The organism is Bradyrhizobium sp. 186 (assembly GCF_023101685.1).
Taxonomy (GTDB): Bacteria; Pseudomonadota; Alphaproteobacteria; order Rhizobiales; family Xanthobacteraceae; genus Bradyrhizobium.
In genome coordinates this window covers 2,285,031-2,342,253 of record NZ_CP082164.1, presented here as the reverse complement: position 1 = coordinate 2,342,253, position 57,223 = coordinate 2,285,031, and the positions used below count along the sequence as shown (strand labels likewise).

At 64.4% G+C, this 57,223-nt stretch carries 52 protein-coding genes and 1 tRNA gene (1 of these 53 running past the window's edge); 27 read left to right on the top strand and 26 right to left on the bottom strand.

Annotated elements, in window-relative coordinates; translation table 11 throughout:
• The 14 genes from IVB18_RS10925 to IVB18_RS10860 form a co-directional block, all read left to right on the top strand.
• A protein-coding gene (locus IVB18_RS10925; RefSeq protein WP_247989173.1) for a branched-chain amino acid ABC transporter permease crosses the window boundary here: on the top strand, positions 1-534 show its 3' portion. Its footprint begins 540 nt before the window's first position; only the last 534 of its 1,074 coding nucleotides appear in the window; the start codon falls outside the window, past its left edge; it ends in the stop codon at positions 532-534.
• Positions 535-562: 28 nt separating this feature from the next.
• Positions 563-1,750 (top strand): ABC transporter substrate-binding protein, encoded by a 1,188-nt coding sequence (locus IVB18_RS10920; RefSeq protein WP_247989172.1) that lies wholly within the window; start codon positions 563-565, stop codon positions 1,748-1,750.
• A 91-nt stretch (positions 1,751-1,841) separates the two neighbouring features.
• A complete protein-coding gene (locus IVB18_RS10915; RefSeq protein WP_247989171.1) occupies positions 1,842-2,570 on the top strand; it encodes a LamB/YcsF family protein in 729 nt (242 codons plus the stop codon).
• A 39-nt stretch (positions 2,571-2,609) separates the two neighbouring features.
• Positions 2,610-2,852, top strand: coding sequence for an acetyl-CoA carboxylase (locus IVB18_RS10910; RefSeq protein ID WP_247989170.1), 243 nt, complete (start codon positions 2,610-2,612; stop codon positions 2,850-2,852).
• 16 nt (positions 2,853-2,868) lie between these two features.
• A complete protein-coding gene (locus IVB18_RS10905; RefSeq protein WP_247989169.1) occupies positions 2,869-4,269 on the top strand; it encodes an acetyl-CoA carboxylase biotin carboxylase subunit in 1,401 nt (466 codons plus the stop codon).
• Between the two features lie 43 nt (positions 4,270-4,312).
• Positions 4,313-5,188 carry an allophanate hydrolase subunit 1 gene (locus IVB18_RS10900; protein WP_247989168.1) on the top strand — a complete coding sequence of 292 codons (876 nt, stop codon included), beginning with the start codon at positions 4,313-4,315 and terminating at the stop codon, positions 5,186-5,188.
• Positions 5,178-6,155, top strand: a complete 978-nt coding sequence (locus IVB18_RS10895; RefSeq protein ID WP_247989167.1) for a biotin-dependent carboxyltransferase family protein — start codon at positions 5,178-5,180, stop codon at positions 6,153-6,155. Before IVB18_RS10900 ends, IVB18_RS10895 begins: the two co-directional genes overlap by 11 nt.
• A gap of 233 nt (positions 6,156-6,388) precedes the next feature.
• Positions 6,389-7,354, top strand: a complete 966-nt coding sequence (locus IVB18_RS10890) for a LysR family transcriptional regulator (protein WP_247989166.1) — start codon at positions 6,389-6,391, stop codon at positions 7,352-7,354.
• A gap of 129 nt (positions 7,355-7,483) precedes the next feature.
• Positions 7,484-8,443, top strand: coding sequence for a helix-turn-helix domain-containing protein (locus tag IVB18_RS10885; protein ID WP_247989165.1), 960 nt, complete (start codon positions 7,484-7,486; stop codon positions 8,441-8,443).
• A 157-nt stretch (positions 8,444-8,600) separates the two neighbouring features.
• On the top strand, positions 8,601-10,625 hold the full coding sequence (locus IVB18_RS10880; protein WP_346732662.1) for a hydantoinase/oxoprolinase family protein: 2,025 nt from the start codon (positions 8,601-8,603) through the stop codon (positions 10,623-10,625).
• 3 nt (positions 10,626-10,628) lie between these two features.
• On the top strand, positions 10,629-12,590 hold the full coding sequence (locus tag IVB18_RS10875; RefSeq protein WP_247989163.1) for a hydantoinase B/oxoprolinase family protein: 1,962 nt from the start codon (positions 10,629-10,631) through the stop codon (positions 12,588-12,590).
• Between the two features lie 26 nt (positions 12,591-12,616).
• Positions 12,617-13,471, top strand: a complete 855-nt coding sequence (locus tag IVB18_RS10870; protein ID WP_247989162.1) for an FAD binding domain-containing protein — start codon at positions 12,617-12,619, stop codon at positions 13,469-13,471.
• Between the two features lie 16 nt (positions 13,472-13,487).
• On the top strand, positions 13,488-13,946 hold the full coding sequence (locus IVB18_RS10865; protein ID WP_247989161.1) for a (2Fe-2S)-binding protein: 459 nt from the start codon (positions 13,488-13,490) through the stop codon (positions 13,944-13,946).
• Positions 13,947-13,960: 14 nt separating this feature from the next.
• Complete coding sequence (locus IVB18_RS10860; protein WP_247989160.1) at positions 13,961-16,330, top strand: xanthine dehydrogenase family protein molybdopterin-binding subunit; 2,370 nt, start codon at positions 13,961-13,963, stop codon at positions 16,328-16,330.
• A 382-nt stretch (positions 16,331-16,712) separates the two neighbouring features.
• On the opposite strand, the gene IVB18_RS10855 is transcribed toward IVB18_RS10860, so the two are convergent.
• The 5 genes from IVB18_RS10855 to IVB18_RS10835 form a co-directional block, all read right to left on the bottom strand.
• A tRNA-Lys gene (locus IVB18_RS10855) sits at positions 16,713-16,788 on the bottom strand.
• 168 nt (positions 16,789-16,956) lie between these two features.
• The gene (locus IVB18_RS10850; protein WP_247989159.1) at positions 16,957-17,544 is read right to left on the bottom strand and encodes a Spy/CpxP family protein refolding chaperone; all 588 of its coding nucleotides are present in this window, start codon (positions 17,542-17,544) and stop codon (positions 16,957-16,959) included.
• A gap of 199 nt (positions 17,545-17,743) precedes the next feature.
• Complete coding sequence (locus IVB18_RS10845; RefSeq protein WP_247989158.1) at positions 17,744-18,757, bottom strand: TRAP transporter substrate-binding protein; 1,014 nt, start codon at positions 18,755-18,757, stop codon at positions 17,744-17,746.
• 346 nt (positions 18,758-19,103) lie between these two features.
• A complete protein-coding gene (locus IVB18_RS10840) occupies positions 19,104-20,666 on the bottom strand; it encodes a 2-isopropylmalate synthase (protein WP_247989157.1) in 1,563 nt (520 codons plus the stop codon).
• A gap of 375 nt (positions 20,667-21,041) precedes the next feature.
• Positions 21,042-21,287, bottom strand: a complete 246-nt coding sequence (locus tag IVB18_RS10835) for a hypothetical protein (protein ID WP_247991600.1) — start codon at positions 21,285-21,287, stop codon at positions 21,042-21,044.
• Positions 21,288-21,569: 282 nt separating this feature from the next.
• On the opposite strand from IVB18_RS10835, the gene IVB18_RS10830 reads away from it, so the two are divergent.
• From IVB18_RS10830 to IVB18_RS10810, 5 genes are all read left to right on the top strand, one after another.
• The gene (locus tag IVB18_RS10830; RefSeq protein ID WP_247989156.1) at positions 21,570-22,793 is read left to right on the top strand and encodes an SMP-30/gluconolactonase/LRE family protein; all 1,224 of its coding nucleotides are present in this window, start codon (positions 21,570-21,572) and stop codon (positions 22,791-22,793) included.
• A gap of 250 nt (positions 22,794-23,043) precedes the next feature.
• Positions 23,044-24,228, top strand: coding sequence for a hypothetical protein (locus IVB18_RS10825; protein WP_247989155.1), 1,185 nt, complete (start codon positions 23,044-23,046; stop codon positions 24,226-24,228).
• A 43-nt stretch (positions 24,229-24,271) separates the two neighbouring features.
• The gene (locus IVB18_RS10820; protein ID WP_247989154.1) at positions 24,272-25,372 is read left to right on the top strand and encodes an FAD-dependent oxidoreductase; all 1,101 of its coding nucleotides are present in this window, start codon (positions 24,272-24,274) and stop codon (positions 25,370-25,372) included.
• A 13-nt stretch (positions 25,373-25,385) separates the two neighbouring features.
• Complete coding sequence (locus IVB18_RS10815) at positions 25,386-25,604, top strand: hypothetical protein (protein ID WP_247989153.1); 219 nt, start codon at positions 25,386-25,388, stop codon at positions 25,602-25,604.
• Positions 25,605-25,657: 53 nt separating this feature from the next.
• Positions 25,658-26,968, top strand: coding sequence for an ABC transporter substrate-binding protein (locus IVB18_RS10810; protein WP_247989152.1), 1,311 nt, complete (start codon positions 25,658-25,660; stop codon positions 26,966-26,968).
• A gap of 189 nt (positions 26,969-27,157) precedes the next feature.
• Here IVB18_RS10810 and IVB18_RS10805 read toward each other — a convergent pair whose 3' ends face one another.
• From IVB18_RS10805 to IVB18_RS10765, 9 genes are all read right to left on the bottom strand, one after another.
• Positions 27,158-28,327 carry a Gfo/Idh/MocA family oxidoreductase gene (locus tag IVB18_RS10805; protein ID WP_247989151.1) on the bottom strand — a complete coding sequence of 390 codons (1,170 nt, stop codon included), beginning with the start codon at positions 28,325-28,327 and terminating at the stop codon, positions 27,158-27,160.
• A gap of 49 nt (positions 28,328-28,376) precedes the next feature.
• Positions 28,377-28,688 (bottom strand): septal ring lytic transglycosylase RlpA family protein, encoded by a 312-nt coding sequence (locus IVB18_RS10800; RefSeq protein ID WP_247989150.1) that lies wholly within the window; start codon positions 28,686-28,688, stop codon positions 28,377-28,379.
• 100 nt (positions 28,689-28,788) lie between these two features.
• Positions 28,789-29,634, bottom strand: a complete 846-nt coding sequence (locus IVB18_RS10795) for a CmcJ/NvfI family oxidoreductase (protein ID WP_247989149.1) — start codon at positions 29,632-29,634, stop codon at positions 28,789-28,791.
• Between the two features lie 220 nt (positions 29,635-29,854).
• Positions 29,855-30,793 (bottom strand): ABC transporter substrate-binding protein, encoded by a 939-nt coding sequence (locus IVB18_RS10790; RefSeq protein WP_247989148.1) that lies wholly within the window; start codon positions 30,791-30,793, stop codon positions 29,855-29,857.
• Positions 30,790-31,890, bottom strand: a complete 1,101-nt coding sequence (locus IVB18_RS10785; RefSeq protein ID WP_247989147.1) for an LLM class flavin-dependent oxidoreductase — start codon at positions 31,888-31,890, stop codon at positions 30,790-30,792. Before IVB18_RS10785 ends, IVB18_RS10790 begins: the two co-directional genes overlap by 4 nt.
• 30 nt (positions 31,891-31,920) lie before the next feature.
• Entirely contained in the window at positions 31,921-33,093 is a 1,173-nt protein-coding gene (locus IVB18_RS10780; protein WP_247989146.1) for an acyl-CoA dehydrogenase family protein, read from the bottom strand.
• Entirely contained in the window at positions 33,087-33,884 is a 798-nt protein-coding gene (locus IVB18_RS10775; RefSeq protein ID WP_247989145.1) for an ABC transporter ATP-binding protein, read from the bottom strand. Before IVB18_RS10775 ends, IVB18_RS10780 begins: the two co-directional genes overlap by 7 nt.
• A complete protein-coding gene (locus IVB18_RS10770) occupies positions 33,878-34,900 on the bottom strand; it encodes an ABC transporter permease subunit (RefSeq protein WP_247989144.1) in 1,023 nt (340 codons plus the stop codon). The genes IVB18_RS10775 and IVB18_RS10770 overlap by 7 nt, the downstream gene beginning before the upstream one ends.
• Entirely contained in the window at positions 34,878-35,978 is a 1,101-nt protein-coding gene (locus IVB18_RS10765) for an ABC transporter substrate-binding protein (protein ID WP_247989143.1), read from the bottom strand. The genes IVB18_RS10770 and IVB18_RS10765 overlap by 23 nt, the downstream gene beginning before the upstream one ends.
• A 474-nt stretch (positions 35,979-36,452) precedes the next feature.
• Between IVB18_RS10765 and IVB18_RS10760 the strand changes: the two genes are divergently transcribed.
• The gene (locus tag IVB18_RS10760) at positions 36,453-37,433 is read left to right on the top strand and encodes an ABC transporter substrate-binding protein (RefSeq protein ID WP_247989142.1); all 981 of its coding nucleotides are present in this window, start codon (positions 36,453-36,455) and stop codon (positions 37,431-37,433) included.
• Between the two features lie 188 nt (positions 37,434-37,621).
• On the opposite strand, the gene IVB18_RS10755 is transcribed toward IVB18_RS10760, so the two are convergent.
• Positions 37,622-38,071 carry a hypothetical protein gene (locus tag IVB18_RS10755; RefSeq protein WP_247989141.1) on the bottom strand — a complete coding sequence of 150 codons (450 nt, stop codon included), beginning with the start codon at positions 38,069-38,071 and terminating at the stop codon, positions 37,622-37,624.
• Positions 38,072-38,423: 352 nt separating this feature from the next.
• Here IVB18_RS10755 and glgC point away from each other — a divergent pair, with 352 nt between their 5' ends.
• From glgC to IVB18_RS10740, 3 genes are read left to right on the top strand one after another with little or no spacing between them, the layout of a single operon-like run.
• Positions 38,424-39,686: a glucose-1-phosphate adenylyltransferase gene (gene glgC, locus IVB18_RS10750; protein WP_247989140.1), complete on the top strand. Its 1,263-nt coding sequence runs from the start codon at positions 38,424-38,426 to the stop codon at positions 39,684-39,686.
• Positions 39,683-41,140 carry a glycogen synthase GlgA gene (gene glgA / locus IVB18_RS10745; protein ID WP_247989139.1) on the top strand — a complete coding sequence of 486 codons (1,458 nt, stop codon included), beginning with the start codon at positions 39,683-39,685 and terminating at the stop codon, positions 41,138-41,140. The genes glgC and glgA overlap by 4 nt, the downstream gene beginning before the upstream one ends.
• A 50-nt stretch (positions 41,141-41,190) precedes the next feature.
• On the top strand, positions 41,191-41,451 hold the full coding sequence (locus tag IVB18_RS10740) for a SemiSWEET transporter (protein ID WP_247989138.1): 261 nt from the start codon (positions 41,191-41,193) through the stop codon (positions 41,449-41,451).
• A gap of 241 nt (positions 41,452-41,692) precedes the next feature.
• On the opposite strand, the gene IVB18_RS10735 is transcribed toward IVB18_RS10740, so the two are convergent.
• Positions 41,693-42,490, bottom strand: coding sequence for a class III extradiol ring-cleavage dioxygenase (locus IVB18_RS10735; RefSeq protein ID WP_247989137.1), 798 nt, complete (start codon positions 42,488-42,490; stop codon positions 41,693-41,695).
• A 154-nt stretch (positions 42,491-42,644) separates the two neighbouring features.
• On the opposite strand from IVB18_RS10735, the gene IVB18_RS10730 reads away from it, so the two are divergent.
• Positions 42,645-42,824 carry a hypothetical protein gene (locus IVB18_RS10730; protein ID WP_247989136.1) on the top strand — a complete coding sequence of 60 codons (180 nt, stop codon included), beginning with the start codon at positions 42,645-42,647 and terminating at the stop codon, positions 42,822-42,824.
• Positions 42,825-42,845: 21 nt separating this feature from the next.
• Here IVB18_RS10730 and IVB18_RS10725 read toward each other — a convergent pair whose 3' ends face one another.
• Complete coding sequence (locus IVB18_RS10725; RefSeq protein WP_247989135.1) at positions 42,846-44,306, bottom strand: carboxylesterase family protein; 1,461 nt, start codon at positions 44,304-44,306, stop codon at positions 42,846-42,848.
• Positions 44,307-44,387: 81 nt separating this feature from the next.
• Positions 44,388-44,597, bottom strand: a complete 210-nt coding sequence (locus tag IVB18_RS10720; protein WP_247989134.1) for a hypothetical protein — start codon at positions 44,595-44,597, stop codon at positions 44,388-44,390.
• Positions 44,598-44,824: 227 nt separating this feature from the next.
• Between IVB18_RS10720 and IVB18_RS10715 the strand changes: the two genes are divergently transcribed.
• From IVB18_RS10715 to IVB18_RS10705, 3 genes are all read left to right on the top strand, one after another.
• The gene (locus tag IVB18_RS10715) at positions 44,825-47,515 is read left to right on the top strand and encodes an alpha/beta hydrolase fold domain-containing protein (protein WP_247989133.1); all 2,691 of its coding nucleotides are present in this window, start codon (positions 44,825-44,827) and stop codon (positions 47,513-47,515) included.
• 131 nt (positions 47,516-47,646) lie between these two features.
• Positions 47,647-47,922, top strand: a complete 276-nt coding sequence (locus tag IVB18_RS10710; RefSeq protein WP_247989132.1) for a hypothetical protein — start codon at positions 47,647-47,649, stop codon at positions 47,920-47,922.
• A gap of 128 nt (positions 47,923-48,050) precedes the next feature.
• The gene (locus tag IVB18_RS10705; RefSeq protein WP_247989131.1) at positions 48,051-48,350 is read left to right on the top strand and encodes a hypothetical protein; all 300 of its coding nucleotides are present in this window, start codon (positions 48,051-48,053) and stop codon (positions 48,348-48,350) included.
• Positions 48,351-48,353: 3 nt separating this feature from the next.
• Here the strand turns inward: IVB18_RS10705 and IVB18_RS10700 are convergent, their stop codons facing one another.
• The 8 genes from IVB18_RS10700 to IVB18_RS10665 form a co-directional block, all read right to left on the bottom strand.
• The gene (locus IVB18_RS10700; protein ID WP_247989130.1) at positions 48,354-48,509 is read right to left on the bottom strand and encodes a hypothetical protein; all 156 of its coding nucleotides are present in this window, start codon (positions 48,507-48,509) and stop codon (positions 48,354-48,356) included.
• 101 nt (positions 48,510-48,610) lie between these two features.
• Positions 48,611-49,138, bottom strand: coding sequence for a septal ring lytic transglycosylase RlpA family protein (locus tag IVB18_RS10695; RefSeq protein ID WP_247989129.1), 528 nt, complete (start codon positions 49,136-49,138; stop codon positions 48,611-48,613).
• Positions 49,139-49,288: 150 nt separating this feature from the next.
• Entirely contained in the window at positions 49,289-49,456 is a 168-nt protein-coding gene (locus tag IVB18_RS10690) for a hypothetical protein (RefSeq protein ID WP_247989128.1), read from the bottom strand.
• A gap of 31 nt (positions 49,457-49,487) precedes the next feature.
• Positions 49,488-50,738, bottom strand: a complete 1,251-nt coding sequence (locus IVB18_RS10685; RefSeq protein ID WP_247989127.1) for a DUF1501 domain-containing protein — start codon at positions 50,736-50,738, stop codon at positions 49,488-49,490.
• Positions 50,739-50,740: 2 nt separating this feature from the next.
• Entirely contained in the window at positions 50,741-52,210 is a 1,470-nt protein-coding gene (locus tag IVB18_RS10680; RefSeq protein WP_247989126.1) for a DUF1800 domain-containing protein, read from the bottom strand.
• A 153-nt stretch (positions 52,211-52,363) separates the two neighbouring features.
• Positions 52,364-54,883 carry a M56 family metallopeptidase gene (locus tag IVB18_RS10675; RefSeq protein ID WP_247989125.1) on the bottom strand — a complete coding sequence of 840 codons (2,520 nt, stop codon included), beginning with the start codon at positions 54,881-54,883 and terminating at the stop codon, positions 52,364-52,366.
• Positions 54,880-55,272, bottom strand: coding sequence for a BlaI/MecI/CopY family transcriptional regulator (locus tag IVB18_RS10670; protein ID WP_247989124.1), 393 nt, complete (start codon positions 55,270-55,272; stop codon positions 54,880-54,882). Before IVB18_RS10670 ends, IVB18_RS10675 begins: the two co-directional genes overlap by 4 nt.
• Positions 55,273-55,537: 265 nt before the next feature.
• A complete protein-coding gene (locus IVB18_RS10665; RefSeq protein WP_256476719.1) occupies positions 55,538-57,190 on the bottom strand; it encodes an NAD-dependent malic enzyme in 1,653 nt (550 codons plus the stop codon).
• Between the last annotated feature and the right edge of the window lie 33 nt (positions 57,191-57,223).

Sequence of the window (57,223 nt, the reverse complement as noted above, 5' to 3'; positions counted from 1 at the left end):
GCGGCGGTTGCAATCGTGATCGCCTATCTGTACGCGATTTCCCGATCCGGGCTCGCGCTTCGCGCCACACGCGACGAGTCCGTCGCCGCCAGCGCCTCGGGAATCGACATTGTCCGCGAACGGCTGATTGCGTTCGTGGTCAGCGCCTTCATCATCGGCATCGCCGGCGCGCTCTACGCGCACTTCCTCAGCATCGTCAACCCCGGCGCCTTTTATCTGCGGACGACCTTCATCACCCTGTCGATGCTGGTCGTCGGCGGCATGTACAGCCTCAGCGGGGCGGTCACCGGCGTCGTCGCGATCTCGGTACTGATTGAATTGTTCCGCAACCTTGAAAAGGGCATCAGCCTTGGCGCACTGAAGATCGCACTGCCGAACGGGATCCAGGAGATCGCGATCGGCATCATCACCATCGTTATCCTGATGTACCTGCCGACCGGCCTCACCCGCAACCAGGAGTTCTCCTGGCGCGGATGGCCGATGCTGCGACGATTGTCACGCCCCGTGCGGACGGCGATGAAGGAACTGAACTGAAATTCACTGCACAACTGGAGGGATGGTTATGCGTTTGACCAAAGTACTGGGAATCCTGGCTGGAGTGTCCGCACTCGGGTTCACACCGGCCAAAGCGGTCGACGAGATCGTCATCGGATTTGCGACCGCAGCTTCAGGCTTCATGCAGGCCTATGACAAGCCGGCACAAGATGCGGCGATGATCCGCATCGACGAGATCAACAAGGCGGGTGGCCTGCTCGGCAAGAAGATCAAAGCCGTCTTTGCCGACACCAAGACCGATCAGGCCGAAGGTGCCAAGGCCGGCCTCGCGGTGCTCGACCAGGGCGCCGACCTCGTGATCGTCTCCTGCGACTACGACTTCGGCGCGCCGGCGGCACTCCAGGCGCAAGCGGCCGGGAAGGTCTCGTTCTTCCTCTGCGCCGAGTCGATCAAGGCCGGCATCCCCGGCGTCGGTCCCTACTCGTTCTCCGGCTCCGTTCTGGCGGCCGTGCAGGGCGCGACCATGGCGGAATGGGCCTACAACAAGAAGAATGCCCGCAGCTTCTACCGGCTGCTCGACAGCTGGACCGTCTACAACAAGGGTATCTGCGACGGCTTCGACTGGATGATGCCGAAGCTGAAGGACGCGAAGCTGGCCGGCAGCGACACGTTCAAGAATGATGACGCTTCGATCGCGTCCCAGATCACGCGCATCAAGAGCCTTCCGAAGGAGCCCGACGCCATCATGGTCTGCACGATGATGCCGGGCGCGGTTTCAGCCATCAAGCAGATCCGGGCCGCCGGCATCAAATCGATGATCCTCAACGGTTCGAGCATGGACGGTAGCTATTGGCTGAACGCCATTCCGGATCTGTCGAACTTCTACGTTCCGGTGCAGGGCTCGATCTACGGCGACGATCCAAATCCGAAAGTCAACGAGTTCAACAAGAAGTTCAAGGACGTGACGGGCGGCGATCCGTCCAGCCAGTACGTCTATCCCGGCTATGTCCTGATTGACGTTTGGGCCAAGGCGGTCGAACGCGCCAAGACCACCGACGCGCCGGCCGTCGTCGCCGAGCTGGAAAAGATGAACAACGAGGCCACGCTGTTCGGGCCGCGTACCTTCAACAAGGACATCCACCATCAGAACCAGGGCCGTTACCTGATCATCGATACCGAAGGCGGCAAGCCGAAGATGGTCGATCAGTGGACGATCTCGGAGAAGATCCCGGTCGACTACCTGGTGTCGAAGTAAGCCGGCAATGCGCCGCCCGCGGTGCCTGTCGCACCTGCGGGCGGCCGTACCCCTTGGAACGAACGCGAACCGTTGAGAGGAAACAGGAGAAATGGTCGTGATTAATTGCGACATGGGCGAGGCCTATGGCCTCTACAAGATGGGCGACGACAAGGGGCTGATGCCGCACATCGATGTCGCCAACGTGGCTTGCGGCTTCCATGCATCCGACTTCAATCACATGCGCAAGACGGTGCAGCTCGCCAAGCAATTCGGCGTCAAGGTCGGCGCCCATCCTTCACTGCCGGACTTGCAGGGCTTCGGACGGCGGGAGATGAAGATCGACCGCGAGGAGTTGACAAACTGTCTGCTTTATCAGATCGGCGCGCTCAAGGCATTCCTGGATGCCGAAGGCCTGCCGCTCAATCACATCAAGCCGCACGGCGCCCTCTATGGTATGGCCGCTCGCAGCGAGAACATCGCGGAGGCCGTCGCGGATGCCGCGGATGTCTACAAGGTGCCGCTGCTCGGCATGAAAGGTACGCTGCATCAGATGGTCTATGAACGGCGCGGCCACACCTTCGTCGCCGAATACTACGCCGACCTCGATTACAATGCCGACGGCAGCCTCATCATCACGCGCGAGCACGAGGCCAAGGATCCGGCCGATGCGGCGACACGGTGCACGCGAGCCGTGAATGAAGGCAAGACCCGGTCGGTGGCCGGAAACGACGTCTTGGTCGGAGCCGATTCAATCTGCATTCACTCCGACACACCCAATGCGGTTGCGATCGCGCACGCCGTTCGCGAGGCCGTCCGCCCCTATCTCACCGCGCGGTGAGGCGGAAGGCCGGAAAAGACGATCCACCAGGAGGACCCCATGGCAACACAGCAGATATTCTCGCCGCTACCGGGCATATTCTACCGCAAGCCCGCACCCGACAAGCCGGACTACAAGTCCGACGGAGACGCTATTACGGAGAACGACACGATCGGGCTCATCGAGGTGATGAAATCGTTCAACGAGGTGAAAGCCGGCGCGGCAGGTAAGATCCTGCGTTTCCTGGCCGAGAATGAGGAAGCCGTGATGGCCGGCCAGCCGATCGCCGAGATCGACATTTGAGGCCGATCGAACGTCCATGACGATACGCAAGCTCCTCATAGCCAATCGCGGCGAGATCGCCGTCCGCATCATCCGTGCGGCGCGCGAACTCGGCATTTCGACCGTCCAGGTCTACAGCAAGGCCGACAAGGACTCGCTCGCCGTGCGGCTCGCCGACGAGTCGATCGAGATCGGTCCGCCGCAGGCTTCAAAGTCATATCTCAACCAGGCGACGATCCTCGCCGCCGCCAAAACGACCGGTGCCGACGCCATCCATCCCGGCTATGGATTCCTGGCCGAGAACGCCGAGTTCGCGGCCGCCGTCGAGGCGGCGGGACTGATCTTTGTCGGCCCGACGGCGCAATCGATCCGGCTGATGGGCGATAAGGTTGCGGCCCGGAATGCTGCAGCCGCCGCCGGTGTTCCGACTGTCCCGGGCAGCGATGGACGTCTGGAGTCTGCCGACGCTGCCTTCGCCCTGGTCGAGAAGACCGGTTTTCCCGTGATGATCAAGGCCGCGGCCGGCGGTGGCGGACGCGGCATCCGCATCGCGCGCTCGGCGGAGGAGTTTCATCATTTGATGCCTCAGGCACAGGCGGAAGCGCTCGCCGCCTTCGGCGATGGCGGGCTCTATGTCGAGAAGCTGATCGAAGGCGCGCGGCACATCGAGGTGCAGATCCTCGGCGATGGACGCGACGTCATCCATTGTTTCGAACGCGAGTGCTCTCTGCAACGACGCCGCCAGAAGGTTTGGGAAGAAGCTCCCTCGCCTTCGCTGACACCGGCCGTTCGTGACAAGCTGTGTTCGTCTGCCGTTGCGCTTGCCAAGGCGGTCGACTATCGCGGTGCTGGAACGCTCGAATATCTCTATGACGACCGCAGTCACGAATTCTACTTCCTGGAGATGAACACGCGCATCCAGGTCGAGCATCCCGTGACGGAGATGGTCACCGGCATCGACCTCGTGTGCGAGATGATCCGAATTGCCGGCGGTGAGCCGCTTCGAATCCGCCAGGATCAGGTTCGCGTCCGCGGTCATTCGATCGAAGTCCGGATCAACGCCGAGGATCCGGCGAAGGGCTTTCTCCCAAGCCCCGGCACAATCAGCGCGCTCAGCGTGCCTACCGGTGAAGGCGTGCGCTTCGACAACATGCTCTATCAGGGCTACACGGTGCCGCCGTTCTACGACAGCCTGCTCGGTAAGCTGATCGTGCACGACGAGGACAGACCGAGTGCGATCCGGCGGCTCGAGCGCGCCCTTGCGGAGCTCGGCGTCGAGGGCTTGGCGACGACAAAACCCCTGCATCAGGCGCTCGCACGTGATCCGGACGTCCTGGCCGCACGCTTTCATACTGCCTGGCTCGAGCCATGGCTGGAAACCCATGCCGCGTCGCTCGGCACCGCAGCGCCGTCACCGACCGCCAAGGTCGCACAATGACCGCGAGAGAACCCGCCCCGTCAGCAGCAGGAGGCCGCTAGTCATGCAAACCCGATTTTCCTACGGCGGCGATGAGCACATCTTCGCCGAGGTCGCTGAGTCCATGTCACTGCAGGCTTTCTTCAAGGGCCTCTTCGTCACCAATGCGGTGCGCGACGCCAGGATCAAGGGGGTGACCGAGATCTGCCCGGCCAACGCGTCCTATCAGGTCAAGTTCGATCCGGATCAGATCAAGCCCGATGACCTGCTTGCCGAGCTGAAACAGCTGGATTCTGCATCCGAGACATCCGCCCCCGTCATCAAGACGCGGATCATCGAAATCCCCGTGCTCTACAATGATCCCTGGACGCACGAGACCTTGATGCGCTTCCGTGAGCGCCATCAGGACCCGAACGGCACCGATCTCGAATATGCCGCGCGCATCAACGGACTCAATGGAGTCGACGCTTTCATCAAAGCGCATTCCAGCGCGCCATGGTTCGTCTCGATGGTCGGCTTCGTCGCAGGTCTGCCATTCCTTTACCAGATGGTGGAGCGCCAGCGGCAGATCCAGGCTCCGAAATATCTGCGCCCACGCACGGACACGCCGAAGCTCACCGTCGGGCACGGCGGATGCTTCAGCTGCATCTACTCGGTACGCGGCGCCGGTGGCTACCAGATGTTCGGCATCACGCCGATGCCGATCTACGATCCCAACCAGAAGATCAGCTATCTGCGCGATTTCATGTGCCTGTTCAAGCCGGGCGACATCGTGAAATGGAAACCGATCGACCGACCGGCCTATGATGCTGCTGTCGCCGATGTCGACGCGGGCCGTTTTTCGCCGATCATCCGCGATGTCTCGTTCTCGCTGACCGAGTTCAACAACGACATCGACGCCTATAATCGCAAGCTCGAGGGGGTTCTCCATGGCAATTAAAGTCTTGAAGCCCGGCCTTGCCACCACCGTGCAGGACTTGGGGCGTCCCGGCTACTATCACATCGGCATCCCGCTCTCCGGCGGCATGGATCGTCACGCGCTTACCGCTGCAAACCTGCTCGTGGGCAACGAGGAAGGCGCTGCGGTCCTCGAGGCCGTCTTCATGGGCCCGGAACTCGAGTTCACCGACGACGCCCTGGTCGCGATCACCGGCGCCGAACTGCCGCCGAAACTCGATGGCGAGCCGCGCGAGACCTGGACGAGCTTCAAGGTCAAACGTGGTCAAAAGCTCTCCTTCGATTTCCTCAAGCAGGGCGCGCGCGGCTACATCGCGATCGCCGGCGGCATCGATGTGCCGCTTGTCCTGGGCTCGCGTTCCACCTACGCACTCGGCGCACTCGGCGGCTTCAAGGGCCGGAAGCTCGAGGCCGGTGACGAACTTCCGATCGGCAGGGCTGGCGCCGCCGTCAAGGACGGCCGCACCGTCGCGAAGGACCTGCGAGGCCTGCCGGCGGCGATGCCGACGGAATTGCGCGTGATGCCCGGGCTTTACTGGCACCGCATCTCCGAGACGGCCGGCGTCGGGTTTTTCGGCGACACCTGGAAGGTCGCGCCGGAAGCTGACCGGATCGGCTACCGCTTCAGGGGTGGCAAGCCGCTCGAGTTCGTCCCGCGCGAGCCGCCCTTCGGAGCAGGTTCAGATCCGTCCAACATCACCGATGCCTGCTACCCCTACGGTTCGATCCAGGTTCCCGGCGGCACTGAGCCGATCGTGCTGCATCGTGACGCGGTCTCAGGCGGCGGCTATTTCATGGTCGGCACGGTCATCGCAGCGGACATGGATTTGATCGGCCAGCTCCAACCGAACACTTCGGTGAAGTTCGTCAAGGTCGGGATGGATGAGGCTCTTGCGGCGCGCAAGAGCCGGGCCGAGTTGCTGGGCAAGCTTCGCAGCGCTTTGGCGTAGCCGCCTTGGAGCTTTGGCACTGAAGGGCCGTGCGGTATCTGGCCGCACCTCCGCTGCCAAGCGCCGATGCTACGGCACCTGGTCGCTCTGGTTGCCCGCTGTTCCACTAATTTTGTTCCTCCAGTTGCCCGCACGCCCGTTGGGCACGAGAGTTGCAATGAAAACCCTTGCTCCGAGAAGCAGCGCTCAACCGCTCGTGAGTTAGGCAAATTCAAAATATCGGATCGACCGCGATGTCCGTTTCTCTGAAACAAATCCGCTATTTCGTCGCCGCCGCCGAGACTGGACGTATCAGCCAGGCGGCCATCGACCTGAATGTCTCTCAATCCGCGGTCACCGCCGCGATCCAGCAACTCGAGGCGACAGTCTGCGCCCGCCTGCTGGAACGTACCCCGACCGGCGTGACCGTCACCATGGAGGGCAGCCGGTTCCTGTCGCAGGGGCGCCAGATCCTTGCTTCGGTCGCCGAAGCCGTTCGCGGGACGCATATGTCCGCCGGTCCGCTGTTCGGAACGGTGCGCATCGGCGTCACCTATACCGTTTCCGGCTATTTTCTGCCGCGCCATCAGATGCGTTTCCAGGCAAGCTTTCCCGGGATCACGGTCGAGCTGTTCGAGGCGCCGCGTGACGTGCTTGAACGCGCCGTCGTTGACGGTGCGCTCGATCTCGCGGTCATGCTGGTCTCGAACCTGCACAATAACGCCATGCTTGCGAGCGAGACTTTGTTGCGCTCGCCGCGCCGGTTGTGGCTTGCTCCCGATCATCCACTGACGCGCGCCGAGCGGGTCCATCTCGCTGAGATCGCGACCTACCCTTACGTCATGCTCACTGTCGACGAGGCCAAGCACACGTCGATGCGCTACTGGAACGCGTTGTCGCTCGAACCGCGAACGATCTTCCGCACCTCCTCCGTCGAAGCCGTCCGATCCATGGTTGCGGGCGGAATGGGCATTACGATCCTGTCCGATCTCGTCTACCGGCCCTGGTCGCTCGAGGGACAGCGGATCGAGACCCGCGTCATCGAGAATGAAGTGCCCAGCATGGACGTCGGACTGGCCTGGCGCCGTGACACCCAATTTTCCGAGGCCGCGAAGGCGTATCGCGACTTCATGCGCTTTGCCGTGGCGGGCGTTGGTCCGGCACGTCCTCCTGTCGGCGTCGACCACCGACAACGATCGGACGAGGCTATCGAAATCTGAGATATCGGCACCCGCTTATTTCGATTTGACGCCGTCAGGTCGTCCTCGCAAAGCTTGGGTCGATCACGACGGTCGGCGCGATGAAAGAGCGTAAGGCCCGAACGGGCGACGGCAGGGACGGAGTGCGGCATGCAGGCCACTTATGCGACCAGCGATGTTCCCTCGCAAAATCGGCGGCATTTCTGGCAGGACGTTGTCTCCAAGACCTACTTCCCGCTCGATCTTGTCTTTCCGGGCGGCCGCGACTTCCACGCGAGTCTGGGCGCCTGGTCCATGGGTCCGCTCTCGGTATCGCGCAACGTCTCGAATGGACTACTCTACAGGCGCCACGAACGGCACCTCGTGAACGAGCGGGAAGAATGCTTCCTCATCACGGTCCCTGAGCTCGCCGAAATCCGTTTCGAGCAGGACGGCAGGGACGTCCGGTGCCGGCCGGGCGCTTTCGTGATCGAGCGAAGCCATCTGCCCTATGAATTCAGTCATCATGATCCGGCGGCGCTCTGGGTGCTCAAAGTCCCAAGCGCCGTCCTGCGCGCCCGGATATCCTGCCCGGAACGCCTTGCGACGCTGCAATTCGACGCCACCCGCAGCGTGGGCGCGCTTTTCGTCGACACGCTGCGGCTTGCCGGCGAACGCATCGCGGAGATGGACGACGCGGCCCGCGCCGTGATGGGCAAGCATCTCATCGATCTCCTGGCGATGGTGATCGAGTCCGACGACCGCGTGCTGGTGGGCCATTCCTCGTCCGTTCGCAACGGCCACCTCCATCGCTGCGAACAGTTCATTCGCACACGCCTCGACGACATGCGGCTCACGCCGCAAATGATCGCCGACGGCTGTGGCATCTCGCTCAGATATCTGCACCAGGTCTTTGAGGGAGAAGGCGTCACTGTTTGCGCTCATATTAGGAACCAACGACTGTCGATGTCTGACGCCATGCTGCGCGATCCCGGCTGCCGCAAGAGCATCTCGGAAATCGCTTACCAATGGGGGTTCGGCGACCAGGCGCAGTTCAGCCGGAATTACCGCAGCCGGTTCGGCTGCACCCCGAGCGAGGCTCGCACTGCGGCGCGCACCGCCCTTCCCTGAAGGCGCCTTCGCGCACCTGACCGATCCTTAGGCAGCCGGCGCCGGTGCGGTGGTCGTCGGTGCTCTCTCGCACAAATCTTCCTGCGCTCAGCGTCAAGAACTGCCGCCACCGATCTGCCTATGATCGGGGATCGCAATTCGATGAGGAAGTCGCATGGTGCAGAACCTTCGTGTGGCCGTCGACGTCGGCGGCACCTTTACCGACATCTGCATCATGGACGAAACAACCGGCCTCATCCGCATCGAAAAGACGTCGTCGACGCCCGATCCCATCGAGGGGATCATGGGCGGCGTATCCAAGGCAGGCATCGATCTTTCCGAGGTGGCGCTGTTCTCCCACGGCACCACCGTTGCAACCAACGCGCTGATCACACGCCGCCTGCCGCGCACTGCCGTGGTCACGACCAAGGGGTTTCGCGATGTCATCGAGATCCGGCGCGCCAACAAGGAAGACCTCTGGGATACCTACAAGGATGTCGTCAAGCCTTACGTCCCGCGGCGCGACCGTCTGACCGTGCCGGAACGGGTCGACGCCGGCGGCATCGTGATCGAGCCGCTCGATGTCGAGGCCGCGCGCAACGTCGCACGCATCCTCAAGCGCCGCGGCGTCGCCGCGATCGCGGTCTGCTTCATGAACGCCTATCTCAACGGGGCGAATGAGCGGACCATGCGCGACATCCTCCTCGAGGAAATGCCTGACATTCCGGTCTCGATCTCCTCGCAGGTGCTCCCCGAAATCTTCGAGCACGAGCGGTTCTCGACCACGGTCGCGAATGCCGTCGTGAGCCCGGTCGTGGTCAGCTACACGAGCCGACTCGGCGAGCGGCTTGCCGATGAAGGCTATACCCGCGATCTCCTGCTGCTGCACACCGGCGGCGGCGTCATGACGCCGGCCAGCGTCAAGGACTTCGCCGCGCGTCTGGCTGGTTCCGGAATCGCCGCTGGTGCCATCGCCAGCCGCTACATCGCCGGTCTCTGCGGCTTTCCTAACTCGATCGGTCTCGACATGGGCGGCACCTCGACCGACGTGTCGCTGGCCTATGAAGGGCGGTCTCGCATCACCAAGGACTGGTACATCGAGTTCGGCTATCCGATCCGCTTTGCGTCCATCGAGGTCCTCACCATCGGTGCCGGCGGCGGATCGCTGGCCTGGACTGACTCGGCGGGCTCCCTGCGCAACGGCCCGCAATCGGCCGGCGCCTTTCCGGGTCCTGCCTGCTACAGCAACGGCAACACCCAGCCGACCAATACGGACGCCAACGTTACGCTGGGCCGGCTCGGCACAAATCTCGCCGGCGGCAAAGTGAAGCTTGACCCCGCGCTGGCACGCCAGGCGGTCGAAGACGGCGTCGCAAAGCCGTTCGGCCTCGGCCTGCACGAGGCAGCCGACGCGATCGTCAAGGTTGCCAACGCCAACATGTCGGATGCGGTGCGGTTGATCTCGATCAGCCGCGGCTACGATCCACGCGACTTCGCGCTCGTGGCCTTCGGCGGTGCAGGTGCGCTGCACGGGGTTGATGTCGCGCGCGAGCTGGCGATCCCGGTCGTGATCGTGCCGCCCAATCCCGGCGTGACCTCGGCGCTTGGCTGTCTCCTGGTCGACATGCAGCACGATTTTTCGCAGAGCTGCATGGTCGGCGCCGACCAGGCCGATGCCGCCGACATCGAGGCGCAGTTCGCGGCGCTGGAGAAGGACGCACTCGCCCGGCTCACCCACGAAGGCATCGCGCCACAGGATATCGTGCTCCAGCGATCAATCGACATGATGTATCGCGGCCAATGGCGGTCGCTCGCGGTCCATGCGCCGAGCCCCATCGGCGTGATCGCGGACCTCGTCCAAAGCTTTCACGCCGAGCACAAGCGTGAGTACAATTTCCGCCGCGACAGCGCCCCGGTCAGCTTCTTCCGTCTCAATCTGAAGGCGGTGGGCGTCGTCCCCAAGGCGGAGTTCGCCGTCCACGAACCGACCGGTGTGATCCCTGAGCCGGTTGGCCGCCGCAGGGTGTGGTTCGACGGCAACGGGTTGGACACGCCCGTCTACGAGCGCGACGACCTGCCCTGCGGCTTCTCCTTTCAAGGCCCTGCGATCGTCGAGCAGGTCGATGCGACCACGGTCGTCCCGCCCGGCGCCAGCGCCGAGGTCGACAAATATCTCAACATCATCATCCGCGTGAAGGAGTGAACCATGGCCGGCGATCTCACGCTTGACCCCGTGACCTTCGAGGTTCTCAAGAACTCGTTCATCACCAGTGTCGACCAGATGGGCGAGCAGGTGCTGCGGACCTGCTACTCCTTCGTCATTTACAACCGCGACTTCTCGAGCGCCCTGCACGACGCCAAGGGCGAATGCGCGGCGCAAGGCAATCAGGACATCGCCGTCCATGTCGGTACGTTGCATTTCACCTGCCAGGACGTCATGCGCTACTTCGGCGGCGATATGCATGAAGGCGACGTCTTTGCCATCAACGACCCCTACGCCGGCGGCACGCACTTCCCGGATGTGCGCCTGATCCGACCGATCTTCGCCGACGGCAAGATCATCGCCTTCAGCCAGTCGAATGGCCATTGGTCGGACGTCGGCGGCAGCGTGCCGGGGTCGTTCGACGTCGCCGCGCGCGAAATGTTCCGCGAGGGCCTGCGCATCACGCCGATCCGCCTGTTCGACAAGGGACGCTTCTGCAAGGACGTCGCGCATCTGATCGCCTCCAACACTCGCGATCCGGCATCGATCATCGGCGACATCCAGGCGCAGTCCCAGGCCACCCAGGTCTGCGAACGCGAGATCCTGCGTCTCGTCAACAAATATGGTCGCGACACGGTCGAGACCGGCCTTGCTGCCGTGCAGGACTATGTCGAACGCTCGGTGCGCCAGCGCATCGCGGCCCTGCCCGATGGTGAATGGGAGACAGTGGACTTCATTGACCGCGATCCCGGCGGCGGCGAAGGCATGATTCCGATCCGCATCAAGCTGACGATCAGGGGCGACCGCGCCATCTACGACTTCACCGGCAGCCATCCGACCATCGGCTCGATCTACAACTCGGCCTTCGGTACGACCTTCTCCGCCGTCGCGGCCGGCATGAAAACCTTCTTCCCGGACCTCCCGCTCAATTCGGGCTTCTACCGCTGCTTTGAAATCATCGCGCCGGAAGGCTCGATCGTCGATGCCAAATGGCCGATCGCCGTCACCGGATTCCTGATGCCGTTCGAGAAAATCATGAACTCGATCTACGAGATGTGGTCGAAACTGATGCCCGAGCGCGCTCTCGCTTGTGCGTTCAATCTCGAATATCTCCTCACCGGCGGGCTCGACGCCCGCAGCTCCGACAAGCCCATCTTCATGTTTTATGACTGGCTGCCCGGCGGCTGGGGCGGACGCAACGGCAAGGACGGCAGCAACGTCACGACGGCATGCTTCGGCACTGGCCTGATGTCGCAGCCCGTCGAGGGCCAGGAGCGCGCCAATCCGATCCTGACCACGGAATGCGAAATCCTCAAGGACTCGCCGGGTCCGGGCAAATGGCGGGGTGGCGCCGGAGTGGTCAAGACGTCGCGCATGCTGCAGGCCGAGAAGAGCGTGATTTCCTACATCTGCGACCGCGAGCGCGCCGTGGTGTGGGGGATCGAAGGCGGTCTGCCATCCATGCCGCACGGCCTGACGTTGACGCGTGCCGGCGGCCACGCCGAAGAGCGGCTCGGCTCGATCTTCTCGGATATCCCGATCGGCGAAGGCGATATCTTCTCGCGCCCGACGGCCGGCGGCGGCGGATTCGGCGATCCGCTCGAACGCGACCCGGCCCTCGTGATCGAAGACATCAAGGACGACTATGTCTCGGTCGATCGCGCTGCGACGGATTATGGCGTTGTCGTGCATACCATCGACGCCGAGCTCTGCGAATATGAGGTCGACAAGGTCGCGACCGCGGCGCTCCGCGCCAAAATCAGGGCCGAGCGTGTCGCTAATGTGCGGCTCGATCCCGAGACCGTGGCGGAAAATTATCGCAGCGGCGCGATCGGCGTGCTCGACGTGATCCGTCAGCACGCCGTGATCCTCGACTGGGGCACCGGAGCCCTGCTTCCAAAATCCACAAATCAGTTCCGCGAGGTATTCGAGCGGCGCTCGGTGGCGAAGTGGAGCACAGGCTGACCGATCAAACCGAGAGCTCCGACGCCATGGTTACGCCCACCACGGGGTCCGTCTACGTCGCCCCCTCGCTGACGGCGGCGCTCGATGCGCTCGACGAAGGCGGCTCCGCAGCCGCGCCCTTCGCCGGCGGCACCTGGATCATGCGCGCCCCAATCCGGCACGAACCGCTTAAGTCCCGTTACGTTGCAATCGGGAGGATACCAGAGCTCCGCGCGATCAAAATCGATGCCGAAATGGTCGAGATCGGTGCGGCGGTGACGCACGTCGCACTGGCCGCAGCACTGGCGGAACTTTCGGAGTTTGACGTACTTACCGCGGCGGCCAGTCGCTCCGCCAATCCGGCTATCCGCACGATGGCGACCATTGGCGGCAACCTCGCAACGACAGCATTTGCCGCGGCCGATTGCGTGCCCGCGCTGCTCTGCCTCGATGCCGAAGTTGAGATCGCGAGCCGAGGCGGCCGAGAGCGAATCAGCCTGGAGCAGTTTCTGACGATGAGATCGACACTGGCGCCCGGGTGGTTGGTCCAACGGATCATCGTGCCTCGGCGCGGCCGCAAGACTGTTCACGCTCGCCTGCCGCTGCGACGGGCCGGAGACTATCCGACCGCCATCGTCAGTCTCGCCGTGAGCGTTGACGATCTCGGGCACGTTCGGACGGCAAGTGTCGCCGTCGGTTCAGTCGAGCCGGTCTCGCGCCGATGGGAGCGTCTCGAGGCCGCGCTCGTCGGACATCCGCTGAATGCGGCGAAGGCTGCGGAAGCAGCGGCCGAGCTCGTGGACGAATTTACAGGTCGCGACAGTGCCGACGTGCCTGCTTGGTACCGGGTGCGCGTACTACCCGGCCTCGTCCGCCGTGCGGTCGCCGCGCTTGGCTCTTGAACCGTCGGAAATAAATATGAGTCTCAGCCTGACCGTCAACGGCGATCACCTCACCTCCGCTGCCGATCCCGTCACGCCTCTCGTCGACGTCCTGCGCGAGGAGTCTTATCTGACAGGCGCGAAGCCCGTATGTCGCGAGGGCTTTTGCGGCGCCTGCATGGTGTTGATCGACGGCAATCCCACCCCGTCGTGCCTGATGCCGGTGGCGCTCGCCCAAGGCTACGACATCCGCACCGTCGAGGGCCTTGCCGTAAATGGCGGATTGAACCCGATCCAGGCCGCACTCGAGGCCTCCGACGCGGTCCAATGCGGCATGTGCTTTCCCGGCATGGTCGTGAGCCTGACGCATCTCTTGACGACCTGCCCTGAGGCAACGCGCGACGACATTCGTGCTGCTCTGACGGGCAACATCTGCCGTTGCACCGGATACGAACGCATCATCGAGGCCACGCTGCTTGCGCTTGCGACGAAATGACGGGAGACGCAAAGATGTCCGACGCTTCCGCAACCATGAATTTCGGGCGACGCGACGCAGCGGACAAGCTGCGCGGCCGCACCCGCTACACCATCGATCGCTACTTGCCGGGCATGCTGCACGCGGCGGTGCTGCGCGCCGATGTGCCGTCAGGCCGGATCGCCCGTCTCGACATCGCCAAGGCTGCCCGCATGCCCGGTGTGCGCGCCATCGTGACCGCCGCGGATGCGCCCGGCATGGTCGGGATCGGCATCGCCGACCACCCGCTCTTTGCCCGCGACGTGATCCGCTACGACGGCGAGCCGATCGCCGCGATCGCGGCGGACACGCTGATACAGGCTCGGGCCGCGCTTGCGGCAATTGACGTCGAGATTGAACCGCTACCCGTGGTTCTCACCATGGCGGATGCGCTTGCTCCAGACGCTCCGCTCGTGCATCCCGACTGGCGCAACTACGAGGTTTTGCTCGAAGGCGGTGCCCGCGGAGGCAACGTCGCCTGGGAGGCGACCGTCGTTCGCGGCGACGTCGATACCGCGTTTGCCCGGCCCGATGTCGAAATCATCGAAAGCTCCTTCCGGGTCGGCCGCCAGAACCATGTCGCCTTCGAGCCGCGCGCTGTGATCGCAAGTTACGAAGACGAGCGCTTCCACATCGAAACATCGACCCAGGTGCCCTGGAGCGTCCGCAATGCGACCGCACGCCTGCTGGCCGTGCCGGCCTCCCAGGTCCGAGTCACCGTACCGCCGGTCGGCGGTGGTTTCGGCCTCAAATTCGACATCGCAATCGAACCCTTTGCGGCCTTGCTTGCAAGGGCGAGCGGACGATCCGTCCGACTCGTCAATTCGCGCGAGGAAGAGATGCTCACCTGTCTCTTTCGCGAAAACGCCGAAATCCGCATTCGCTCGGCGGTGACGCGCGATGGCGAGATCGCCGGACGCGAAGCCGTCGTCCTGATGGATTGTGGCGCGTATGGCGGCGAACAGATCTTCCTGACCACGATGACCGCTCACACGCTCGGCGGAAATTATTCCCTTGGCGCGGTGCGGCTGGTCTCGCGCGCGGTCTATACCAACACCGCCCCGAACGGCGCTTTCCGCGCCTGCAACGGCGTCTACAATACTTTCGCCCTCGAGCGGCATACCGACGAAATCGCAGCCAGGATCGGCATGGATCCCCTCGCCTTCCGCCGTCGCAACGTGCTCGGCGACGGCGATCTCGGCGCCACCGGCCAGGTGTTCGAGGGCGACGTGCTTGGCCCGATGCTTGACCGGATGGATACGATGCGGGATGCCGCCGCAATGCCGCCCGAGCGTGCCGACGGCAGACTTTATGGACGCGCGACCGCGGTAGGTACCTGGTTCGTCTTTGTCGGCCCATCGGCCGCGACCGTGAACATGAATGCCGACGGGACGGCAACGCTGGTGACATCGGGCGTCGAGATCGGGTCAGGTTCCATGATGCAAGCTCTGCCTCAGATCGTGGCCGGCGCGCTCGGCCTCAGCCCTAACGATGTGATCGTCCGCGCAGCCGACACGGATGCCGCCGGCTACGATGTCGGTGTCGGAGGCGGCCGAACCACTGTCTCGCTCGGTGCAGCCAGCTTGTCGGCGGCGCAAGAGGTGCGCACGAAGCTGCTGAAGGTCGCCTCCGAGATGATCGAGGCCGCGCCTGAGGATCTTGTCATGCGCTCCGGACGAATTGAAATTGCCGGAGCGCCCGGCTCCGGCCGCCTGATCTCCGAAGTTGCGGCCCGCGCCCAGGGGCAGATCGGCCCAATCTCCGGCACCGGCGCCTTCACAGGAGCCGGTGTGCCCGCGATGCCCGGCTGCGTCGCTGGCCATTTCATAGACGCGATCGACATACCCGTCTTCGCCGTCCATGATTGCGAGGTCGCCGTCGACACCGAGACAGGACACGTCGAGGTGTTGAGCTATCGCGTCGTCCAGGACGTTGGCCGCGCGCTGAACCCGCGCGCGATTTGCGGCCAGATCCAGGGCGGCGTCGTGCAGGGATTGGGCTATGCCCTGCATGAGGAAGTGACGATCGGCAGCAATGGCCGCGTCTGTCAAAATGGCTTCGAGACCTACCGCGTGCCGCTGGCCCTCGATGTCGTTCCGGTCGAGATCAACCTGTACGAAGGTGCGCCGTCGATCGGGCCGCTAGGGACGAAGGGCGCCGGCGAAGTTCCGATCCTGAATGTCGCAGCCGCCGTCGCATGTGCCATCGCCGACGCAACCGGAAAGCCAATCCGGGAGCTGCCATTGACTCCGCCGCGGGTGCTCGAACTCCTCCTCGACCAAAGGTCAACTCTCTCCCTGCCCCACATTGCCGAGGCCTGGACAGACAATTTGGTGCGCCCGCACAGCGCTGGCGGGTCGAATTGAACGCCCAAAGGCGACAAGACCCAGCCGCCTATGAGTTGTCTGTCGGCTCGGGACGCCGGGTTGCACGCGAGAGCATGATTGCGGCGCAAGCCGGGAAGCGAATCGAACTGCCGAACCGAACAATCCGGTTCTGGTGCCCTGCGGCGGCCCGAACAGATTGTCCGTTTCGCTCGCCCTCATATCCCATTCTACGACGAGCACGTAATCGCCCTGTACCATCGGATCTGCGCGCCGCATCAAATGGGATGAAGATACCGAAATAGAGAAAACGCCGCACGGCAATCGGGCCGTACGACGTCCTCGCCACAGAAAAGCGTCGCACGGGACGCGCTTTGTTCTGCCGCCTGAAATCAAAAAGCCCTGCATCAGCAGGGCCTTGGGATGGTGGGCGCACCAGGGCTCGAACCTGGGACCCGCTGATTAAGAGTCAGCTGCTCTACCAACTGAGCTATGCGCCCGAAAGGCGGTCAAAGCCTTGCGAGGCCGGTCGTTTAGCAAAGCGATCCGGGGATGGCAAGCGATGCTGTGCAGGTTTTCCAAGGGTTCGTCCACAGGCACAAAAAGGCGAAAAGCCGCTGGATTCCAGCGGCTTCGCCAGGGTTAATCTTCGGAAAATCCCTGATGGCTCAGAGCCGACCCTCCCGGCCCCGGTCCGGGCCGTCGTCCCGGTCGAAACGGTGGCCATCGAAGCGGTCCATGCCGCGTTCCATGAAGCGGTGATGCGGGCCGTCCTCGCCGCCGCCGAACGGGCCTCGGTGGCGGGTCAACACGGTGAGACGCCGCTTCTGGCCGTCATCCAGCGTCTTGTAGAGCGGGTCAGCCGCATCGGCGATCTTCTTCAAGGCCGCGGAGGCCGCGCCCATGTCCTCGGCGCGCTGGCGCAGGCGGGCGACCGGATCATCCGGCTTGTCCGCGTCCTTGGCAGCGTCGCCCGGACCGGCATTCACCCGCGCATTGGCACGGTCGATGCGCAGCTTGGCGAACTCACGCACTGCCGTCTCGACCGGCGGCCACAGCTTCTCCTGGTCGGCGTTCAGCTTTAGCCCGGCATGAACGGCGGCGATCCGCGCATCGACGAAGGCGGCGCGGTCTTCCGGGTCCATGCGCATGTGGCGCATGTGCTCGGACATCCACGGGCGATGATATTGGGCGTAGACCACGCCCGAGCCGGCGATGCTGAGCGCAGCGATGGCGGCGATGGTGAACTTCTTCATACGGACCTCCTCTGGAAGGATGCCCTTGAACATGAGGCTCGCAAGGCTGGCGCGCAACTTACAACTTGGACAGGGAGAGCGTTCTTGCAAAGAAGTAATGCCCCTGAATATCCATTCAGATGCAGACTGAAATCATTTGAAACAAACAGGGCTTCCGTGCAGCCCGCACAGAAGCCCCTTCGTCCATGGTCGATGTAGATCAGTTCGTCGTGCTCTTCGCTTCCTTCTGGAATTCGTCGATCAGGGGCTGGCCGATGCGGCTTGCGGCATCCTTGTAGACCGGCTCCATCGCCTTGCGCATCGCCTCGTCCTGCTCCGGCGTGAGCTTGATGATCTCGCTCTTGCCGCTCTTCTTGATCTCGGCGAACGCGTCGTCGTTCTCCTTCTGCGACTGCGCGTTGTTGAAGTCGGTCGCCTCCTTCATCGCCTTCGCGAGCTGGTCGCGGATGTCGGCCGGCAGGTCGTCCCAGAACTTCTTGTTCACGATCACGACGTAACCGATGTAGCCGTGGTTGGTCTCGGTGATGTACTTCTGCACCTCGTGCATCTTCTGGGTATAGATGTTGGACCAGGTGTTCTCCTGGCCGTCGACCACGCCGGTCTGGAGCGCCTGGTAGACCTCCGAGAACGCCATCACCTGCGGCAGCGAGCTAAGCGCCTTGAACTGGGCCTGCAGCACGCGCGAGGACTGGATGCGAAACTTGACGCCCTGATAGTCCGCCGGCGTCACCAGCTTCTTGTTGGCGCTCATCTGCTTGAAGCCGTTGTCCCAATAGGCGAGGCCCGTGATGCCCTTGGAATCCAGGAGCTTGAGCAGCCTCGCGCCGAGCGGTCCTTCCGTCACCTTCCGCAGCGTCTTCAGGTCGGGAAGGATGTAGGGCAGATCGAAAACCTCGAACTCGCGGATGCCGAGCGGGCCAAACTTGGAGTTGGACGGAGCCAGCATCTGTACGCTGCCGAGCTGAAGCGCCTCGAGCTCTTCCTTGTCCTTGTAGAGCGTCGAGTTCGGATAGACCTCGATCTTGACCTTGCCGCCGGTATACTTCTCGGCGAGTTCCTTGAATTTCTCCGACGCCTTGCCCTTCGGCGTGTCGGTGGCAACGACGTGGCTGAACTTGATGATGATCGGATCGGCTCTGGCGGGGCCGCCGAGGCCCAAATCCAATGTCAAGGCCAATGCTGCGACGGACGCCGCGATCGCGAAAGTGCGCATAATCTCTCCCTGTTGCTTTTTTGGGCCCCCCGCGACGCGGGCGGTCTGTCCTCATGCCGGCTGCACTAATACAGTCCGGCGCCCGCACCTGCTATTGGCCGTTAGCAGGGCAGCCATTCATGGTGAATGCCGCAAACACCGCTGCGCTCCCTCTCCCGCTTGCGGGGGAGGGTTGGGGTGGGGGTGCTTCCACAACGAACACCCTTCGTGGGGAGAGAGCTCTCACCCGGCGCTACGCCATAGCCGAGGCTCACGCCTCGGCGTCTCTTAAAGACGGCCGCCGAAGGCGGCCTATACCTCTCCCGCAAGCGGGAGAGGTGAAACAACTCGCAGCAACGCCTGCTTGTCAGCTCGCCGCCGCCGTCGTCACCGTATCGCGCTGGCGCTTCATGACGATCTTGTTGAGCGCGCCGAGATAGGCTTTTGCCGAGGCCACCAGCGTATCCGGATCCGCGGCACGCGCCGTCATCGCACGGCCGTCATGGGACAGGCGCACCGAGACCTCGGCCTGCGCGTCAGTCCCCTCCGTCACGGCGTGGACCTGGTACAGCTCGAGCTTGGCCTCGTGCGGCACCAGCGCCTTGATGCAGTTGAACACCGCGTCCACCGGACCGTTGCCTTCGGCTTCCTCGATTCTGGTCTGGCCGTCGACATCCAGCTTCATGGTCGCGCGCTGCGGGCCATGAGTGCCGGCGATCACGGTCAGCGAGGTCAGCTTGATGCGGTCGTGCGAAGCCGCCATCTCCTCGTCGACCAGCGCTTCGATGTCCTCGTCGTAGATGTCCTTCTTGCGGTCGGCCAAGGCCTTCATCCGCGTGAACGCATCCTCGAGCTGGTTCGGGCCGAGCTTGTAGCCCATCTCCTCCAGCTTGTGCACGAAGGCATGGCGGCCGGAGTGCTTGCCGAGCACCAGCGATGACTGCTTCAGGCCGACCATCTCGGGCCGCATGATCTCGTAGGTCGAGGCGTCCTTCAGCACGCCGTCCTGATGGATGCCGCTCTCATGCGCGAACGCGTTCCGGCCCACAATCGCCTTGTTGTACTGCACCGGGAACGATGTCGCCGCCGACACGACTTTCGAGGCGCGGGTGAGCTGTGTGGTGTCGATCTTGTTCCAGAATGGAAATTTGTCGTTGCGGACGTTGATCGCCATCACGATCTCTTCGAGCGCGGCGTTGCCGGCGCGCTCGCCGATGCCATTGATGGTGCACTCGACCTGGCGCGCGCCGCCGACGATGCCGGCCAGCGAGTTCGCCACGGCCATGCCGAGGTCGTTGTGGCAGTGCACGGAGAACACCGCCTTGTCCGAGTTCGGCACGCGCTCAATCAGCGTCTTCATGAAGTGGGTGTATTCGTCGGGCGTGGTGTAACCGACGGTGTCGGGGATGTTCACCGTGGTGGCGCCGGCCTTGATGACAGCCTCGACGATGCGGCAGAGATAGTCCATCTCGCTGCGGGTGCCGTCCTCGGCCGACCATTCGACGTCGTCGATCTGGTTGCGGGCGCGCGCGACCATGGCAACCGAGGTCTCGAGCACCTGCTCCGGGGTCTTGTTCAACTTCACCCGCATATGCAGCGGCGAGGTCGCGATGACGGTGTGGACCCGGCCACGCTTGGCGAACTTCACGGCTTCCGCGCAACGGTCGATATCGGCCGGATGCGCGCGCGACAGGCCTGCGATCACCGCATTCTTTGAGCGGCGGGCAATTTCGCTGACCGCCTGGAAGTCGCCTTCGGAGGTGATGGGGAAGCCGGCTTCGATGACGTCGACGCCCATATCGTCCAGCAGCTCGGCGACCTCGAGCTTTTCCTCGAAGGTCATGGTGGCACCGGGGCACTGCTCGCCGTCGCGCAGCGTGGTGTCAAAAATGATGACGCGGTCCTTCTCGGACTTGTTCGCGGGGGCCATTTCAAATTTCCTTTTGAGCTTTTACGCCGTTCAGTCTCTGGGCGCTTGGAGGTGTCCGGTGATCTCGTCCAACCCCTGAGCGCCCAGGCGCGTGGCGCCCAGCCGGCCCTCAGGGGCAGCTAAGAAGAAGCCCGCCAATAAGGAGGGTGGGCAGCAGCGCGGCCGGGATCGTGGCGGCGGCCAGAGCCACCTCCCTCGAAATCCCATCGATTTGGCCGCGAATCAGCATTGCCAGACCCTTTGGAGCCTTGGAATCCTCAGCCAAAACCGTTGACGGTTGGTTGCCGGGTGGCTCAATGGGCCGTTTCTAGACGAGAAATGGGAGCAACTGCAACGCCAAAAGATGGTCAGTGCAACTGACGTGATTGCGGGACGCTAGCTGGCGCGGCGGGCGCGGGCCCTGCTTTCCCAACGATTCAGCATCTGGCCGAGCTCGCCGGTGGCCGGGGATGCGATCTCGTTGGTGTTGGCAGGTGTGCCGGCGGGGAGCCAATCCGGCTCCGTGTACTCACGCCAGCGGCGAGCTTCCGCCCGCCGTTTGCGGGAAACGAAATCGCGGGTGAAATAACCGGCAGCGAACGCGGTCCCGATCAACAAGAACAGTACGACAAAGGCTAGCACAACAAACTCCGGCGTCTGCCCCGAGAGACCTTCTGCCAGCATCGCGCGCGAGGTCAAGGCTTGACATGCTCCAAAACCAGCTCCGGTTAACCCCGCAGAGCTGGAACTAATTGTCGCGTCGCGACTTCCGTGGCCGCGGCATGCGTCGATGTCCCGGCGTTTGCGAACTCCGAAGCGCGCAGAGGATGCGAACCCGCCCCTCGCAACCGGACGCGGACCGGGCTAACCTTCGCAGTTGCTCGGCCGGATCAACCGGCCAGTGAACATGACCGGGAGGACGCAATGACACGCCAAAAGCAGCGTGACCAGGATGCTGCGCTTTCACGACGAACACTTGTCCAGGGACTTGCCCTCTGCGCCGGGGCCACCATGGCGGGAGCGGGCCAGGCGCTGGCCCAGGCCGGCCCGGCCGCGCCGCCGACGACGATCACCACGCCGCCGCGCGATTTCGGCCCTAATGGCGCGCCGACGACCTACTTCTGGGACCCCGACATCATCGCGGTCGATCCGTCCTTCAACGATCTCGCGCAGCCCAACACCGCGATCAAGCGGCTTCATACCGGCCTGCTGTGGGCCGAAGGCCCGGCATGGAGCGCACAGGGCCGCTACCTGTTGTGGAGCGACATTCCCAACAACCGGCAGATGCGGTGGAGCGAGGACGACGGCCGCGTCAGCGTGTTTCGCTCGCCGTCCAACAACTCCAACGGCAACTCGTTCGACTTCCAGGGCCGCCAGCTCTCCTGCGAGCACCTGACCCGGCGGGTGACGCGCTATGAGCATGACGGCACCGCGACCGTGCTCGCGGATTCCTATCAGGGCAAACGGCTGAATTCGCCGAACGACGTCGTCGCGCATCCCGACGGTAGCTACTGGTTCACCGATCCGCCCTATGGCGGCCAGCTCTATGAAGGCGAGCCAGACGCTGCGGGTGGACCGAGCAACGCCGGCGGCAAGCTCAATCCGCGGATCGGACAGCCGGCCGGCTTCGCGCCGGGCAAGCGCGAGCTGCCGACCAACTGCTACCGTATTGACCCTTCGGGCCGCGTCGATCTCGTCGTCACCGAGGAGCAGGTGCCCGATCCCAACGGCCTTTGCTTCTCGCCCGACTTCAAGAAACTCTACGTCGTGTCGACCGGCAAGGGCCCCGGCGACACCGGGCCGGGCGGCAAGGGCGAGATCTTCGTGTTCGACGTCGGCAGCGACAACAAGCTCACCAACCACAAGCGGTTCAGCGATTGCACGATCGACGGCGTGAAGTGCGGGCCCGACGGCGTGCGCTGCGACGTCAACGGCAACGTCTGGGCCTCCAGCAATGCCGGCCGCGCCGTCGGCTACAACGGCGTGACCGTGTGGTCGCCCGACGGCAAGCTGCTCGGCCGCATCCGCCTGCCGGAAGTCTGCGGCAACATCTGCTTCGGCGGCCCCAAGCGCAACCGCCTGTTCATGGCCGCGAGCCAGTCGCTTTACGCCGTGTATACGGCAACACAGGGCGCCGGCCCGGGCTGAGCCCATAACGCGATCACAAGCAAGGGCGCCGGCGTGAACCGCCGGCGCCCGATTTTTTTCTGCTCGCGCCATTTGCACAAATAACCGCCACGAACATCGCGGGCGGAGTTCCTTGATCGCAATCAAGTTACGCTCGGGCAAATCTCCGCCATTAATCCAACGAAGATAAGTCGCGCGGCGGGGCCGCAGCGCGGCGCAAAGGCATGATGCCCTCTTCGACCCGCGTCCGACATGAACTGGGAGTTGCGCGATGCGCCATATGCCGAACGACACCATCATCGTCAGCGTTGGGGACCAGCAATTCGTGACCGAGTTCGGAGATCCGGGTCTGCCGATCGACGGCCGCGGCGGAAACGATACGATGATCGCTACGGTTGACGCGGTAAACGGGGTTCTGACTTTTGTCGGCGACGACTCGAACATGCAAGGCCATTCGCACGGAGGGAATGACCTTCTCACCGCGACCGTCACGGGCTTCGGGGATTATGCGGTCATCGACGGGGATGCGCAGACCATGTCCGACCACGCCTATGGCGGCAATGACGTGCTTCACATCGATGCCTCGATATCGATCTATTCGAGCCTCAGTCTTTCTGGAGACGCCGAAACCACCATGACGGGCGACGCCAAAGGAGGCCATGACGTCATTACCGCGGAGATGGGGAGTAGATCGTCCGGCGCTTTCAGCGGTGACGCGGGCTATTCCATGAGCGATCATGCTCACGGCGGCAATGATGTCATCAACGTAACCCAGGCTGGCATTTACGGCGGGGCTTCGATATCCGGCGACGCCCTCGTGTCCATGAGCGGCGATGCGCGTGGCGGCAACGACATTCTGATCTACACCGTCGGTGCCGGCGCTCACTCGGGGGGCGCGTCCCTGGTCGGGGACGCCGGCTACATGAGTGACAATGCTCGTGGCGGGAACGACATCCTGATCGCGGCCGTTGATGGCAACCCGGACTCCACCTCCATTGTGCTCGTCGGGGATGCCTCGAACATGTCAGGTAACGCTCATGGCGGAAACGATATCCTCCACGGAAGCGACCGCGACGATTGGCTTTACGGAGACGCGAACACCTATGCTCCGTCCGCGCCCGGCTCGATTACGGGCGGCAGAGATATCCTGAACGGCAGGGGCGGCAACGATCAGCTCTGGGGCGGGCCGAACAACGACCTGTTCGTCTTCAACACCGGATCGGGCCAGGACGTGATCAACGATTTCGATCAAGGCAACAAGGCCGTGGGCAGCACCGCGCGCGAGCACGACGTGATCAATGTCCACGATTACGGCTTTGCAAGTTGGGCTGCGCTGAAGAGCCTGATCAGCGACGACAGCTCCGGCAATGCCGCGATCCACCTGACGGCCAATGATACGATCACGCTGGACGGGATCCATGCCGCGGATCTCCATGCCGGGGATTTCGTCGTCTAAGAGCTCGGTCGCGCGGCCGAATGGCTGAAGCAAGGGAGTGACCATGCGCGTTGTGATCTGCGGCGGCGGCGTGATCGGAGCCTGCACCGCTTATTTCCTTCGTCGCCGTGGTCTCGACGTCATCGTCGTGGAACGGACCGAGGTAGCGGCCGCCGCATCCGGCAAGGCCGGCGGCTTCCTCGCGCGCAACTGGTGTGCTGGCACGCCGCTCGATGCGCTGGCGCGGCGTAGTTTTGCTCTTCACGCGCAACTGCCGCAGGAGATCGCAGGCGATTGGGACTATCGCCCGATGACCGCCTACAGCGGTTTCGTTGTTTCGGATGGCGATCCACGCCGGGATACGCCATCCAAGCTCGGCTGGCTGAGCGACGGCGTCGTCATCGGAGAGCGCATCGGCACAACGGAAACGGCTGCGATCGTTCATCCCAGAAAATTCACATCGGCTATGATGAACGCGGCACTCGCGCAAGGCGCCACGCTTTGCCCTGGCCGTGTCACCGGCATCGTGCGCGGTGCGGATGGCACGACCGCGAAGGGCGTTGAGGTCAAAGACAGCGTGATCGAAGCGGACGCCGTGGTGATCGCAATGGGACCATGGTCGCTGCTTGCCGCGCAATGGATGAGCCTGCCCGCCGTCTATGCTCAGCGCAGCCCGAGCATCGTCTACGATACCGGCACGGACGTGTCGGCCGATGCATTATTCCTGGAGCTGGAGTTCCACGGCGAGACAGTACCGATCGAGGTTTTCCCTCGCGCGGACGGCAGCACGTATGTCACAGCTCGTACCGACAGCGCGGCGCTCCCGACCGATCCTGCAGCCGTGGCGCCCGAGCCGAATGGGATCGCGGCCCTGCAAAGAATGTCCGAGCGGCTATCGCCGCTGTTCCGCCCCGAGACAATCATCGCGCGGCAGGCCTGCTTCCGCCCGGTGACACGGGACGGCCTGCCGCTGATCGGCCGAGCGCCCCACGATGAAGGCCTTTATATTGCGACCGGTCATAGTGTCTGGGGTATCCTTAATGCGCCAGCGACGGGCGAAGCGTTGGCGCAACTGATCGCCGAGGGCACGACGCGCGACCTGGACCTCTCGCCATTCGATCCCGCCCGGCTCAGTCCGCTCGATTCAGCACGGCAAGCACGCTAAGCGAGCCGACGACATGCCCAAGGCCGGCCTCAAGGTCGTCGAGCATGTGCGCTTCTCGCCCGATGAAGTTTCCGGCCTTCGTGAAGCTGTCGCAGTAATCACCTCGCGCCAACATCGGCCCATCGCTCCGCCTGGAGCGGTGGGCTTTTTCTTTGTCTTTCGCAGCTGCGTTGCATGCTGCAGCCGCTGGTATCGACCTTGGGCGATGTTGACTTTCCACGGCCCGCTCTGAATACTTCGCGAAAAATAAGGCCAGTCTCAAAGACGGTTCAGAGGGAGGATAGGATGACCACTTCACGCAGGACGCTGCTGAAGACCTCGGCGGCTGCCGCCGCCGCACTCAGCCTCGATTGGACGCGGGCACAGGCGCAAGCCGAAACATTGCGCATCGGCCTGATCTACGATCTGACCGGCCCGTTTGCCGCCGGCGGCTCGGTGGCCTCGTCAATCGGCGCGCAAATCGCGATCGATCTCGTCAACGAGAAAGGCGGCGTCGGCGGCAAGTACAAGGTTGCTCCGGTCGCAGCGGATTCCCAGAGCAAGCCCGACGTTGCGATCAACGAGGCCGAACGCCTGATCAGCCAAGAGAAGATCGACATCCTCAACGGCGTCTATGCGAGCTCGCATGCGGTGCCGCTCGCGGCCAAGGTCGAGCAACAGAAGAAGATCCTCTGGATCACGACGGCCGTTTCGACCGCTGTGTTCAAGGACAAGAACCTGCAATACGTGTTTCGCGCACAGATTCACTCGGACCAGTACGGCCAGGCCTTCGCGAGCTTCATCTCGGAGCACGCGCAAGGAAAGCTCGGCATGGACCCGAAGGACGTCAAGGTCGCGCTGATCCACGAGGACGGTCCCTATGGCGTCGGCGTCGCCGCCGCCGACGAGGCCTATGCCAAGCAGGCCGGTATCCAGATCGTACTGCGCGAGGGCTATTCGGCCTCTGCGCCCGACCTTTCGGTGCTCGTGACCAAGATCAAACGCGCCAAGGCAGACGTGATCTCGCATGCGGGCTACAACCCGGACATCACCCTGTTCCTCCGCCAGGCACGCGAGAGCGGCCTGCGCTTCAAGATGCTGTTCGGCGCTGGCGCCGGTTACAGCCAGCTCGACAAGCTGCGTGCGACCTTCGGACCCGACATCGACAATTTCTGCAACATCGATCCCGTGCCCGCGCAGCTGCTCGATCCGGCGAAGCTTGCGCCGGGTATCGGCGATCTGACCAAGACCATGGTCGCGCGCTACCAGGCCAAGACCGGTGCGACTGACGTGCCGCCGCACTGCTCGATGGGGTTCAACCAGACCTGGGTACTGCTCAACAACGTGCTGCCGGTCGCCAAGGAGAAATACGGAAGCTTCGAGCCGGAGGCCATTCGGAAAGCTGCGCTCGACGTCGACATCCCTGCCGGCGGCACCATTCAGGGCTATGGCGTGAAATTCTTCCCGCCGGGCACGCCGCTCTCCGGCCAGAACGAGCGCTCGACCCCGGTGGTGATGCAGAATGCCGGCGAACACATCTCGGTGGTGTGGCCGACGAACATCAGGACGCAGGAGCCGGTGTTCCCGCTGCCGAAGGGATCGACTTACGGGACGTAGGCGCCGCGCACGGCGAGACTGCGCTCCCTCGCCCCGCTTGCGGGGGAGAGGGTTGGGGTGAGGGGGACTCCCCGCGGGGGCGGTGACAGTTGGACTCGCGGAGAGTCCCCCTCACCCGGATTGCATCTTCGATGCAATCCGACCTCTCCCGCAAGCGGGGCGAGGTGACGTTGCGGCGCTGCCGGTGGCCTACAACACCACCCGCCGCCCCTCCTCCGCCGCCCAATACCCCGCATAATTCACCTTGATCGTCTCGTACGCCAGCGCGAGGTCCGACAGCGGCTGCCGTCCTGTCGCGGCGCATTCCATGAAGTCCTGGATCTCCTGCAAATAGCCGCGCGTCCATTCCTCCTCGAGGCAGACATATTGCCAGCCCGTTTTACGGTCGACCTTTTCGGTGATGTAGACAGAGGCAAGCTTCTCCTCGCTGGTCTGGTAGCTCATCAGATGCGTGTTCGGGGTGATGTTGGCGAACAGCGAGCCGCCGGAGGTGTAGGTCTCGATCAGATTGCGCACGCCGCCCATGATCATGTCGCCAGAGAACACGGTGGCCTTGGTGCCGTCGGAGAAGGTGGCGGTGAGCGTGCCCCAGTCCTCGACGTCGACCGGCTTGGCCTTGAGGTAGGTGCGCTCCTCGGGCTTGAGGCTCGCGGTGACATTGCCGACATCGCCGGTCACGCTGGCGACACGGATGGTCTCGCCGCGCGCCCTGGCCTCGACCTGCTTGAGATAGAGCACGGCGGAGAGCGGATGGCAGCCCATTCGGATCAGCGAGCCACCGCCGGTCATCGCCCATTGCGCGGCGTGCGCCGCATGCGAACCGGAATGGCTCTCCTCGCCCTTCATGAACAGGATCTTGTCTCTTGTCGCCTTGATGATCTCCGCGGTCTTGGTCACCGCGGGCGCGTAGATCCAGTCCTCGGCATACATGAAGAGCTTTCCGGTATGCTCGATCGCGGCGCGGGTCGCGTCCATCTCCTCCAGCACGCGCTCATACATGACCGACTTCGGCACGTGCTTGCCGATGGGCTGCTTGTCGCCCTCACGGCCGAAATAGCCGGCGAACGGCTTTTCGCAGATGACGTGCTTGCCGGCCTGCATGGCGGCAATAATCATCTCGGCATGAAGGTTGGGCGGCGTGCAGATATCGATGACCGCGAGCTCGCGGTCGGCGATCAGCTCGGCAAAGCTGCGATAGCACCGCGGGATGTTATGACGTTGGGCGAATTCGATGACGTGGTCGCCGCGCGCGGCCACCGCCGCGACTTCGACATCTACGCCATAGACGCGCCGGAACGCATACATGTGCAGCTCCGACACGAAGCCGCAGCCCACGAGTCCGACCCTGATCCCTGCCATAGCGCGCCCTCAGCCTTGCTTTGGGCGGCACTATAGCGCGCTTGCGGACCTATTCCACCGAGACGCGGACCACGCCGGCGCTCATCATGCCGAGCGCGCGGGCGGCGGGGACGGAGAGATCGACGATGCGGCCGCGGATAAAGGGGCCGCGATCATTGACGCGGCATTGGATCGAGCGTCCGCTATAAGACACCCTGAGCACGCTGCCGAAAGGGCGCGTCCGGTGTGCACAGGTTAACTCGCCTTTTCCGACTTTTCCGTAGCCGTAGTATGAGGCAAGCCCGCTTTCGGCATGTGCAACAGAAAAAGCGGAAAGCGAAAAAGCACCAAAATAGAGCAATAGATTCGTCAGCGCTCGCACTGCACCCTCCGGGTTGGCCCTGCCCGGCGTTACAAACGTCATTGTTCCCCAAAGTTCCCTGGCACCGCCGGGCGACGCCCAGCAGTGCCATCACACATTGTTACTGTTTGTGAAAGACCAGCGTGCGCACTTCGATGCTTTCGCGCGGCGGCGCGTCGGTCGGCGTGGTCGGATCGATGAAAGCGGTGTGCGGGCCGAAGCGGGTCCGGCCGTCGGTTGCGGAATCGTAGCACTTGAGCAGCAGCGCTTCCTCCGGCGTCATCTCGGGGAAATAGAACCAGCGGTGGTTCGGATTGTATTTCACCGAATAGGTCTCGCCGCGACGATTGGGATAGATCAGGTCGGAGGCGACGAGATCGTCAGGCGCGACCGTCGTGCCGTCGGCCATTGCGAGCGGTGAATCGCGCAAAGGGCCGCGGATCGGCCGCCAGAGGTTGATGACCTGCACGCGGCCCTTGAGCAGCTCTTCGGCTTCGTCAGGCAGATGCTCGCGCACGCGGTTGGCACCGGAGCTGGCGGTCTGGTCGACATGGACGCGCGTCGCAGGCTGGCGAGGGCCGCTATCGCGTATGTCGGCGGCGCCCTCGACGCGCCGGCGCACGGTATGGTCGAAGATGAGGACGCGATCGGCCTTCAGCGTCGCGCGCAGGAAGGCCTCCACGGCGGGATAGTAAACCGCCCTCACCTCATCGTCGTTGTAAAAGTCCTTGACCTGGTTCGGATGGCGCACCAGTGCAAAACCCTCGCGATCGAGCGAGAAATTGTTCGCGATCAGGCGCGCATCGAAGATCGGGACCTGATGCGGCTCCGGCAGCGATGTGCTCTTCGGCTCACCCGGCGGCGGATCGAAAGCGTAGGTGCGCGGCTTGCCTGAAACCGCTGCGAGATAGTTGAGCTCGGCAGTGACGAAGGGAAGCGATTCGATTCTTGTTTCTTGCAGGCCCATGGTCGGTCTCCCGATGTGATCGTCTGCTTGATTTTTGACGGGATCGATCGCGCTGCAAGGGGCGCGATGCAAATAGCAATGTGAGTGTTGCTGTCGGTCAGAAACGAAGAAGGAAACTGTCGAAGGAGGCGATCGCTCTGGAAATGCTATCCTCGTCTCACGGGCACTTGAGCGATCCGTGAGATTTCGTGCCCCGGACGCGAGAGAAAGGCTTGATGGCTTACAACCCCGCCTTGGCGATCGCGTCCGCGAACGAGCGATCGACGATCTCGACCGCATCGAGCTTCTGCTTGATCAAGCCCCAGCGGAAATACAGGTCGATCGTGCTCTGCTCGTCCGCGACCACGCCGTCGTCGATCGCCGCGATCCGGATCTTTGCGCGCGAGAGCCAGTTGAGGGGCACCGCGGTCGGGATGTTCATCAGCTTGCCCCAAGTCTCGGCGTAGCCGTTCACGTTGTTCAGCGACCACGCCCGCGCCGCGGTGAGGCGCCGGATGAAGTCGGTCAGCTCCGCGCGCTTGTCGCGGATAACGTCGGGCCGCGCCACCTGAAAGCTGAGGCCCGGCGTCAGGCCTTCCGAGGTGATGATGCGGCGCGACTTGAACAGCACCTCCTCCTGGCTGACATAGGGCTCCCAGGTCGACCATGCATCGACCGAGCCTTGCGTGTAGGCGATCTTGGCGTCCGACGGCGCCAGGAACGCGATCTGCACGTCGCTCGCACTCCAGCCGTTCTTCTCGAGTGCGGCCAGGATCAACTGATGACCGATCGAGCCACGGCCCGTCGCGATCTTCTTGCCGCGCAGATCGGCGAAGGTCTTGATCGGCGAAGTCTCGGGCACGAGGATGGCGAGCCCCTCGCGCGTCTGCCGGATCGCGGCGATCGCCTTCACCGGCGCGCCGGAGGCGGCAGCAAACGTGAAGGGCGCGTCACCGACGAGCCCCGTCTCGATCGCGCCGGCGCCGAGCGCTTCGAGCAGCGGCGCGGCCGCCGGAAACTCCTTCCACTCGATCTTGTAGGGGACATCCTTAAGCTGGCCTGCCGCCTCCATCACGGCCTGCGAATTGCCCTTCTGGTCGCCGACACGCAGGATGGTTTGCGCGGCTGCCAGCTCGGACGAACCGAGCAGCAGCGCACCGGCCAGCATCAACCGGATCATTCCGCCGCCTCGCCGCGGGCGACCTGGCGCTCGGCGATCAACTTGCGCGTCAGCGGGATCAGCTCGCGGCCATATTCGATGGTGTCGATCAGGGGATCAAAGCCCCGGATCAAGAAATGGCTGATGCCGAGGTCGTAATAGTCGCCGAAGACTTCGGCGACCTGCTCGGGCGTCCCGACCAGTGCGGTGGTGTTGCTGTTGGCGCCGGTGAGCTTTGCGATCTCGGTCCAAAGCCGCTTGTCGATGCGACTGCCCTGGTCGGCGAGCGAGAGCAGACGACGCGCACCTGCTGTGGCGTGACCGTCGGCAGGCTTGCGATAGCCGGTCTTGTCCTGAAGCGCGGTGGCACGCGCCAGAATTTCTTCCGCCTTTTCCCAGGCCTGCTTTTCGGTCGGCGCAATGATCGGCCGCACCGAGAGGCTGAAGCGCGGCGTCGAACGCCCCTGCCTGATCGCGGCGTTGTGGACGCGGGAGGTGACGTCACGCACCTGCGCGTAGGATTCACCCCACAGCGCAAAAGTGTCGGCATGCTTGCCGGCGACGTCAATCGCCGCATCAGAGGCGCCGCCGAAATAGATCCGGATGCCCTCGGGGCGATACGGTTTCACCTGCGAGAAGGCGTTCTCGATCTGGTAGTACTTGCCCTTGTAGGTGAACGGCTTGTCGCTGCCCCATTCCAGCCTGAGGACATCGAGGAACTCGGAGGTCCGGGCGTAGCGCTCGTCCTTGTCGTCGAGCGTGTTGCCGTCCTGCCGCAGCTCCGTGGCGTTGCCGCCGGTGATGACGTGGAGCGCGACGCGGCCGCGCGAGAACTGGTCGAGGGCAGCGAATTGCCGCGCCAGCAGCGTCGGGGCGGTGAAACCGGGGCGCTGCGCGATCAGCACGTTGAGGCGGTCGGTGACGTTGAGGACGTGCTGGGCAACCTGGAGCGCGTCGGGCGTCGTGGAATGAAACGCCAGCAGTGCACGATCGAAGCCGGCGTTCTCATGCGCCTTCGCCACCGTCTCGATGTGGGTGGGGTTGAGGATCGGACCCTCGCGGACGACGGTCTCGGACGAATTGTTGTTGCTGATAAAGCCGATGAACTCGATTGGCATCGATCTTCTCCCTGATTGTTTGGCGGAAACCTAAAGTCCCAATGCGGCACGGCCGAGGCCGATGCGCGTGGAGTCGTCCTGCGGCGTGTGCACGCGCCCACACAGGACGTCGCGATAATGCCGCTCCAGCGGATTGACGCGGCTCAGGCCATGATTGCCGGTGAGCGACAGCGCGTCCTCGACCACGGCAACGGCATTGTTGGTCACCGTCAGCTTGATGACGTTGGACTCGCCTGCGGAGAGCTGGACCCCGTCGTCGAAATCACGAGCGAAGGACTCGATCAGCCGCCTATTGACGGCGAGTCGCGCCTCGATAGCGCCGAGAATTTCTTGCGCGCGAGTCAAGGTCGCAAGCGGCGCGCCGAGGCTCGCGGGCACGCGCTGCTTCAGGAAGGTCACCAGCCAGTCGCGCGCGGCACGGGCGACACCGTCATAGATCGCGGCGACGAAGACGGTGTGGACGGTCGCCTGCGTGACGTCGGGGGCGCGCCAGTCCGCAGGCTTGCGGATATCGACCTCGGCATCGAGCGGGATGACGACGTCGTCGAAGATGACGTCGTGGCTGCCGCTGGCGCGCAGGCCGTGATGGTCCCAGGTCTCGACGATGCGCGTTCCCGGTAGTCCTGCCGGCACCAGGAACTGCCCGACCCGCGGCTCGGCCTCGTCGGTCCGCGCCCAGACCAGATACCATTTCAGGATCGGCGATCCCGTCGAATAGATCTTGTGGCCGGTGAGACGCCAGCCGGTCTCGGTGCGCCTGGCGATCGTCGCCGGCAGGCCGCCGCGCGCCGGCGAGCCGAGCTCGGGCTCGACGCGCAGCGCGTTGATAAGGGCAAGGCCTTCGACCGACTCGCGCGCCAGCTTGCGCGACAGCCGCGCCGGCCAGGTCGGGCTGCGCGCCATCACCAGATGGTTGATGTAGTGCATCGACAGCACCAGCGCCGTCGACGGATCGGCCTTGCCGATGATGCCGAGGACGCGCGCGGTGTACCTTGCGCCGGCGCCGGCTCCGCCATGAGCCGCCGGCACCGTCAGCGACAGCAGGCCCGCCTGGGAGAGTTCGCGAAAATTCTCGAACGGAAAACTGCCGGCACGGTCGTGCTCGGCCGCTCGCGCGGCAAAGGCTTCGGCCAACGCCTCGGCGCGTGCGATGTAGTCGGGCTCGCTATGGGCCGCGCGTCCTTTGGCTGCGGAAGTCACCATGTGGCATCTAACCCCAGCAGGCCAAGTATCTGGCGGCGCAGGTCCGCCAGATACGGATCGCCGCGATGGCGCGGATAGGGCCGATCGACCCGGATGTCGGCCTTGACCCGTGCCGGGCGGTCGCTGAAGACGATGACGCGGTTGGCGAGCACCAGCGCTTCCTCGGCATCATGCGTCACCAGCAGCGTGGTAAAGGCCTTGCGCTGCCAGAGCGAAACCAGCTCGGCCTGCATGGTGATGCGGGTGAGCGAGTCGAGCTTGCCAAGCGGTTCGTCCAGGATCAGGATTTTCGGATCGTTGACCAGCGCGCGCGCCAGCGCAACGCGCTGCGCCATGCCGCCGGAGAGTTGGTGCGGATAAGCAGTGCGGAAGTCCGACAGCCCGACGAGATCGAGCGCGGCATCGACGCGCTGCCGCTGGCTCTTCAGGATGCCCTGCGCTTCCAGCCCCAACGCGACATTGTCCCAGACCGAGCGCCAGGGAAACAGCGTCGGATCCTGGAACACGACGACGCGCGAGGGATGCGGGCGGGTAATGCGGGCCTCGTCCTCGCGCAGCGTTCCTGCCCTGGGTTTGTCGAGGCCCGCGACAAGGCGCAGCAACGTCGACTTGCCGCAACCGGAGGGGCCGAGCAACGCGACGAATTCGCCCGGCTCGACGGAGATGCTGACGTCGCTGAGCACCGGCAGCTCCGCACCGTCGATGTCGAAGGCGTGGCTGACCTGCTCGATGTCGAGCGCGGCGCCGGCCACCGGATAAACGGCGGCTTCGGCAAGAGCTGCGGCTACCATTTGACGGTCCCCTTCTGCCAGACCAGCAGGCGGTCGCGGATTGCAAACAGCAGCGTGATGGCACCCGAGCAGAGCAGCGACATCACGATCAGCGCCGCATACATGTTGGCGTAGGCGGCCCAGCCCTGCGCCCATTGCAGATACCAGCCGAGCCCGGCCTTGACGCCGATCATCTCGGCGACGACCAGCACGGCAAAGGACGAGCCGAGCCCCATGAACAGGCCGACGAACACATGCGGCAATGCCGCAGGGATCGCGACCTTCAGCACCAGGAAGGACGGCTTTGCCCCCAGCGTGCGCGCGACGTCGTAATAGGCGCTGCTGACGCTCGCGACGCCCGACCATGTCAGCACGGTGACCGGGAAACCGGTTGCCAGCGCGATCAGGAAGGTCGAGGCGCTCCAGCTCGACGGAAAGGTGAAGAACGCGATCGGCAGCCAGGCGGTCGCCGGCAGCGGACCGATAAAACGCAGCACCGGATGCACCCAGTAACCGACCGCGCGCGACCAGCCGATCGAAACGCCGGTCAGAAAGCCGACCGTGGCGCCGATCAGATAGCCGCCGAGCTGAAGCTTGACCGAGGCAAAGACGCTGTCGAGCAGCTTTGGCAGATCGTCGGTATAAACCTCGATGATCGACTGCGGCGGCGGGAAGAACGGCAGCGGCAGCCAGGCGAATTTTGCGGTTGCGAGCTCCCACAGCGTCAGGAACGCACCGAGCGCGACGAGCCAAGGCGCGCGCTTGCGCAAGCCGCGGCCTGCCGAGCCGAGATAATCGGCGCCGACCGTTCCGAACAGGGCGACCGCGGCGACGATAAAGGCTGCAATGCCGAGCGAACGGGTGCGCGACCAATCGCCGACATCCTCCCACAACAGGCAGGACAGGCCGAAGGCGATCCACGCGACGCTGGCGAGGATGCCCACGCCGGATTCCCGGACCCAGCTCGCAAGCAGCGGCGTGCGCGAAACCCGCGGCGCGCCCGAGGCGAGGCCGTCAGACAGCGAATACGTCGACATAGATACGCTCCGCAAATTTGGCGGTATCGGTGCTCTGCTTGAAGACCTGGACGCTCTTCAAATCGTCGGCATAGGCCTTGAGCTCGCGCTTCAGCACCTCGCCGACGGGGTGATGGTGGTGGGTGTGGTAGCGCACCATGCCCTCGATATCGGCAAGCGTTGCCGTCTTCGGTGCATAGGGCTGGAACGACTTTGCCGCCACCGTCGGGTTCTGCGAGGTGAACACCGCGGCGTCGAGCAGCGCCTGAGTGATGGCGCGCGCGACCTGCGGCTCCTCGCGCACCAGGCTGCCGCGCAGGCCGACGATGCAGCAGCTCTTGTCGCGGTAATCGCCGTCGAGATTGGAGGCGACTTCCTTGTACTGGGTATCCTTTAGCCAGAGATAGGCCAGTGGATCGGACGACAGGAAGGCCTGCACTTCACCCTTCTCCACGGCGACGTTGAGCAGGTTGCCGGGATAGGCGCGCCAGTCGACGTCCTTGTTGGGATCGATGCCGAGTTTTGCCAATTGGATCGAGAAAAAATTCTTGTCGGGACCGGCGAGGTCGCCGACCGCGACGATCTTGCCCTTCAGATCGGCGAGCTTGCTCACGCCGGAATCGGTGCGCGTCAGCACACGCATGCAGCCGCCATGGGTGCCGGCGGCGATCTTGACGTCAAAGCCCTGCTCCAGCGGCTTCAGCCAGCGCAGCGCCATGCCGAGGCCGGCATCGCTTTTTCCCGTCGCGATCGCCTCGAGCAGCTGGTCGGTCGATCCGGAATAGTTGACCAGCTCGACGTCGAGATTCTGCTTCTGGAAGAAGCCGTGCTCGATGGCGACGGGTAGCGGTGCCAGGCAGACCGCGCCCGCGTTCCACGACAGCTTCAGCTTGCGCGGCGCGCCGGTGAGCGTGGGGCCATCGGAGGCGGCCTGGCAGAGCGGAAACTCCGAGAAGTCGACGCCGGGCGCGATCGCGCGCGGCGCGAAAGCCTGCGCGCCCAGCGCTCCGAGCGGCGCGGCGAAAGCCGCCGCGAGTCCCGCCTGGAGCAAATGGCGCCGGTCGAGGCTCGACCCGCTGCGCTTGGTCTCGTTGTTCATCGGGCTCAGGCTCCTGCTGGCACAGCTTCTCCGTTTGCGCAACGTCTGGCGTTGCGCATGTTCCGTGCGGAGCTGCGTTGAGAGAAAATCTTTCCGTCGGCGCTTCGCGCGCCGCGTTGATGCGATGCGCAAATGATGCGGCCTGTTGGTCGCATCGTCAATGAAATGGAATTTCGAATGTGGCGCGCAGCGAAGTCATTCTCTCCATCGACGCGCGCGAACACGATGAAAGGATTTCCGCCGACGCGTCGGTCCGCGATCCCGCCGCTACTCCATCACCCGCATCATTCTTGTGCATTTTTGTCCGCGGACACCCCGCCTTCTCGAAAGCACGGGTTCGTTGAAACGTCCTTGCTCATCGCACGCGCAATACGGTTGGCCATTTCATTGACTGCGCATCACGCGGTCATAGACTTGATCGTCCCGCTGCATCGTTCGCTCACACGTCGTGAGCAAGGCAACAAGACAGGCCACATGAGCATCAACTCCCACGATCATCCCATCACGCGCCGGCTCGCGGCATCGCTGCTCGCTGCCGCCGTCATTTTCTCGACGACCGCCGCGTCGTTCGCGGCCGACACCATCGTGCTGCGCGTTGGCGACCAGAAGGGCGGCAACCGCTCGCTGCTCGAGATTTCAGGTTATGCGAAGGACCTGCCCTACAAGATCGAATGGTCGGAATTCCCCGCGGCCGCACCGATCCTGGAAGCGCTCAACGCCGGCGCGCTCGACGTCGGCTATACCGGCGACCTCTCGTTTCTCTCGGTCTACGCGGCCGGCGCACCGATCAAGGCGATCGGCGGCACCAAGTCGGACGCAAAGACGCAGGCGATCCTGGTGCGCCAGGATTCGCCGATCAAGTCTGCCGCCGACCTCAAGGGAAAGCGCCTTGCCGGCACGCGCGGCGGCTGGGGCCAGTTCCTGATCGATGCGACGCTGGAGAAGGCGCAGATCAAGCTCGAGGAAGCAACCTTCGCGCCGCTCGGCCCGGTCGATGCCAAGATCGCGCTGGTGGCGGGCTCGATCGACGCCTGGGCGGTGTGGGAGCCCTACGTCTCGTTCGCGACGCTCAAGGACAAGGCTCGCGTGATCGCCGACGGCGAGGGCCTGACGCCGACCATCACCTTCATCGTCGCCTCCGACAACGCCATCGCCACCAAGCGCGCGGCGGTGCAGGATCTGGTGCAGCGTTTGAACAAGGCGCGGTTGTGGTCGCTGGATCACTTGCCTGAGTATGCGAAGAACACGGCCGAGCTGACCAAGCTGCCGGAGGACGTGCTGCTGTCGGCCTACACCGCGCAGCGCACCAGCCCGATCGTGATCGATGAGAACGTGGTGAAGGAGGTGCAGGAAGCCTCCGACCGCTCGACGCGCTACGGCATCCTGCCGAAGAAGCTCGACGTGAGCCAAGCCGTCGACCGCAGCTTCACCGCTGCGGCCGCCGGGTCGAACTAGAGCCGGAGGCGGCGAGGTGCGCGGGCTTCGCTTCAAGGCCGGCCCGCTTCATCTCGCCGCGATCGTGCTCGCGCATTTCGCGTGCATGAGCCTGATCGTCTGGCTCTCGCTCTAGCCTTTTGTTCGAGCATGATCTTTTCGGAAAACCGCTGCGCACTTTTCCGGATCATGCTCCAGCCGCGGCGCGATCACCAATATCCGCGATAATAGGGACGCGGATAGGCGCGGTATGGCCGATAGTAGCCATAGCTAATGCCATAATACGGGCGATATGACCTGTAGCCGTAATACCGCGGGCGCGCGTAATACGGCCCGTAGCCAGAGCCATAATAGGCCGGAGCATAACCGTAGCCGTAGCCCGGCCCCGGATAGCCATAGCCGCCGTAGTACGGGCCGCCGCCATAATAGCCGTAAGGCCCGCCGGCGATGGCGCTGCCGATGATCGCGCCGGCCGCGAGGCCGCCCAGGCCCCATCCCCAACCGCCGCCGCGCCAATGCACCTGCGTGAGATCATCGCCAGCCGCGGCCTTCATGGTCGCGACATTGGTTGGCAGCGGAGCCGCCGACGCCTGCTCGATTTGGCCGGCCGTGACCACGCCCGCCAGCGAACAGGCAATTAACGCTTTCCAGATCCTCATCGTCTTGCTCCCTGTTTGACGTCTCGCTTGGAAAGGATCGTACGCCATGATCGGGCATCCCGGCGCCGAGTCAAAGAGGCGATTTTGCGTGCAGCGCACAAGACTCCCATACATGCCTCCCTTGTGATCAGCCGGTCACCGACATGCGACGGGATCTACGTGTCTCGTTCCGCGCCGATGTGACGCCGGTACGACGGCGCCTGGAGCCCGATCACGGCGGCAAAGCATTAAGCTTCCCGCGCGTTCGCAACCAACAACCACCTTCCCGATTGACTATTCGTGCCATTACTATCGGTTCCAATGTGCGCGGCCGAGAGGCTTCTCGCGAAGCGCCGGAGTTTGGGAGGTTGACATGAGTGCCGCGAGACCTGAGCCGCTTGCCCGCCAAGCGCTGGCGTTCGTCCTGGCCGGCGGGCGCGGCAGCCGGCTCCTGGAGCTGACCGACCGGCGCGCCAAGCCCGCGGTCTACTTCGGGGGCAAATCCCGCATCATCGATTTCGCGCTGTCCAACGCGGTGAACTCCGGCATCCGCCGTATCGCGGTCGCCACCCAGTACAAGGCGCACAGCCTGATCCGGCATCTTCAGATGGGCTGGAACTTCTTCCGCCCCGAGCGCAACGAGAGCTTTGACATCCTCCCGGCCAGCCAGCGCGTGTCGGAGAGCATGTGGTATGTCGGCACGGCCGACGCGATCTACCAGAACATCGACATCATCGAGTCGCATGCCTGCCGCTTCATCGTGGTGCTCGCCGGCGACCACATCTACAAGATGGATTACGAGGTGATGCTGCGGCAGCATGTCGACAGCGGCGCCGACGTCACGGTCGGCTGCCTCGAAATGCCGCGCGCGGAATCCTCCGGCTTCGGCATCATTCATGTCGACGAGAACGGCTGGATTCAGTCGTTCCTCGAGAAGCCCGCCGATCCGCCGCCGATGCCGGGCAAGCCGGACGTCTCGCTCGCCAGCATGGGCATCTACGTGTTCGACGCAAAATTCCTGTTCGACGAGCTCAAGCGCGACGCCGAAGATCCGAACTCAAACCACGATTTCGGCAAGGACATCATTCCCTACATCGTCAAGAATGGCCGCGCCATTGCGCACCAGTTCTCCACCTCCTGCGTCCGCTCCGGCAGCGATCCCCGCGCCTACTGGCGCGACGTCGGCACGGTCGACGCCTATTGGTCCGCCAATATCGACCTCACCGACGTGGTGCCGGAGCTCGACCTGTTCGACCGCGCCTGGCCTATCTGGTCCTATTCGGAGATCACGCCGCCCGCCAAATTCGTTCACGACGAGGAGAGCCGTCGCGGTCAGGCCGTGAGTTCGCTGGTCTCGGGCGGCTGCATCATCTCCGGCGCCTCGCTGCGCCGCTCGCTGCTGTTCACCGGCGTGCGGATAAACTCCTATGCCAATGTCGAGAACGCCGTGATCATGCCGTACGTGAATGTCGGGCGCGGCGCACAGCTGAAGAATGTCGTGATCGACCGCGGCGTGGAGATCCCCGAAGGGCTCGTCGTCGGCGAGGATCCTGAACTCGACGCCAGGCGCTTCCGCACCACCGAGCAGGGCGTCTCGCTCATCACCCAGCCGATGATCGACAGGCTCAACACATGACGCCCGTTCGCGTCCTCGCGGTCGCTTCTGAAGTCTATCCCATCGTCAAGACCGGCGGCCTCGCGGATGTCGCCGGCGCGCTGCCCATTGCACTGAAGGCGCATGGCGTCGAGATGCGCACGCTCATGCCGGGTTATCCTGACGTGATGCGGCTGCTCTCGGGCGCCGATGAAATCCGGCGCTGGCCGGACTATTTTGGCGGGCCTGGACGCCTGCTTGCAGGCTCCCGCGACGGGCTCGATCTGTTCGTGCTCGACGCGCCGCATCTCTACGACCGGCCCGGCAATCCTTACGTGACGGCCGACGGTGTCGACTGGCCGGACAATGGCGTGCGCTTCGCCGCATTGTCGCGCATTGCGGCCGATATCGGCCACGGGCTCATTCCTGCGTTCGTGCCCGACATCGTGCATGCCCATGACTGGCAGGCGGGGCTCGCGCCGGCCTACCTGCACTATGACAACCGTCCGCGGCCCGGCACCGTGATGACCATTCACAACATGGCCTATCAGGGCAAGTTCGCGCGCGAGCTGATCGGCGCGATCGGCCTGCCCTGGGGGGCGTTCGACGTCAGCGGCCTCGAATATTTCGGCGGCATCAGCTTTCTCAAGGCGGGTCTCCAGTTCGCCGACCGCATCACCACGGTCTCGCCGACCTATGCGCAGGAGATCCAGAGCGATGAAGGCGGCATGGGGTTCGGCGGCCTCTTGCGCGCGCGCGCCAGCGTGCTGAGCGGCATCCTCAACGGTATCGACATATCGGTATGGGATCCGCAGACCGACCCGCACATCGCCTATCGCTTCAGCGCGGAGGATTTGGCGTTTCGGTCCGCGAACAAGGCTGTGCTCCAGCAGCAGTTCAATCTCGTTTCCTCGCCGGAAACGCCCCTGCTCGGCGTCATCAGCCGGCTGTCCTGGCAGAAGGGACTCGATCTCCTGCTCGAGGCCATTCCAACCATCCTCGGCGAAGGCATGCAGCTGGCGCTGCTCGGCAGCGGCGATCGCGATCTCCAGGAACGCTATCAGGCCACCGCCCGCGCGCATCCGGGACGTATCGGGGTCTTGATCGGCTATGACGAGATTCTCGCGCACCTGATCCAGGCCGGCTCCGATGCGCTCGTCGTGCCGTCGCGGTTCGAGCCGTGCGGGCTGACGCAGCTATGCGCGCTACGCTATGGCGCGGTGCCGATCGTGGCCCGCGTCGGCGGCCTCGAGGACACCATCGTCGATATCGGCGAGGCCGACATATCAGGCCACGATGCCACCGGCTTCAAGTTCGGCCCGGTGACGGCGGACGCTCTCGCGGGCACGCTGCGCAAGGCCAACGTCGTCTTCCACGACAAGGTGACATGGCGGCGGCTGCAATTGAGCGGACTGTCGACCGACGTGTCGTGGCGCAACCGGGCGGGTGACTATGCCACGCTGTATCGCGGCCTCATGGCGTCCCGCCGCGGTTAAGCGTTCCGGCGGACGCATGACCACCGTCGAATCCATGCTATAGAATCGGCATGGACCCCTTCGCGATCAAGCTGCTCGGCTTTGCCGCCGCCACCTGCACCACCGCCGCCTACGCGCCGCAATTCATCAAGGTCTGGAAGACCCGCTCGACCGAGGACATTTCGCTCGGCATGTTCCTGGTCATGGTGCTGGGCCTGGCGCTCTGGCTGGTCTACGGCCTGCTTTGCGGCGACGCCCCGCTGGTCGCCGCCAATGCCATCACCATGCTACTGGCCGGCGGCATTCTGGTCATGAAGCTGAGATACGGCTGAGGTTCTCCACCTCCTCCTGTTCGCAGCTCCTCCCGAGGAATGCCTGATCCATAGCGCGCGGTCACCGGCGCCATGATCGAATTTTGCCGCTGTTTTGCCCGACGTGTCAAACTTCGGGATCCGCTCGAACATCCAGCCCGGCCAAAGCCCTTCTACAAAGCCATTTTTACTAAGCAATTCTACTTTGCATGGGGTTGTTTTCGATATTTTGCGATAGCCCGGTCAGCTGCGGCAAGCAGGATCAGCCGCCGAACGCGTACGACGCCATCGCAACGCTCGCGACCTCGTCGACGAAGACGCGATGGCCGATGTCGCTGCCGGCGGCACCGGCTGTCACCATCAGCGGCAGCAGGTGGTCCTCGCGCGGATGGGCGAGGCGCGCGCTGGGTGCGTTCTCCCAGTCGACCAGCATCGCGTTGCGGCGCGCCGCATCCGGATGGCTGATGGCCTCGTTCAGATAGGCCTCAAAATCGTAGGAGACCGGCTTGGACTCCGCCCGCCCGAAGCCGCGCATGTTGTGATAGGTGAGCCCACTGCCGACGATCAGAATGCCTTCATCGCGCAGCGAGGCGATCGCCTGCCCCACCCTGATGTGCTCGGCCGGATCGTAGCTCGACTTCAACGACAACAGCACGATCGGCATGTCCGCGTTCGGATACATGAGTCCAAGCGGCACGAAGGTGCCGTGGTCGAAACCCTGATTGGCATCCTCCCGGCAGTCGAGGCCGGCGCGCGTGAGCAGCGCCTTCACCTCCGCAGCGAGGTCAGGATCACCCGGCGCCGGATATTTGACCTGATAGGTGTGCTCGGGAAAACCGTAATAGTCGTACACCATCGGCGGATGCGCCGCGGTCGACACCGTGAACGCGTCGGCCTCCCAATGGCCGGTGATGACGAGCACCGCCCTCGGCTGCGCCGGCAGGAGCTGCGGCAGCCGGCGGAACTCCTGCGCGGTCTTCGCATATTGTACCCGTCGATCCTCCATGAACGGCCAGGGGCCGCCGCCATGCGACAGGAAGAAGGTCGGCAATCGCGTCATCGGGCTCGTCTCGTTGGCAACATGCGCGTGTAGCAGCCGCGCGATCCGCGGCGAGCATAGGCAAACCCGTATGGTTAGCAAGCCGTTAACGATTCGCCGCCCAAAATCGCCGGCGTGGCCGAAGGCATCGGCCTGAAGACAAGCGAGACGTGAGATGAAGAAGTTTGGGCTGGGGGACGTCGTCAACAGTGACAAGGGCCGCCGCGGCGTCGTTCGCGCGGCCTTCAGGTCGAAGGAAGGCCAGCAGTTCTACGCCGTCGAGAAGGACGGCGCGATGGACTATCTCGAAGAAGACCGGCTGAGCCTGGCGCCGCGCGTCGAACTCGCGGCCTGAATTCAACTCGTTTTTGTACATCTAGCGCGCGAGCCGGTTCAGGCGCTCCGACCAGGGGTCGTCACCGCTCGCCATGTGATCATTCGCGATCAGCAGCAGGCGATCGCGGATTGCGGCTGCGTCCCATCGGGGCAGGTCGGGGCCGTTGGGATCGCCGGTCCTCGCGAAGTTGGTCCAGTAGGCGCGCATGCGGTTTGCGACCTCGCGATCCCGCCGCGAGAAGATGCCGGCGCCCGGCACGCCTTCCGCGCCGAAGATGAACTGGAGCTCCCGACCGTGCCCTTCGTCGGGATTTCCGCGCCGCGCTTCGGGCAGATAGGCGAAGCGATAGCGGAAGGTCGGCGTACCGGTAGCGGCATGTAAATGGGCCAGCAACCTCACCGGCTCGGAGAAGACCTTGTCGGTGTAGAACCTGGCCGCAAGCTCCGAGGGCCGCGCGACGTCGGGATAGAACTGGCGCAGCTCGTCGATGCTCTCGCCCGAGGACGCAAGCTCTTCTTTGATGTCGAGTTCTCCGTCAAAACGCGTCTCGTCGTCATTTGAGCCGATGATCAAGGGAATGCGGCTCTCGTGTCTCGCCGCAAATCCTGCGGCAACGTTCTCCGTCACCAGATTTCCGTCCACCGCGGGCGTGAAGCTGCGCGACGATCTTTCGAGCAGATTTTTTTCGGCGGCAAGCAGCCGCGCCGGTTCCACTGCGCGCAAATCCGCCTCCTGCCCGAGCGCCGCGACGAACTGCCTGCCTACAGCCTCGGCTTCTTGCGCCGAGCGCAGACGTGCACGGCCCGGCACCGATTGCAGAATGGCTTTCTGAAACAGATCGCGCGCTTGCGCACACAACATCAGCAGCGCGATCGACGTTGCACCTGCGCCGCTGCCGAACAGGGTGACATTGTTCGGATCGCCGCCGAAGGCCGCGATGTTGTCGTGCACCCAATGCAGCGCCGCGATCTGGTCCATCAAGCCGTAATTGCCCGAGCCGACGTCCGACAGTGCAGGATGCGTGAGCCAGCCGAGTGCGCCGAGGCGGAAGTTCATGGTGACCACGATCAGGCCGGCCTGCGCGAGCTTCGCGCCGTCGTACATCGGATCGCTGGCGGTGCCGGTGACGAAGGCGTCGCCATGAATGAACACCATCACCGGCAACGGGCCGTCGACGCCAAAGGGACGAAACACGTTGAGCGTAAGGCAATCCTCGCTCGTGCTTGGCAGCGACGGCTGGAGGCAGGGCGCGCCATAGTCGTAGGCGGTGCGCATCTCCGAACTCTCAGCTGTAGCCCGCGGCGGACGCCAGCGCAGTGCGCCGATCGGCGGCGCGGCGTAGGCGAGCCCCTTGAAGGACGCCACCTCGCCCTCGACGGCGCCGAGCATCTGCCCCTCACGCGTCAGGGCAAACGGAAACTGGCCGACCGACTGGGCGGCCGCCGAACCGGCGCAGCATAGCAATGCGGAGGCCGCAACGAGCGCAAGCAAGGACCGCATCTTGGGGATCTCGATGCGCGGAGAGGTTCCCTTGCAGGTTACGTCTGCCGCCGGTGCCGAGGCAAGCCTCGCGGGCCGCGCTCACCCCCTCTTGCCGGTGAGCTCCGCGATCGCGTGTCGCGCGACGATACCGAGTTCACCGAGCGTGGAATGCCCGGACTGCGCCGCCTCGATCAGGCGCTCGGCGATGAACCTGCGGCTGTCATGATCGCCACCGTGCGGCAATTGGCGGCACGTCTCCTCCAGGACGACGTCCATGTTGGCTTTGGTCCGCTCGCTCAGCTCTGTCATGACGCCCGGTCGGTACGCGTGGCACGAAACGGCAGCATACACAGACGGATCGGGGCTGATTAGCCCGGAAAATCACTGCCATTGTGCGTCGCGATGCGTGTGCTGTCGCAAGGTTCGCGTCGCCACGGTGACGCCGCAAACGGCTACCGAAGATTGCACTTGCTCTGATGACAAGCCGGACCTGCGGCGATAGCCTGCCGTCAAAACAAACGCACGGGAGGAATGCCATGCCTGACGCAATGGTCGCGACGCGTGCCTCTGACGCGAGCCAGGGAACCACCCAGCAGGTCGACGTCGCCGTGATCGGTGCCGGCTTTGCGGGCCTCTATCTTCTCCATCGCCTGCGCAAGGCCGGCTTCACGACGATCGCTCTCGAAGAGGCCGGCGATGTTGGCGGCACCTGGTACTGGAAGCGCTATCCCGGCGCGCGCTGCGACATCCAGACCATCGACTACAGCTACACCTTCGATCCCGAGCTCGAGACGGCCTGGACATGGTCGGAGAAATACGCAACCCAACCGGAAATCCTGCGCTATCTCGGCTTCGTCGCCGACCGCTATGATCTCAGGCGCGACATCCGCTTCAAGACCAAGGTCACTGAAGCCAAATGGGATGAAGCGACCGAGCGCTGGCAACTTGCGACCGATAACGGCGCGCCGATTTCCTGCCGCTATTACATCATGGCGACCGGCTGCCTCTCCGCGCCGAAGCCGCCGGAGATCGACGGCGTCAAGGATTTTACGGGCGAGGTCTATTTCACCGGGCGCTGGCCGCATGATGGAGTGAAGCTCGCCGGCAAGCGCGTCGCAGTAATCGGCACGGGCTCGTCCGCCATCCAGTCGATCCCCCTGATCGCCGAGCAGGCCTCGCATTTGACCGTGTTCCAGCGCACGCCGAATTTCGCGCTGCCTGCGCATAATGGTCCCTCACCCTCGGACCGCACGAGCCTTTTGCAGGGCGACCGCGCGGCCTACCGCGAGCAGGCGCGCCAGTCGATGACCGGTGTGCCCTACCCGCAGCAGATGGCCGTGAGCTGGCAATTGAGCGACGCCGAACGGCGCGCCCGTTTCGAGGAGGCGTGGGGCAAAGGCGATCTCGTCTACATCCTCACCCAGCTCTGGGCCGATCAGGGCGTCGACATCGACGGCAACACGCTGATCTGCGACCTCATTCGCGAGAAGATCGGGACGATCGTGAAGGACCCCGAGACCGCAGCGGCACTGATGCCGCACGACCATCCCTTCGGCGCAAAGCGTCCCTGCCTCGACACCAACTACTACGCGACCTACAACCGGCCAAACGTCACGCTGGTCAATCTGCGGCAGGAGCCGATCAAGGCAATCACCGCTGATAGCATTACCACCGGCAAGCGCAGTTTCGACGTCGACGTCATCGTGTTTGCGACCGGCTTCGACGCCATGACCGGCGCGATCCGGGCCGTACATCCGATCACTGGGCGCGGCGGCAAGTCGCTGACCGATGTCTGGGCACAGGGACCGCAGACCTATCTCGGGCTCACGGTCGCGGGCTTCCCGAACTTCTTCATGATCACCGGACCCGGCAGCCCGTCGGTGCTGTCGAACATGGCAGTGTCGATCGAGCAGCATGTGGACTGGGTCGTCGACCGCCTCGCCGCGTTGCGCGACGCCGGCTTCACCACGGTCGAAGCCACCGGGACGGCGCAGGCGGGCTGGGGCCGGCACATGGCCGATTGTTCGACGCTGACGCTGCACCGGCTCGCCAACACCTGGTACACGGGCGCCAACGTGCCCGGCAAGGTGCAGGGTCTGATGCCCTATACCGGCGGCGTCGGCCCCTATCGCAGCATCTGCGACGAGGTCGTCAGCCGCGGCATGCTCGGATTCAACCTCGCCGGTCCCGACGTCACCGCGCAATGCAATGACGGCGAGGTGGTGCGGCTGCAGCCCGACGTGCGGCTGGTGCTGAACCTGCTCGGGCAATTGAACCTGCCGCCGATCGAGTCGATGGGCGCGCTTGACGCGCGCGCCTTCGTCAACGAGTTCAACAAGGGCCGCCCCGCGGGACGGCCGATCGATGCCGTCGTCGACGGCACCCTGCCCGGCACCGATGGTCCCCTGCCCTATCGCCTGTACCGGCCGGCAACGCCGGGGCCACATCCCGTCGTGGTCTATTTCCATGGCGGCGGCTGGGTGCTGGGCGACGAGCAGTCCGACGATCCGTTCTGCCGTGACATGGTGCGGCGAACCGGCATGATCTTCGTCAGCGTCGGCTATCGCCATGCGCCCGAACATCGCTTCCCGGCTGCGGCCGAGGACGGCTACGCGGCGGCGCGCTGGATCGCCGAGCATGCGGAAGAGCTCGGCGGTAAGCCCGGCCCGGTGCTGATCTCAGGCTGGAGCGCCGGCGGCAACATCGCCGCCGTCACCTGCCAGCTCGCGCGCGACCGCGGTGGGCCGGAGATCGCTGGCCAGCTCCTGGTCTGCCCGGTCACCGACTGCACGTTCGATCGTCCTTCCTATGACGACAATGCAACCGGCTATTTCCTGACGCGCTCGCTGATGTACTGGTTCTGGGATCTCTACTGCTCGCCGGCCGACCGCACCGATCCGCGCGTCTCCCCGCTGCGCGGCAAGGTTGCGGGCCTGCCGCCGGCCTTCGTCGTCACCTGCGAGTTCGATCCCCTGCGCGACGAGGGCATCGCCTATGCCGATGCGATGGCGGCTGCCGGCGTCCCGGTCGAGCTGCTCAGGGCGCGCGGTCATTTCCACTCATCCTTCACGATGGCGGACGTGGTGATCACCGGCGTCCAGGGCCGGGTGCAGATGGCCGAAGCCTTGCGGCGCTTCGCCGGGCTTCCCCCGGAGGTGAGGCGTGACGACGAGAACAGCCACGGACACACCAGCCCGGGGCACAGAATCGCGGCGGCCGCGAGTTAAGAGCGACAAGGCGGCCGGGAACTATTTCCCGGCCGCCGCGTTGGGTGCTCGTGGCATTGAGATGCAGCGATTGGTGTGGGCCCCGGCACGCAAGCTTGTGTGCTGGGGTTCTTTTGGCGTGAGGCGGGGCGATGGGAGATGCGTTAGTTACAGATACCAAGGTCGACTTCGGCGCGCTCGCCGCGCTGCATAAATGGCCATCGCTTGCAAATCAGCGGAGGCCGGATAGAGCCTCCTACCAGGTGAGCGAAGGCACGCTCGACGAGTGCATCTCGGCTTTCATGGAAAAGCCTGAAGCGACCCGACATCTCTACGAGATTCATACGGCGCCGCAGCCGCCGCTGGTTACGGATATCCTGTCGCCCGAGCACGTCACCGAGCTGTTTCGGCTGAGGGAGTTTCTCTGATTGCGTGCTGAAGCTCTGGCTGGACGCGGATGCCAAGCTTCTCACCAACGCAGGAACCTTCTCCCGGTTTTTCCCGTTATCGCAGATCGGAAGTCAAGGCGTGAGTGCCTGCGATGCTTGAAACCAACATGCCAGATCCGACCGTGCCTTATGGCGCAGACCAGACCTTGTTCGTGGTGATCGATCGCCGCGACAAGGCGACCGAGATCCCTATCGAGCGAAGCGACATCGAAGCCACCATCCGCGAGCTCGTCGCCGGCTGCTTCAACGACCCGATCAAGGTGATTTCCTTCAACACCCTCGAACATTGGATGAAGGACATCTCGACCGAGATCGCCGGCGAAATCCAGGCGCGCTGCGACATCGATGGCGTGACGCTGCCCGACTATCTCAGCGATTTCGTCGAGAGCCATACGTATCGGTCGTGAGAATTAAGCGCGCCGCCGCGTGCCGGCAATGACCTCGATCTCCCGGCGGCGTTCGCCCGCGAAGGTCAGCAGCTTTGCGATCGTCAGTGCATCCGTGATCCGTTTGGCGAGCCGCTCGGCGCGCGCAGCCTGATCTTCGAGATACTGGATCGTATTCAAACGCCACCTCCCCGAGAGCCCCGATTTGCTCGGGCGACCATCGTGCCTCACAGCGGCTAACAGCCGGTTAAGCGCGGCACGTTGATGTCGATGGACCGCGCTTATTGCACGACGTCGAGCCGGACATTGACGATGCCTCTGTCGACCATGCCGAGCGCTTCGGCAGCCGAAGGCGAGACATCGACCACGCGGCCGCGAATATAGGGTCCGCGATCGTTGACCTTGACGGTCACCGAGCGGCCGCTGGAAACATCGGTCACGCGCAAGCGCGTGCCGAACGGCAGGGTCGGATGCGCCGCGGTCAATTCGTTCTTGTCGAACTTCTCGCCGCTCGCGGTCTCCGTATCCGAGTAGAAGCTCGCAACGCCACGGGAAGCGGCACTATCAGGCACACGCACCCGGCTGATCGGGCGGGGATGCAGCGCCGCCACCGATTGCAGCCGGTGAGGCCGCTCGACCGCGGCCTGCCGGCTCGTGCCGGCAAGATCGGCCTTCTGACGGCCAACCGGCGATTGCGCGCAAGCAGCGAGCGACGCGGCGCCGATGATTGCAAGCAGCAGCCGGGTCGGCTGGCGGCACGAGGATGCGGGGGAAATCCAGACCCTTTCGGCACGTGCAAAGCGAGACATGATACGCCCCTCCGAACGCCTCATGTTCGGTGGGCAATGAGGGCAGAACCTTGTCGGAACAAAAGCGGGCCTGCGGCCACGGCCGTTTCGCGCCGGCTGTGACGATTCCACCACAGTCGCATGTCCTAGAACGGGACAGGCCCGCGAAAATCAGCCTGATGCGGCGCGCCAGATGATCGGGCGCGTGTCCGGCCTCTCCCCACCGGTATCGGCCTCACCCTCGAGGAGCCGCGCCAACTCGCGCCGATAGAGCAGCTGCCAGCCCGTCTTCAGGCTGGCGAGAAAGTCGAGCTGCCGCTGTGTCAATGTGCACATCATGAACCCGGTCCGGTTGCGAGGAGCCGCGCCGTCAGCCGACGAGGCCCCCCATGGGTTTGACGTCCGCGCTACCCGGGAAGACCGTTTCGGCGAGCACCTTCTCCTCGACGCGCAGGTGATCCCTGAGCAACCCCTTCAGCACGGCGCGCAAGTCGGTGGTCGGCTTGAGGTCGCGATCCTCCAAGAGTTGCGCGGACTTCAGGCCCGGCCAGTCCGCAATCATGCGACCGCCCGCGAGCGCGCCCCCGACCAGGAAGGCAACCGTACCGGTGCCGTGGTCCGTGCCTTGGGTGCCGTTGATGCGCGCGGTGCGGCCGAACTCGGTCACGACGGCCACCACCGTCTCGTTCCACGCCTCGCCCATGTTGGTCTCGATCGCGGCAAACGCGCCGTCGAGTGCGCCGAGCAAATTGTAGAGCTGGCCCGAGGCCGCGCCTTCCGCGATGTGCGTGTCCCAGCCGACAAAGCCCATGGCGCCGACGCGCGGACCGTCGGGCTTGGCGAGATAACGCGCGGCGGTGCCGGCCGCTTCGGCGAAGTACGCGCGCACACGCGCGATGCCGGGCGGCATCAATGTCGGATCGTCCGACATCGGATCGCCCGTGCCGGGCGCGCCGCCGAGCGAAGCGAGCTTCATGCGCGCCTGAAGCACGGTCGCGAGCTTCGGGTCGGTGTGCCGGTAGAGATCGAGCAAGCGGCTTTGCGTGTCTTCGCTCGCCGGAAGCAGTTTTTGCGGCACCCATGTCATCACCGGCGCGGAGCCGCGCACCACCAGCGGAGTCACCGAGCCGATGCCGAGCGCGCGGCTGCCGCGCGGGTCGACGCGCCCGCCAGACTCCAGCGCGACCAGCGCGCGGTTGAGCCATCCCGAGCCGATCGCGCCGGGCTTGGACATGCCGCTTTCCAGCACGTCCTGGCCGTCGAAATGCGAGCGCTCGCGATAGGGCGTCGCGGTGGCGTGGACGATCGAGGCCTTGCCGGTCTTGTAGAGCCGATGCAGGTTCGGCATCGCCGGATTGAGCGCGAAAAAGGAATCGAGCGGCAGAGCCGGCGGCTTGCCGTCCAGCACCAGCGCGCGATCGCCGCGCAAGCCGATCCAGTCGGGATCGCCGACCGGCGCGACGGCGCCTAACCCGTCGAGCGCACCGCGCAGGACGATGACGAGCAGGCGCGGATCGCGCCCTTCCGCGCGCGCGAGCCTCGGCATCTGGCTCCACGCGAACAGCGCGCCGGAGCCGACAAGGAGTTCGCGCCGCGTCGGCAGATGATTGACGAAGCCCATGCTTACCTCCTCTGAAAATCCGACGACATGAACAACAGCGCGAGCGCCTGATGCCGGCTCTCGGCGCGGCCGACCGCCTGCTTCACCTCCGGCGAGATCTCGGATGCGAAGACGTCCTCGATGATGGCTTGCGGATCGGCCGTGCCGGTGATGCGCTCGGCAAAATTGTTGGCGACGTCGAGCCGCCGGCCGACGCCGTCGATCCAGCTTGCCTCGTCGTCCGGATAACCCTTGGGCGCCGGCGGGCGCCACAGCGCCTCGCCGAGCAGCTCCTGGCTGCCGGTGAAACGCGTGGGATCGACGATCGTGATGCCCGTTGCGCGCACCATGCCGACGACCCATTCGCTGGGACGCTTGAGTTTTGACGGCGGCCCGCGCCACGCTTCATCCGACGACACCATCGCGATCGCGACCTGCTTGAGATCGCCCTCGGTGTCGCGAAAGGTCTTCGCCATCTGCTCGACCAGCGCCGGCGGCGGCTCGTCGGCCACGAAATGGCGCGCGAGCTTTGTCGCGACATGGGTCGCGGTCGCCGGATGCGCAGCGAGGTCGCGCAGCACGGCGCGGCCCTGCTCGGCATCCTCCTGCTCGTAGCGCTTGCCGAGCACGGTCTGTTCGCCGGGCTCGTGCAGCCGCGGGTTGAAGGTGAACTCGCCGCCATGCTGGGGATCAGCGCCCGGCGGCACCAGCGTCCAACCGGTCAGGACGTTGGCGAAGCTGATCACGTCCTCCTGGGTGTAGCCGGTCCGCACGCCGAGCGTATGCAGCTCCATGATCTCGCGCGCAATGTTCTCGTTGAGGCCGCGGCTGCGATTGATGCCGGCAATCGAGTTCGCACCCATCGAGCCGAGATTGTCGAGATAGAACAGCATCGCCGGATGGCCCTCCACGGCCTGGAGCAGGTCGACGAAGCGGCTGAGCGCATTGGCGCGAACGGCCTCGCGCTCATAGGCGCCGGACATGCTCTGGATCTTGTTGGCGGAGATGCAGAAGTGGTTGGACCAGAACCACACCAACCGCTCGGCAAAGCCGATGTCGGCGGCGAGCGCGGCCTCCGTGCGCAGCTTGGCTTCCTGCAAGTAGATGGGACGTCCGGGATCAGGAACGGCGTCAGCCGCCTGCTTCGCCGCCATCTCGGCAGCATCCTTCTCTGCGCTCTGGCCCGCCGCTTGCCCCTGCGTCTGCGCTTGGTCCTCCGACATGACGGGCGTCGCAGCCATCTGCTGCTTCTTTGCCTGCTGCTGGGCCTGCTTGGCGCGCGCCGTCCGCCGCGCATTGGCGTCGGCCACGGTACGATAGGCCTTCGCGCTGGAGGGAAGGCTGGCAGCGGCAGGTAAGAGCAGCGGCCGGTCGAGCTCGGCGATCAAGGCACCGCGCAGGTCGGTCCCGATCGCCGCGATCGATCCCGGTCGCGGCCCCATCCCGAAGCGATGAAGCGCCAGCACAGACTCGGCCTTTGCAGAATTGCTCATGACGAACACCCAATTCTTTCGATCCTGCCGACGGGCGAAGCTACGAACCGTAATGCTACACACCGTAACATTACGGCTACGACCTCGCAAGCAGAGACCGAGGCGTCGCGGTCAAGAAATCGGGAGCTCAACAGCCGGGCGTCCGCGGCAGTCCTAGAAATTCGGCCCGAGCGCGATCTTGGTGATCGTGCCGTTCCTGACGCCGATGCGCCACTCCGCCGAGCCGTTGGCGAACTGGGCGATGTAGATGTCGCTGTCGAGCGCGGTGACGCCGCGGAAGGAGACCGCACGCAACGCACCTAGCCGCGCCAGGATTGCCCGATCGAACGGAAGCTGCTGACGCGTAATGTCGGCGACCTCTGACGTCATGTGGTCGTAGTCCGGCTGCCCCTTGCCGACGCCCTCGATATAGCGCCGCAGCATCTCCTCACCATTGGCGATCGGAACGGCGCGACGTGCGGCGCGCCCGGGCCTCGCGCCGCGGTTCGAAGCCTCGACATTATGGAAGCGTGTCTGCCGGCCCGGCAGCAGGATCTCCAGACATCGGCCCGATTTGTCGGCAATCACCCAAGGATTGTTCACGGTGGTCGAAGCGGCCCAGGACATGTTGGCCCTGACGACACTCTGCGTCCTGCGATTGCCGTCTGCATCAAGATTGAAGACCTGGATGTCGTCGCCCATCTCGTTATAGACCATGATCCGGATCGGCGAGGTGCCGGCGCGGCCGCGCACATTCGCCTCCTCCACGCAGGCGGCGATGCCGCCGAGCTCATCGTTGCCGTCTGCCCGGAAGATCACGTCGCCGGCCTTGCCGTCGGGCTCGAGCAGCAGACGGAATTCCGCCGTGCCATTCTCGAACTTGGCGCCATAAATGTCGTAGCCGCCGGGGCCCACGCCGCGAAAGAAGATCGATTCGATCGCGCCGAGCGCCAGGAACGTCGCATGCAATTCGTCGAGCTGGCGATGAATCTTGGCGGCGAGCGGCGCGCTCATGCGATCGTAGTTCGGCGTGCCCCTGCGCAAGTCTTCGATCCCGCGCAGGATCGCCTCCTTGCCGCCGGTGACCGGGACCTGATCCCGGAAGCGATCCGGAACTTCCGCGAGGCGGCGCACGAAGTCGGCTTCGATCGCTTGGGCCACCGCCGCGCCGATCCGCGGCGCGAGGCGAGCGCCTGTGAACGCGTTCTGGACCAGCACGCGCGAGACCTTGGTCTGTTCGTCGCGCAGAAAGATCAGGAGATGGTCGCCGCGAATGGAGAAGGCGTCAGCGCCCTCGGCGAGAACCAGAGATCCACCCTGCCCGGTTTCCTGCAACCAGAGACGATCGCCGTCACGCCGCACGGTGAGCACGCGATTCGGCGCAAGCCTGAACCACCCGACATACTGATCGAGCGATGCCGGATCGGCGGCCGGCGTCGGCATCTCGGCGACGCGGACCGCGCGCACGTCTCGGCCGTTCATGTGCAGCATCAGCTCGGAGGATCGGCGCTCCGCATCGAGCGGGAACGTGATCTCGCCGAACGAGGCCGCGTAGGACGCCGTGCCGTCATTGCCAACCGTCAGGCGCAGCCTGCGCTGCCCGGTGAGCTGTCCGTAGAGATCGTCGCCCTCGCGGAAGAGGGCGAATACCGAGGCGGGACCCATGGCATAGAAATTGACGAAGGGACGATAATGCTGGGCCGGCGCCTCGCCGAGGTCTCCTGCGAAAGGCGCCGGGTCCGGCGTCCGATAGGCAATCATGCCGGCCGACACGATCACGGCCGGTACGATTGCTGCCGCGATCCACAGCCGCTTGCGCCAGCCGACCGCCACGGGCATGGCAGCTGCCGCGATGATACGCTCGACACGGGCGCGGACGGTCGAGGCCCGCGCCATCGCGAGCTCCACCGGCCGCGGGTTCACGGAGGTTGCGACGTCGAGCAGGATTTCCGCATAGGACAGCCGGTCGTCGATGACTTCGATGGCCTGGGCGTCACTGATGATCTCGGCAAGTTCGGCAAGTCGCGCAAGCTGCCACCACGAGAACGGACTGAACCAGAACACCGCGCGGTTGAGAGACGCAAGCAGCAGGACGTAGAAATCGCGATTGGCAACATGGGCGCCTTCGTGCGCGAGCACCGCGAGGCGCTTCTTCGCGTCCCAGCCAGTGAATTGCGGCGGCACCAGAATGGTCGAGCCAAAGGTGACGGGACCGCCGACGTCGCGGCTGATGCGCACGTCGGCGTCGATCATCTTCGGGCCGCTCATCGGCTTTGCCACCCGGGCCAGACGCCAGGTCAGGCCGAGGCCGATGGCGAGCCGCAGCAGCAAGAGGCCGGCAACGCCGGCATAGACGATCGTGGTCACCAGCCACCAATCGATCGATGCGACGATCTTTACCGAGGGCGCCATGGCGGCGCCGGGCGCAACCGGCAGCGTTGGCTGCGGCGTCTCCAGCATCGAAATATCGGCCGGCCAGAGTTCGTCCGGCACAGACACAGACACAGGCAGCCGCGCGATGGTGAGCGTCGGCCAATGCATCACGAAGGGCATCGCCAGCGACGCCAGCAGCACGACGACCCACGCCGTCATGTGGACGTGCGGATTGCGCACGCGAAACAGGTTGAGACCGAACCAGACGACGCCTCCCAGCACAAAGGAGCGTAACGCCGCCTCCGCCAGAGTTGCGATCATTCTTTCTTCACTCCCCTCGCCTTCTTTGCCTTGGCCACCTGATCGGCCAGCGTGCGCAACTGCTGCTGGTCGAGCATCGCGTTGTCCACCATGCCGACGAGGACCTCCTCCATCGAGCCGTTGCAGAACCAGTCGACGATGCGCTGCACCGCCTTGGCCGCGACGCGCGCGCGGGGTTCTGCGGCGGTGTAGACGTAGGTTCGTCCGTCCACGGTGTGGTTAGCATAGCCTTTTTCTTCCAGCCGGCGCAGCACCGTGCGTACCGTCGATTCCTTCAGACGCCGCGACAGCCGCTCGCGCACGACCTCGGCCGTTACCGGACCGTGGGCCCAAACCAATTGCATGACCTCGTGCTCGAGGTCGCCCAGTTCGGGCAAACGATCGTCCATGGCATCTGACCTTGCGGCTTGAGATTTCTTGTAACGCTACAGAGCGTCGCATATACGCTGGTGCGGCGCAACGGCGATTCCACCTGAAATGGTATCGCCGTGCTGGTCTACTCGCCGTCCAGGATCATCGCAGGAGGTCGTCATGCCCGGGCTTGTCCCGGGCATCCACGTTCTTTGTGCCGCCGGGCAAGGCGTGGATGGCCGGAACAAGCCCGGCCATGACGGTGTGGAGAGGACAGCGCACTTGCTGTGGCCGGACGTTGGCTTAGTACCGCGGCTCGTACATCTGTGACTGGACCAGGCCCTTCACGTCGTTGGGCGCGGGTCCGTCCGCCAGCCCGCGCTGATAGGCGACGTCCGCGACGGCGGCGGCGATGCGGGCCGAGACCTCGCGGATACGGGGCAGCGCGGGATAGAGGCTGCCCTGCCCAAGGTCCTCCTTGCCGACGCAATTGGCAAGCGTATGGGCCGCCGCCATGAACATCTCGTCCGTCACGAGCCGCGAGCGGCTGGCGATGACACCGAGACCGACGCCCGGAAAGATGTAGGAGTTGTTGCCTTGGCGCGGCACGAAGGTGCGGCCGTTGAGCTCCACCGGGTCGAAGGGGCTGCCGCAGGCAAACAGCGCGCGCCCTTCGGTGTAGCGGTAGGCATCCTCCGCCGAGCATTCCGCCTTCGAGGTCGGATTGGAGAGCGCGAACACGATCGGATGCTCATTGAGCTCGGCCATCGTCTTGAGCACGTCGGGCGTGAAGGCGCCGCCGACCGCGGCGACGCCGATGATCACCGTCGGCTTCAGCGTTTTGATCGCGGTGAGGAAGTCTGCGATCGTTGCCTGATCGGCATGAGCATAGCGGAGCTTGTGCCCGGACAGGCCAGTGCGACCTGCGACGACGAGGCCGCGGGAATCCACCAGCCAGTTGCGCCGGAGTGCCTCGGCTTCGGAGCCGCCCTCCGCCATCATGGCGGAGACCACCAGATCGGCGATACCGGTCGCCGCCTCGCCCGCGCCGAGGAACAGGATGCGTTGATCCCTGAGCTTGCCGCCTGAGATGCGCAGCGACGAGAACAGGCCGGCCAGCGCCACCGCCGCGGTGCCCTGGATGTCATCGTTGAAGACGCAGGCTTCGCCGCGATATTTGTGCAGCAGCTTGAACGCCGAGTGATTGGCGAAATCCTCGAACTGGATCAGCACGCCAGGAAACGTCTTTCGCGCGGCCTGCATGAATTCGTCGACGAAGCTGTCATAGGCCTCGCCGGTGAGCCGCCGCTCGCGCAGGCCGAGATAATAGGGATCGTTTAACAGCTCCTCGTTGTTGGTGCCGACATCGAGCACGATCGGCAGGCACAGCTCGGGATGCACGCCGGCGCAGGCCGAATAGAGCGAGAGTTTCCCGACTGGAATGCCCATGCCGTTGGCACCGAGGTCGCCGAGGCCGAGGATGCGTTCGCCGTCGGTGACGACAATGAGTTTCGCAGGATAAGGCCAGTTCTTCAAAAGCTCCGCGATCTGGCCGCGATCGCGCGAGGAGATGAACATGCCGCGCGGGCGCTGGAAGATCAGGCCGTATTTCTGGCAGGCGAGTCCGACAGTCGGCGTGTAGATGATCGGCTGGATCTCGTCGATGTTGTCGACGACGACGCGGAAGAACAGCGCCTCGTTGCGGTCATGCAGCGCATTCAGTGCGACGTATTTTTCGAGATCGGTCGGCAGCGTACGCAGATTGACGAGCACGCGCTCGACCTGCGTCTCCATCGTCAGCACGCAAGGCGGCAGCAGGCCGCGCAGGCCGAGCGCAGCACGCTCCTGCTCGGTGAAGGCGGTGCCCTTGTTGAGCAAGGGATCGCGCAGCAGCGTCATGCCGTGAGCGGGATTGGATGATGTCGATTGGGCAACGACCCGGGCAGGTCTATTCACGAATTCCCCCAAGGAGTTTCTTATTGAACCGGC

Excerpts from the sequence above, each read along its gene's own strand:
- IVB18_RS10920 (WP_247989172.1), top strand. The coding sequence starts at position 563 with ATGCGTTTGACCAAAGTACTGGGAATCCTGGCTGGAGTGTCCGCACTC.
- IVB18_RS10915 (WP_247989171.1), top strand. The coding sequence starts at position 1,842 with ATGGTCGTGATTAATTGCGACATGGGCGAGGCCTATGGCCTCTACAAG.
- IVB18_RS10910 (WP_247989170.1), top strand. The coding sequence starts at position 2,610 with ATGGCAACACAGCAGATATTCTCGCCGCTACCGGGCATATTCTACCGC.
- IVB18_RS10905 (WP_247989169.1), top strand. The coding sequence starts at position 2,869 with ATGACGATACGCAAGCTCCTCATAGCCAATCGCGGCGAGATCGCCGTC.
- IVB18_RS10900 (WP_247989168.1), top strand. The coding sequence starts at position 4,313 with ATGCAAACCCGATTTTCCTACGGCGGCGATGAGCACATCTTCGCCGAG.
- IVB18_RS10895 (WP_247989167.1), top strand. The coding sequence starts at position 5,178 with ATGGCAATTAAAGTCTTGAAGCCCGGCCTTGCCACCACCGTGCAGGAC.
- IVB18_RS10890 (WP_247989166.1), top strand. The coding sequence starts at position 6,389 with ATGTCCGTTTCTCTGAAACAAATCCGCTATTTCGTCGCCGCCGCCGAG.
- IVB18_RS10885 (WP_247989165.1), top strand. The coding sequence starts at position 7,484 with ATGCAGGCCACTTATGCGACCAGCGATGTTCCCTCGCAAAATCGGCGG.
- IVB18_RS10875 (WP_247989163.1), top strand. The coding sequence starts at position 10,629 with ATGGCCGGCGATCTCACGCTTGACCCCGTGACCTTCGAGGTTCTCAAG.
- IVB18_RS10870 (WP_247989162.1), top strand. The coding sequence starts at position 12,617 with ATGGTTACGCCCACCACGGGGTCCGTCTACGTCGCCCCCTCGCTGACG.
- IVB18_RS10865 (WP_247989161.1), top strand. The coding sequence starts at position 13,488 with ATGAGTCTCAGCCTGACCGTCAACGGCGATCACCTCACCTCCGCTGCC.
- IVB18_RS10860 (WP_247989160.1), top strand. The coding sequence starts at position 13,961 with ATGTCCGACGCTTCCGCAACCATGAATTTCGGGCGACGCGACGCAGCG.
- IVB18_RS10850 (WP_247989159.1), bottom strand. The coding sequence starts at position 17,544 with ATGAAGAAGTTCACCATCGCCGCCATCGCTGCGCTCAGCATCGCCGGC.
- IVB18_RS10845 (WP_247989158.1), bottom strand. The coding sequence starts at position 18,757 with ATGCGCACTTTCGCGATCGCGGCGTCCGTCGCAGCATTGGCCTTGACA.
- IVB18_RS10840 (WP_247989157.1), bottom strand. The coding sequence starts at position 20,666 with ATGGCCCCCGCGAACAAGTCCGAGAAGGACCGCGTCATCATTTTTGAC.
- IVB18_RS10830 (WP_247989156.1), top strand. The coding sequence starts at position 21,570 with ATGACACGCCAAAAGCAGCGTGACCAGGATGCTGCGCTTTCACGACGA.
- IVB18_RS10825 (WP_247989155.1), top strand. The coding sequence starts at position 23,044 with ATGCGCCATATGCCGAACGACACCATCATCGTCAGCGTTGGGGACCAG.
- IVB18_RS10820 (WP_247989154.1), top strand. The coding sequence starts at position 24,272 with ATGCGCGTTGTGATCTGCGGCGGCGGCGTGATCGGAGCCTGCACCGCT.
- IVB18_RS10815 (WP_247989153.1), top strand. The coding sequence starts at position 25,386 with ATGCCCAAGGCCGGCCTCAAGGTCGTCGAGCATGTGCGCTTCTCGCCC.
- IVB18_RS10810 (WP_247989152.1), top strand. The coding sequence starts at position 25,658 with ATGACCACTTCACGCAGGACGCTGCTGAAGACCTCGGCGGCTGCCGCC.
- IVB18_RS10805 (WP_247989151.1), bottom strand. The coding sequence starts at position 28,327 with ATGGCAGGGATCAGGGTCGGACTCGTGGGCTGCGGCTTCGTGTCGGAG.
- IVB18_RS10795 (WP_247989149.1), bottom strand. The coding sequence starts at position 29,634 with ATGGGCCTGCAAGAAACAAGAATCGAATCGCTTCCCTTCGTCACTGCC.
- IVB18_RS10790 (WP_247989148.1), bottom strand. The coding sequence starts at position 30,793 with ATGATCCGGTTGATGCTGGCCGGTGCGCTGCTGCTCGGTTCGTCCGAG.
- IVB18_RS10785 (WP_247989147.1), bottom strand. The coding sequence starts at position 31,890 with ATGCCAATCGAGTTCATCGGCTTTATCAGCAACAACAATTCGTCCGAG.
- IVB18_RS10780 (WP_247989146.1), bottom strand. The coding sequence starts at position 33,093 with ATGGTGACTTCCGCAGCCAAAGGACGCGCGGCCCATAGCGAGCCCGAC.
- IVB18_RS10775 (WP_247989145.1), bottom strand. The coding sequence starts at position 33,884 with ATGGTAGCCGCAGCTCTTGCCGAAGCCGCCGTTTATCCGGTGGCCGGC.
- IVB18_RS10770 (WP_247989144.1), bottom strand. The coding sequence starts at position 34,900 with ATGTCGACGTATTCGCTGTCTGACGGCCTCGCCTCGGGCGCGCCGCGG.
- IVB18_RS10765 (WP_247989143.1), bottom strand. The coding sequence starts at position 35,978 with ATGAACAACGAGACCAAGCGCAGCGGGTCGAGCCTCGACCGGCGCCAT.
- IVB18_RS10760 (WP_247989142.1), top strand. The coding sequence starts at position 36,453 with ATGAGCATCAACTCCCACGATCATCCCATCACGCGCCGGCTCGCGGCA.
- IVB18_RS10755 (WP_247989141.1), bottom strand. The coding sequence starts at position 38,071 with ATGAGGATCTGGAAAGCGTTAATTGCCTGTTCGCTGGCGGGCGTGGTC.
- glgC (WP_247989140.1), top strand. The coding sequence starts at position 38,424 with ATGAGTGCCGCGAGACCTGAGCCGCTTGCCCGCCAAGCGCTGGCGTTC.
- glgA (WP_247989139.1), top strand. The coding sequence starts at position 39,683 with ATGACGCCCGTTCGCGTCCTCGCGGTCGCTTCTGAAGTCTATCCCATC.
- IVB18_RS10740 (WP_247989138.1), top strand. The coding sequence starts at position 41,191 with ATGGACCCCTTCGCGATCAAGCTGCTCGGCTTTGCCGCCGCCACCTGC.
- IVB18_RS10735 (WP_247989137.1), bottom strand. The coding sequence starts at position 42,490 with ATGACGCGATTGCCGACCTTCTTCCTGTCGCATGGCGGCGGCCCCTGG.
- IVB18_RS10730 (WP_247989136.1), top strand. The coding sequence starts at position 42,645 with ATGAAGAAGTTTGGGCTGGGGGACGTCGTCAACAGTGACAAGGGCCGC.
- IVB18_RS10725 (WP_247989135.1), bottom strand. The coding sequence starts at position 44,306 with ATGCGGTCCTTGCTTGCGCTCGTTGCGGCCTCCGCATTGCTATGCTGC.
- IVB18_RS10720 (WP_247989134.1), bottom strand. The coding sequence starts at position 44,597 with ATGACAGAGCTGAGCGAGCGGACCAAAGCCAACATGGACGTCGTCCTG.
- IVB18_RS10715 (WP_247989133.1), top strand. The coding sequence starts at position 44,825 with ATGCCTGACGCAATGGTCGCGACGCGTGCCTCTGACGCGAGCCAGGGA.
- IVB18_RS10710 (WP_247989132.1), top strand. The coding sequence starts at position 47,647 with ATGGGAGATGCGTTAGTTACAGATACCAAGGTCGACTTCGGCGCGCTC.
- IVB18_RS10705 (WP_247989131.1), top strand. The coding sequence starts at position 48,051 with ATGCCAGATCCGACCGTGCCTTATGGCGCAGACCAGACCTTGTTCGTG.
- IVB18_RS10695 (WP_247989129.1), bottom strand. The coding sequence starts at position 49,138 with ATGTCTCGCTTTGCACGTGCCGAAAGGGTCTGGATTTCCCCCGCATCC.
- IVB18_RS10690 (WP_247989128.1), bottom strand. The coding sequence starts at position 49,456 with ATGATGTGCACATTGACACAGCGGCAGCTCGACTTTCTCGCCAGCCTG.
- IVB18_RS10685 (WP_247989127.1), bottom strand. The coding sequence starts at position 50,738 with ATGGGCTTCGTCAATCATCTGCCGACGCGGCGCGAACTCCTTGTCGGC.
- IVB18_RS10680 (WP_247989126.1), bottom strand. The coding sequence starts at position 52,210 with ATGAGCAATTCTGCAAAGGCCGAGTCTGTGCTGGCGCTTCATCGCTTC.
- IVB18_RS10675 (WP_247989125.1), bottom strand. The coding sequence starts at position 54,883 with ATGATCGCAACTCTGGCGGAGGCGGCGTTACGCTCCTTTGTGCTGGGA.
- IVB18_RS10670 (WP_247989124.1), bottom strand. The coding sequence starts at position 55,272 with ATGGACGATCGTTTGCCCGAACTGGGCGACCTCGAGCACGAGGTCATG.